49 protein-coding genes and 1 pseudogene (1 of these 50 running past the window's edge) are annotated in these 57,671 nt (G+C 43.3%); 16 read left to right on the top strand and 34 right to left on the bottom strand.

The genetic code is table 11. The features are described from left to right. Window positions 1-1,930, bottom strand: partial view of a M56 family metallopeptidase gene (locus FHS10_RS21865; protein ID WP_259094749.1) — the 5' portion only. The gene continues 65 nt to the left of window position 1, outside the view; the window shows 1,930 of its 1,995 coding nt (coding positions 1-1,930); the start codon lies at window positions 1,928-1,930; the stop codon falls past the left edge of the window. Window positions 1,931-1,932: 2 nt separating this feature from the next. Then, on the bottom strand, window positions 1,933-2,304 hold the full coding sequence (locus tag FHS10_RS21860; RefSeq protein WP_259094740.1) for a BlaI/MecI/CopY family transcriptional regulator: 372 nt from the start codon (window positions 2,302-2,304) through the stop codon (window positions 1,933-1,935). 170 nt (window positions 2,305-2,474) lie between these two features. Between FHS10_RS21860 and FHS10_RS21855 the strand changes: the two genes are divergently transcribed. Then, complete coding sequence (locus FHS10_RS21855) at window positions 2,475-3,878, top strand: MBL fold metallo-hydrolase RNA specificity domain-containing protein (RefSeq protein ID WP_259094738.1); 1,404 nt, start codon at window positions 2,475-2,477, stop codon at window positions 3,876-3,878. A 132-nt stretch (window positions 3,879-4,010) separates the two neighbouring features. Then, window positions 4,011-5,546, top strand: a complete 1,536-nt coding sequence (locus FHS10_RS21850) for an IS1182 family transposase (RefSeq protein ID WP_259094736.1) — start codon at window positions 4,011-4,013, stop codon at window positions 5,544-5,546. A gap of 153 nt (window positions 5,547-5,699) precedes the next feature. Here the strand turns inward: FHS10_RS21850 and FHS10_RS21845 are convergent, their stop codons facing one another. From FHS10_RS21845 to FHS10_RS21830, 4 genes are all read right to left on the bottom strand, one after another. Next, complete coding sequence (locus FHS10_RS21845; RefSeq protein WP_259094734.1) at window positions 5,700-7,268, bottom strand: M28 family metallopeptidase; 1,569 nt, start codon at window positions 7,266-7,268, stop codon at window positions 5,700-5,702. 764 nt (window positions 7,269-8,032) lie between these two features. Continuing rightward, complete coding sequence (locus FHS10_RS21840; RefSeq protein ID WP_259094730.1) at window positions 8,033-8,725, bottom strand: response regulator transcription factor; 693 nt, start codon at window positions 8,723-8,725, stop codon at window positions 8,033-8,035. A gap of 124 nt (window positions 8,726-8,849) precedes the next feature. Beyond that, on the bottom strand, window positions 8,850-10,664 hold the full coding sequence (locus tag FHS10_RS21835; RefSeq protein ID WP_259094726.1) for a sensor histidine kinase: 1,815 nt from the start codon (window positions 10,662-10,664) through the stop codon (window positions 8,850-8,852). Between the two features lie 206 nt (window positions 10,665-10,870). After that, on the bottom strand, window positions 10,871-11,236 hold the full coding sequence (locus FHS10_RS21830) for a DUF3127 domain-containing protein (RefSeq protein WP_259094723.1): 366 nt from the start codon (window positions 11,234-11,236) through the stop codon (window positions 10,871-10,873). 84 nt (window positions 11,237-11,320) lie between these two features. Here FHS10_RS21830 and FHS10_RS21825 point away from each other — a divergent pair, with 84 nt between their 5' ends. Together FHS10_RS21825 and FHS10_RS21820 are read left to right on the top strand one after the other, a co-directional pair. After that, window positions 11,321-12,505, top strand: coding sequence for a THUMP domain-containing class I SAM-dependent RNA methyltransferase (locus tag FHS10_RS21825; RefSeq protein ID WP_259094717.1), 1,185 nt, complete (start codon window positions 11,321-11,323; stop codon window positions 12,503-12,505). Window positions 12,506-12,529: 24 nt separating this feature from the next. Beyond that, a complete protein-coding gene (locus tag FHS10_RS21820; RefSeq protein WP_259094715.1) occupies window positions 12,530-13,027 on the top strand; it encodes a hypothetical protein in 498 nt (165 codons plus the stop codon). A gap of 272 nt (window positions 13,028-13,299) precedes the next feature. Here the strand turns inward: FHS10_RS21820 and cysM are convergent, their stop codons facing one another. Together cysM and FHS10_RS21810 are read right to left on the bottom strand one after the other, a co-directional pair. After that, window positions 13,300-14,172 carry a cysteine synthase CysM gene (gene cysM, locus FHS10_RS21815; RefSeq protein WP_259094713.1) on the bottom strand — a complete coding sequence of 291 codons (873 nt, stop codon included), beginning with the start codon at window positions 14,170-14,172 and terminating at the stop codon, window positions 13,300-13,302. Window positions 14,173-14,312: 140 nt separating this feature from the next. Beyond that, window positions 14,313-15,464 carry a serine hydrolase domain-containing protein gene (locus FHS10_RS21810; RefSeq protein WP_259094712.1) on the bottom strand — a complete coding sequence of 384 codons (1,152 nt, stop codon included), beginning with the start codon at window positions 15,462-15,464 and terminating at the stop codon, window positions 14,313-14,315. A 381-nt stretch (window positions 15,465-15,845) separates the two neighbouring features. Between FHS10_RS21810 and FHS10_RS21805 the strand changes: the two genes are divergently transcribed. Then, window positions 15,846-16,922: a serine hydrolase domain-containing protein gene (locus FHS10_RS21805; protein ID WP_259094709.1), complete on the top strand. Its 1,077-nt coding sequence runs from the start codon at window positions 15,846-15,848 to the stop codon at window positions 16,920-16,922. A 3-nt stretch (window positions 16,923-16,925) separates the two neighbouring features. Here FHS10_RS21805 and FHS10_RS21800 read toward each other — a convergent pair whose 3' ends face one another. From FHS10_RS21800 to FHS10_RS21770, 7 genes are read right to left on the bottom strand one after another with little or no spacing between them, the layout of a single operon-like run. Continuing rightward, entirely contained in the window at window positions 16,926-17,702 is a 777-nt protein-coding gene (locus tag FHS10_RS21800; RefSeq protein WP_259094707.1) for a polysaccharide deacetylase family protein, read from the bottom strand. Further along, complete coding sequence (locus FHS10_RS21795) at window positions 17,696-18,742, bottom strand: beta-ketoacyl synthase N-terminal-like domain-containing protein (RefSeq protein WP_259094704.1); 1,047 nt, start codon at window positions 18,740-18,742, stop codon at window positions 17,696-17,698. Before FHS10_RS21795 ends, FHS10_RS21800 begins: the two co-directional genes overlap by 7 nt. Window position 18,743: 1 nt before the next feature. After that, window positions 18,744-19,949, bottom strand: a complete 1,206-nt coding sequence (locus FHS10_RS21790; protein WP_259094699.1) for a beta-ketoacyl-[acyl-carrier-protein] synthase family protein — start codon at window positions 19,947-19,949, stop codon at window positions 18,744-18,746. Further along, window positions 19,946-20,572, bottom strand: coding sequence for a hypothetical protein (locus FHS10_RS21785; RefSeq protein ID WP_259094697.1), 627 nt, complete (start codon window positions 20,570-20,572; stop codon window positions 19,946-19,948). Before FHS10_RS21785 ends, FHS10_RS21790 begins: the two co-directional genes overlap by 4 nt. Window positions 20,573-20,620: 48 nt before the next feature. Then, window positions 20,621-21,742 carry a beta-ketoacyl-[acyl-carrier-protein] synthase family protein gene (locus FHS10_RS21780; protein WP_259094694.1) on the bottom strand — a complete coding sequence of 374 codons (1,122 nt, stop codon included), beginning with the start codon at window positions 21,740-21,742 and terminating at the stop codon, window positions 20,621-20,623. A gap of 33 nt (window positions 21,743-21,775) precedes the next feature. Continuing rightward, window positions 21,776-22,654 (bottom strand): lysophospholipid acyltransferase family protein, encoded by an 879-nt coding sequence (locus FHS10_RS21775; protein ID WP_259094693.1) that lies wholly within the window; start codon window positions 22,652-22,654, stop codon window positions 21,776-21,778. Beyond that, window positions 22,655-22,912, bottom strand: a complete 258-nt coding sequence (locus FHS10_RS21770; protein WP_259094691.1) for an acyl carrier protein — start codon at window positions 22,910-22,912, stop codon at window positions 22,655-22,657. It lies immediately after the preceding gene. A gap of 897 nt (window positions 22,913-23,809) precedes the next feature. Here FHS10_RS21770 and FHS10_RS21765 point away from each other — a divergent pair. The 4 genes from FHS10_RS21765 to flxY all read left to right on the top strand — a co-directional run bounded on the left by FHS10_RS21765 (window position 23,810) and on the right by flxY (window position 26,194). Further along, entirely contained in the window at window positions 23,810-24,052 is a 243-nt protein-coding gene (locus FHS10_RS21765) for a hypothetical protein (RefSeq protein ID WP_259094686.1), read from the top strand. Further along, window positions 24,046-24,414 (top strand): type II toxin-antitoxin system VapC family toxin, encoded by a 369-nt coding sequence (locus tag FHS10_RS21760; RefSeq protein WP_259094683.1) that lies wholly within the window; start codon window positions 24,046-24,048, stop codon window positions 24,412-24,414. The genes FHS10_RS21765 and FHS10_RS21760 overlap by 7 nt, the downstream gene beginning before the upstream one ends. A gap of 107 nt (window positions 24,415-24,521) precedes the next feature. After that, window positions 24,522-24,896, top strand: coding sequence for a holo-ACP synthase (gene acpS / locus FHS10_RS21755; protein ID WP_259094680.1), 375 nt, complete (start codon window positions 24,522-24,524; stop codon window positions 24,894-24,896). Beyond that, complete coding sequence (flxY, locus tag FHS10_RS21750) at window positions 24,893-26,194, top strand: flexirubin biosynthesis putative acyl-CoA ligase FlxY (protein ID WP_259094678.1); 1,302 nt, start codon at window positions 24,893-24,895, stop codon at window positions 26,192-26,194. The genes acpS and flxY overlap by 4 nt, the downstream gene beginning before the upstream one ends. On the opposite strand, the gene FHS10_RS21745 is transcribed toward flxY, so the two are convergent. From FHS10_RS21745 to FHS10_RS21685, 13 genes and pseudogenes are all read right to left on the bottom strand, one after another. Continuing rightward, the gene (locus tag FHS10_RS21745) at window positions 26,175-27,629 is read right to left on the bottom strand and encodes a cation:proton antiporter domain-containing protein (protein WP_259094667.1); all 1,455 of its coding nucleotides are present in this window, start codon (window positions 27,627-27,629) and stop codon (window positions 26,175-26,177) included. The two genes, flxY and FHS10_RS21745, sit on opposite strands and share 20 nt — an antisense overlap. After that, complete coding sequence (locus tag FHS10_RS21740; RefSeq protein ID WP_259094663.1) at window positions 27,626-27,991, bottom strand: ApeI family dehydratase; 366 nt, start codon at window positions 27,989-27,991, stop codon at window positions 27,626-27,628. The genes FHS10_RS21745 and FHS10_RS21740 overlap by 4 nt, the downstream gene beginning before the upstream one ends. Window positions 27,992-28,112: 121 nt before the next feature. Then, window positions 28,113-28,739 carry a flexirubin biosynthesis protein LolB2 gene (gene lolB2, locus FHS10_RS21735; protein WP_259094655.1) on the bottom strand — a complete coding sequence of 209 codons (627 nt, stop codon included), beginning with the start codon at window positions 28,737-28,739 and terminating at the stop codon, window positions 28,113-28,115. Next, window positions 28,702-29,337, bottom strand: a complete 636-nt coding sequence (gene lolA2 / locus FHS10_RS21730; protein WP_259094652.1) for a flexirubin biosynthesis/transport protein LolA2 — start codon at window positions 29,335-29,337, stop codon at window positions 28,702-28,704. The genes lolB2 and lolA2 overlap by 38 nt, the downstream gene beginning before the upstream one ends. A gap of 269 nt (window positions 29,338-29,606) precedes the next feature. Then, window positions 29,607-29,867, bottom strand: a pseudogene (locus FHS10_RS21725) (phosphopantetheine-binding protein); the annotation flags it as partial. Between the two features lie 10 nt (window positions 29,868-29,877). Next, a complete protein-coding gene (locus FHS10_RS21720) occupies window positions 29,878-31,119 on the bottom strand; it encodes an NAD(P)/FAD-dependent oxidoreductase (RefSeq protein ID WP_259094650.1) in 1,242 nt (413 codons plus the stop codon). A gap of 106 nt (window positions 31,120-31,225) precedes the next feature. Beyond that, on the bottom strand, window positions 31,226-31,651 hold the full coding sequence (locus FHS10_RS21715; RefSeq protein WP_259094639.1) for an acyl-CoA thioesterase: 426 nt from the start codon (window positions 31,649-31,651) through the stop codon (window positions 31,226-31,228). Between the two features lie 72 nt (window positions 31,652-31,723). Then, window positions 31,724-32,146 (bottom strand): hotdog family protein, encoded by a 423-nt coding sequence (locus FHS10_RS21710; RefSeq protein ID WP_259094637.1) that lies wholly within the window; start codon window positions 32,144-32,146, stop codon window positions 31,724-31,726. Window positions 32,147-32,252: 106 nt separating this feature from the next. After that, window positions 32,253-32,510, bottom strand: coding sequence for an acyl carrier protein (locus FHS10_RS21705; protein WP_259094635.1), 258 nt, complete (start codon window positions 32,508-32,510; stop codon window positions 32,253-32,255). Between the two features lie 18 nt (window positions 32,511-32,528). Next, window positions 32,529-33,752, bottom strand: coding sequence for a beta-ketoacyl-[acyl-carrier-protein] synthase family protein (locus FHS10_RS21700; protein ID WP_259094633.1), 1,224 nt, complete (start codon window positions 33,750-33,752; stop codon window positions 32,529-32,531). A gap of 102 nt (window positions 33,753-33,854) precedes the next feature. After that, the gene (flxB, locus tag FHS10_RS21695) at window positions 33,855-34,583 is read right to left on the bottom strand and encodes a flexirubin biosynthesis SDR family reductase FlxB (RefSeq protein ID WP_259094624.1); all 729 of its coding nucleotides are present in this window, start codon (window positions 34,581-34,583) and stop codon (window positions 33,855-33,857) included. Between the two features lie 32 nt (window positions 34,584-34,615). Next, entirely contained in the window at window positions 34,616-36,184 is a 1,569-nt protein-coding gene (gene flxA / locus FHS10_RS21690; protein ID WP_259094621.1) for a flexirubin biosynthesis tyrosine ammonia-lyase FlxA, read from the bottom strand. Window positions 36,185-36,648: 464 nt separating this feature from the next. Continuing rightward, window positions 36,649-37,068, bottom strand: coding sequence for an FxLYD domain-containing protein (locus tag FHS10_RS21685; protein WP_259094619.1), 420 nt, complete (start codon window positions 37,066-37,068; stop codon window positions 36,649-36,651). Window positions 37,069-37,254: 186 nt separating this feature from the next. Between FHS10_RS21685 and FHS10_RS21680 the strand changes: the two genes are divergently transcribed. The 4 genes from FHS10_RS21680 to FHS10_RS21665 all read left to right on the top strand — a co-directional run bounded on the left by FHS10_RS21680 (window position 37,255) and on the right by FHS10_RS21665 (window position 46,201). Beyond that, window positions 37,255-38,442, top strand: a complete 1,188-nt coding sequence (locus tag FHS10_RS21680) for a DUF2062 domain-containing protein (RefSeq protein ID WP_259094616.1) — start codon at window positions 37,255-37,257, stop codon at window positions 38,440-38,442. Window positions 38,443-38,453: 11 nt separating this feature from the next. Further along, the gene (locus tag FHS10_RS21675) at window positions 38,454-42,299 is read left to right on the top strand and encodes a trifunctional MMPL family transporter/lysophospholipid acyltransferase/class I SAM-dependent methyltransferase (RefSeq protein WP_259094613.1); all 3,846 of its coding nucleotides are present in this window, start codon (window positions 38,454-38,456) and stop codon (window positions 42,297-42,299) included. A gap of 527 nt (window positions 42,300-42,826) precedes the next feature. Further along, a complete protein-coding gene (locus FHS10_RS21670) occupies window positions 42,827-44,335 on the top strand; it encodes a phytoene desaturase family protein (RefSeq protein WP_259094602.1) in 1,509 nt (502 codons plus the stop codon). 267 nt (window positions 44,336-44,602) lie between these two features. Continuing rightward, entirely contained in the window at window positions 44,603-46,201 is a 1,599-nt protein-coding gene (locus tag FHS10_RS21665) for a C45 family autoproteolytic acyltransferase/hydrolase (protein WP_259094600.1), read from the top strand. Window positions 46,202-46,479: 278 nt separating this feature from the next. On the opposite strand, the gene FHS10_RS21660 is transcribed toward FHS10_RS21665, so the two are convergent. Genes FHS10_RS21660 through ileS form a run of 3 tightly spaced genes read right to left on the bottom strand, consistent with a single transcriptional unit; the run spans window position 46,480 to window position 50,874 of the window. Beyond that, complete coding sequence (locus tag FHS10_RS21660; protein WP_259094598.1) at window positions 46,480-47,085, bottom strand: lipoprotein signal peptidase; 606 nt, start codon at window positions 47,083-47,085, stop codon at window positions 46,480-46,482. Then, complete coding sequence (locus tag FHS10_RS21655) at window positions 47,086-47,469, bottom strand: TraR/DksA family transcriptional regulator (protein ID WP_184547488.1); 384 nt, start codon at window positions 47,467-47,469, stop codon at window positions 47,086-47,088. Then, complete coding sequence (gene ileS, locus FHS10_RS21650) at window positions 47,470-50,874, bottom strand: isoleucine--tRNA ligase (protein WP_259094594.1); 3,405 nt, start codon at window positions 50,872-50,874, stop codon at window positions 47,470-47,472. 83 nt (window positions 50,875-50,957) lie between these two features. Between ileS and FHS10_RS21645 the strand changes: the two genes are divergently transcribed. Then, window positions 50,958-51,158: a hypothetical protein gene (locus FHS10_RS21645; protein ID WP_259094590.1), complete on the top strand. Its 201-nt coding sequence runs from the start codon at window positions 50,958-50,960 to the stop codon at window positions 51,156-51,158. Window positions 51,159-51,379: 221 nt separating this feature from the next. On the opposite strand, the gene FHS10_RS21640 is transcribed toward FHS10_RS21645, so the two are convergent. From FHS10_RS21640 to FHS10_RS21630, 3 genes are all read right to left on the bottom strand, one after another. Then, window positions 51,380-52,156: an SDR family NAD(P)-dependent oxidoreductase gene (locus tag FHS10_RS21640; RefSeq protein WP_259094588.1), complete on the bottom strand. Its 777-nt coding sequence runs from the start codon at window positions 52,154-52,156 to the stop codon at window positions 51,380-51,382. Between the two features lie 257 nt (window positions 52,157-52,413). Next, complete coding sequence (locus tag FHS10_RS21635; protein WP_259094572.1) at window positions 52,414-53,004, bottom strand: hypothetical protein; 591 nt, start codon at window positions 53,002-53,004, stop codon at window positions 52,414-52,416. Window positions 53,005-53,256: 252 nt separating this feature from the next. Continuing rightward, window positions 53,257-55,593 carry an efflux RND transporter permease subunit gene (locus tag FHS10_RS21630; RefSeq protein ID WP_259094569.1) on the bottom strand — a complete coding sequence of 779 codons (2,337 nt, stop codon included), beginning with the start codon at window positions 55,591-55,593 and terminating at the stop codon, window positions 53,257-53,259. A 699-nt stretch (window positions 55,594-56,292) separates the two neighbouring features. Between FHS10_RS21630 and FHS10_RS21625 the strand changes: the two genes are divergently transcribed. Continuing rightward, the gene (locus tag FHS10_RS21625; protein ID WP_259094558.1) at window positions 56,293-56,661 is read left to right on the top strand and encodes a diacylglycerol kinase; all 369 of its coding nucleotides are present in this window, start codon (window positions 56,293-56,295) and stop codon (window positions 56,659-56,661) included. Beyond that, window positions 56,651-57,376, top strand: a complete 726-nt coding sequence (recO, locus tag FHS10_RS21620; RefSeq protein ID WP_259094555.1) for a DNA repair protein RecO — start codon at window positions 56,651-56,653, stop codon at window positions 57,374-57,376. The genes FHS10_RS21625 and recO overlap by 11 nt, the downstream gene beginning before the upstream one ends. Window positions 57,377-57,671: the final 295 nt, after the last annotated feature.

Below are 57,671 nucleotides of genomic sequence, written 5' to 3'. Positions count from 1 at the left end.
ATTTGTCTTTTAATACACTAATGCTTTCTATTGTATTAACATCAACGGTTTTCATTTTATCCTCGGTAATTTCTTTTCCGTTAAGTACATATAGGGGCTGGGCAACTTTACCGTTTTTATCGGTTGATAGCAACCCTTTGTATTCGACTTTGCCGGCTACATGGCCTTTAAGGGTATCTCCCGTGGTTTCAACGCCGGTATATAATGGTGTATTATCTGGTCGTGGTGTTTGCGCAGCACCGGTTTTATTGACTGGTTTTTTGTCGTCGGCCAAAGTGAAGCTGATAGGCACTGAATATTGTACCCGCACCGTTTTGCCTTTTTCCTTACCTGGCGACCATTTAGGAGATATAGCCAGAACCCTAAGCGCTTCGGCATCAATATCCGGGCTTACACTTCTTACAACTTTATAGCCCGATAGCGCCCCGTCTTTCTCCACCACAAACGTAACAATCACACGGCCTTGAATACCTTTTTCGCGGGCATCTTTGGGGTAGCGGACATGAGAACCCAGAAACTTTCCAAATGCTTCTACTCCTCCTGGAAATTCGGGCAGCTGCTCAACAGAAGCATAGGTGCCATTGGGGTTTGGAATTACCTCTCTAACTACCGGGGGCGGATCACCTTGTTGGTTTGTGTTGGTCAGCTTATCGTCCTTATCTAAAGTGAAACTGATAGGTACAGTAAATTGTGTGCGTACTTTATGGTGATTTTGTACCCCGGCTTTCCAGGTTGGCGATAATTTTAAAACCCTAAGCGATTCCTCATCAATATCCGGACTGATGCTGCGCAGCACCCTAATGTTTGATAGGCTGCCATTTTTTTCAACAACAAAGGTGCAAATTACGCGTCCCTGAATATGGTGTTCCCTGGCTGTTGCTGGGTACCGGATGTTTGATGCTAAAAATTTACCGAAAGCTTCAACGCCTCCCGGAAATTCGGGCAATGTTTCTACTGACGAAAATATCGCATCTGTGGTATCGGGAAGGCTTTTAATTTCGGCTCCTTCTATTGGCTCGTTTTTGCCAAGTACGGTTGATAGGTCGGCCTGGGCTGCCGGGGTAATAAAAATCTCTTGCGCTTTGGTATTGATAGCCGTAACGGTTTGGCTGTTGTTGATGGTAGCCGACGACAGGATCAGCATTAAAATGAACAATGGCGCAGATAAGCCATACTTAATAAGCCTGATGCGCTGCGATTTGTTTTTTTGCAACATGATAATACGTTTTTTTAACAAGCTGTGATTAAAAAACGGGTTTACCAGCTGATGGGTAGGCGCGTTAAAGGTTTGTTTGAGTAACAGCAGTGCATAATCTGCCTTGTTGGTACCCGCCTGTACGGCCTGCCTATCGGCAATAAACTCGTGAATGTGTTTAATGGCAAAGCGATAAAAGTAAACCACCGGGTTAAACCAGTTAATGATCATCACCATTTCAATAAGCAATACATCGGCCGAGTGCCATTGTTGCGCATGCACCTGCTCATGGGCTTCTATAATGGCATTATCGGGGTTGCTTTCATCAAGCTTAACAGTTTTAAAGAAGGAATAGGGCGCAACTGTTTTAGGCATGCTCAACACCTTTTTAAGCTTAAACAGCTGCCAGGTAAGTTTTGCTGATAACACCAGGATGCCGCCTAAATAAAGCAGCGCGAATAATTCGCCTAATTTAAATGAGCTTTCTGCTATGGGTTTAAACTGGTACTCCATTACCGGGATGCTGTAAATAGTATACTTTACCTGTTTGGTAATAAACAGGTTTTGTACCCAATTTGCCTGTATCACCGGGATAAAGAACGAGAGCAGCGCCGCCGTTACCAGGTAAATTCTGTTAAGCTGAAAAAAGGTTTCGCGCTGTAACAGCAAAACGTAAAAAGCATAAAACAAAACCAGGTAAATATTTACCAGTAACAAATACTGCCACCAAATCATAACTACTTGTCTTTAAGTTTTTCAATCAGTTTCATGATCTCATCAGCCTCCTTAAGGTCGATCTTTTCTTTCTTTACAAAAAAGGAAAGCATGCGGTTAACCGAGTTATCAAAATAGCCGCTCAGTAATTTATCCGAAGCAAAATCCTGGTATTGGTCTTTACTTACTATGGGATGATACTGGTGGCTTTTACCAAATGCTGTGTGGCCAACAAAGCCCTTGGTTTCCAGGATCCTGATAATGGTAGATACCGTATTGTACGCTGGCTTAGGCTCGGGTAACAGATCTATAACATCTTTTACGTACGCTTTTTCCAGCTGCCATAATACCTGCATTAACTGTTCTTCGGCCCGGGTTAACTCTTTAATTTCCATGTGCTTTAATAATAAAAAATGGCCGATACTTATTTAAAATTACGCCGGCGTGTCCAATTGGTTAATCTAAGTTAGATACTATAAACGAAATTAACAACTAAAAACTTAGTTTTGTTTTTATTAAACATTTAATGTGCATTTTCGTTGCATCTTTTTCATCCCAATTATAAATGAATATAACTTTTCATGGCGCTGCACGTAACGTTACCGGCAGCAAGCACCTTATTCGTTTAAAAAACGATACTGGTATACTATTGGATTGCGGCATGTTCCAGGGCATGGGCGATCAATCTGAAGAACTCAACGAGCATTTTGGCTTTAACCCCAAAAAGGTCGACTATATGATTCTGTCGCACGCGCATATCGACCATTGTGGCTTAATTCCGCGGTTTGTTGCCGAAGGGTTTACCGGGCCTATATTTTGTACATCGGCCACGATGGACCTTGCCCGCATCCTGCTGTTAGATTCGGCCCACATCCAGATGCAGGATGTGGCATACAGCAATAAGCACCGCGAACGTAAAGGGCTGCCCCTGTTAGAGGCCTTGTATACCGATGAAGAAGCAACCAATGCCCTGCGCCAGTTTAAAATTGTGGAATATGGCGAGGAGCACGAAATTATGCCGGGCGTAAAATTTAAGTTTACCGATGCCGGGCATATCCTGGGCAGCGCGGCTGTGCATTTATCCATCATGGAAGATGGCAAGCTTACACGAATCACTTTTAGTGGCGATGTAGGCCGTTATGACGATATGTTGTTGAAAGATCCCCAACCATTTGACCAGGCCGATTACATTTTGCTGGAATCAACCTACGGCGATTCGCTGCACAAAGAATCGGGGCCGATTGAAGATGCCTTATTAGAGATCATTAAACAAACCTGCGAGGTTAAAGGAGGTAAGGTAATTATTCCGGCATTTAGCGTTGGCCGTACCCAGGAATTATTATACGCCTTGAACGCACTTGAGTTAAGAGGTATTTTGCCCGATCTTCATTATTACGTAGATAGCCCCCTATCGCAAAAAGCCACAGAAGTATTGATGAACCACCCCGAGGTTTATAACAAGGAGGTGCAGGCAGTGTTAAAAACTGATGTCAACCCGTTTGGCTTTAAGGGGTTGCGTTTCATTCAGTCAACAGAAGAGTCCATCGCCCTGAATAATGATCCGCGACCTTGCGTTATTATTTCCTCATCGGGCATGGCCGAGGCCGGGCGGGTAAAGCATCACATTAAAAATAACATCAACAGCAATAAAAACACCATTTTGATGGTAGGTTATTGCGAGCCAAATTCCCTGGGCGGCCACTTGTTACGAGGCGATCATGAGGTACATATTTTTGCCGAAACGTATAAAGTTAACGCCGAAGTACGGTCGCTAAAGTCAATGAGTGCACACGGTGATTATGACGATCTGTTGCATTTTTTATCCTGCCAGGATCCGGCAAAAGTAAAGGAGATATTTTTAGTACACGGGGAGTATGAAGTACAGCAGCATTTTAGCGGCAAGTTAAAAGAGAAAGGTTTTAAACATGTACAGATTCCTTATCAACATCAACGGATAGACTTGCAGTAAATAAAAAACGAGGCTGTATCATAAATCATGGTACAGCCTCGTTTTTATTTGACAAAGGGCAAAGAATAGACTATCTATGCCTTGTTTTAATCATCTGATTTTCATATATTTAATATATAAACAGATGAAACAATGGCAATAAAACTACCTGTTTTCAAGGCTTATAACCAGCAGCAGATCATGGCACTTCCACCTTCTTTGGAAGAATTAATCCCGGCTAACCATCCGGTCCGTGTTGTAAATGAGGTGATTAACAAGCTCAATATCGAACCTTTACTAAAAGCGTATAACATCCGGGGTAGTTCGAGTTACCACCCTCAGATGCTGCTTAAAGTGCTTGTTTATGGTTATGTTACCAATACCTATTCCAGTCGTAAGCTTGCTGCCGCCTGTAAAGAAAGCGTTTACCTGATGTGGCTGAGTTCGATGAGTTACCCTGACCATAATACGATTAACCGTTTTAGAGGCGTACGTCTAAAAAACGCGCTTCGCAGCGTATTTGAAGATGTTGTCAAGCTTTTGGCCGGGGAGGGCTTACTTAGTATCGAGGAAGTTAACACCGATGGAACAAAGATCGAGGCCAATGCGAACAAGTATACCTTTGTATGGAAAAAAGCAATAACAACCAATAAGGGAAAAATGGCAAAGCAACTTGAGGAGATTTGGCAATATGCCCAGCAGGTTGCCACCGAAGAAGATAAGATGCCGGAGCCGCCTGACTTTACTACCATTGACAGCAGCAAAGTAAACGCCACCGTAGAGCTATTAAATGAAAAGCTTGCCGGCAAACAGGATGTTGGCAAAAAAACAAAGGCAAAGCTAAAGTATGCAACTAAACACTACCCGGCCAACATCATTAAATATGAACAGCAGGAGGCTATCCTGAAAGAGAGGAACAGTTACAGCAAAACAGATCAGGATGCTACTTTCATGCGAATGAAAGAAGATCACATGAAAAACGGCCAGTTAAAACCCGGTTACAATGTGCAGATATCTACCTCTAACCAGTTCATCGTCAATTATACCATTCATTCTAATCCAACAGATACCAATACATTAAGTGTTCATTTAACTCAGCACGAGACCAGCTTTGGCAAAGCGCCGCAAGTACTTATTGCTGATGCCGGGTATGGTTCCGAAGAAAACTACATGCTGCTTGAACAAAGGGAAGTCACCGCTTTTGTAAAGTATGGGATGTTTGACAAAGAGCAAAATGAAACCCACAACAACAAACATCCTTTTGCCTCAAATAAGCTTTTCTATAACCAGGAGAAGGATTGTTATACTTGCCCGATGGGACAGCCGATGGGTTACATTGGGACATGCACCCGGGAAACAAGTACCGGTTTTGAACAGACTTTAAAAAGATATCAGGCAAAAAACTGCGTTAACTGTCCGTTGAACGGTGCCTGTCATAAATCCAAAGGGAACAGGATAATTGAAATCAATGAAAACCTAAACCGGCTAAATCAAAAGGCACATACACTGTTAACCAGTGAAGAAGGTATAAAGAGGCGAAAGAAACGCTGTTTCGATGTAGAGCCGACTTTCGGAAATATTAAACAAAACCATGGGTTCAAAAGGTTTATGCTTCGAGGTCAGGAAAAAGTGGAGATTGAATGGGGATTGATTGCAATCGCACAAAACTTAAGGAAAAAAGCAGCTTAAAAGAGCTGTTTTAGCCATTTTCAGCTTCGTAACCTTCATTGTAAATCTCAATTCATTAAATTGTCTAATCTTCGATTATCAGATTATAACAAAAGAGACTGTACCATTTGATTTATGATACAGCCTCTTTTTCAATCACAATAACGTTATTCCTTAAAACCCTCTTGCCGGTTGTGGCTTAGGTAGTTCTTTTCTCGGGATCATTTGCTCGCGCTGGGCGGTGTTGTAAACAAACGATGCAACTATGGTAGCAGCCTGTTTCAAATCATCTTCAACTAACCTGTCATAGGTGTCCTGGTTGCTATGGTGTGTACGTGAACCGTAATCAATAGCATCCTGGATGAACTGGAAGCCCGGAATGCCAACCGCGTCAAATGACTGGTGATCTGTACCGCCGGTGTTGCTGATGGTTACCGTGGTAGCACCAAGGTCTTTAAAAGGCTCCAGGTACGATTTAAAGATCGGTCCGGCTGCTGAGTCTCCTTGCAGGTAAATACCGCGGATTTTGCCCGTGCCGTTATCCAGGTTATAGTAGGCTGATAGTTTTGCCTGCTCGGGCTTTAACTCCATGGTTTTAGGATCGCCAAAGTGGTTGAGCACGTAACCGCGTGAGCCAAATAAGCCCTGCTCTTCAGAGCTCCAAAGCGCTATGCGGATGGTTCGTTTTGGTTTAAAACCGATGGTCTTTAATATGCGCATGGCCTCTAACATGACCGCGCTGCCTGCAGCATTATCTGTAGCGCCGGTTGCGGCATGCCATGAATCAAGGTGGCCACCTATCATTACTACCTGGTCTTTGAGTTTTTTATCGGTACCAGGGATTTCGCCAACTACGTCATAACCCTGCAAGTCATCGGTGAAGAACTGGGTTTTAATATCGGCTTCCATTTGTACCGGTTTGCCGGCGTTTACCAAACGTAAAATACGCTGATAATCTTCGCTGCTGGTTTCCAGTTCGGGTGCAACGGCTTTAGCGGTATCGGCATAAGAAGCGCCGTTGGTGGTAAATACGGTGCCATCGGTTCCACGGGCTTGGCTTAGTAGCAGGGCAACTTTTTCGGCCTGTAAAAATGTGCCTAATGTAGCACGGAATGCACGAAGCTTGCGCATAGCGGCAAACTGTGGCGAGTTAGGATCAAAAGCATTACGCTGGCGGGCGGGGGCCATGGTTGCTTTTTCCATTTTATCAAGCTCTTCGTCGGTATAGCGGGCAGCATCGGCTTTAAAGGTTCGTTCGGTAAGTGGTTTGGTATCAAATATTACAATTTTACCAGCCAGTTTGCCTTTGTATTTATCTAAATCGGGCAATGAATCGGCTTTGATCACCATTACGTCGCCTTTGATTGCGCCGCCGGTGCCGGGTGTCCAGGCTTTAGGGATGGCGATGATAGCGTGGTAGTAGGGAACGGTGATAGCCGCATAGTTTTTTTGAACTTCCCAGCCTTTACCAAATTTGCCCCATGATTCTAATTTGGCATTGCTCATGCCCCAGGTTTTCAGTTGTTCAACGGCCCAGTTTTGCGCGCGTTTTAAGCCTGGCGAACCTGCCAAACGCGGACCAGATACATCGGTAAGGTAGAAAGCCGTTTCCATCACTTTGGAGTGGTTTAAACCTTCTTCCCTTATCTTTTGCACCATCGCCTGGTCTACTGCCTCCTGGGCAAATAACCGGGCGCTTATGCCCGCAGAAAGCAGGCATGAAAAAAGTAATTTTCGTTTCATAGTTAATAAATAATGAGATCAGTTGTTAACAAACCTATTTATTAATCGGCATAAAACCGAAATTGTGCTTTAACAAAGTTGTTACACGTAAAAGTTTTTGCGGTATATTTGATTTATGAGCGATTTTAAATAAGACCGAACTGCTTTTAAAGCTCAAACGGCCAAGGAGGCTGCCGACCATGCTACATATTATAAGAGCCTTACATGGCAGGAAAGACTACGCATAGCTATTTGTTTAAATAGCATTGTGCAATTATCCTGAAAACGAGCCTCCAAAAATGGATAAAACCGTATTCAGTAGGAGAAAATTCAGAACCCGATGGGTAACATTTTTAACGACATAGCTTTTATTTAGCTCATCGCCGATACTAATGTTCCACCGGAACGGGTGGAACGCATGGAACACCCCGAACACCTTTATTGTTGATAATCAATGTATTGAGCTTTATCAAAAAGGCCAATCTGTGGAACACCTTAACTCCTGTACATCAATCACTTATCGGAGAAAAGGCCAAAATAGACTCATATTATCTGTCTATACTGACAAAATAGTGTCACCATTTATGTCTGTCAGATAGTTTGTGTTGTCCTGAAAAAGTTTACACTTTTATTGATTAGTCTTGTGTTTAGTTTACAGCGCTTCTGGGCATTTGCAGGAAATTATGTTCCTTTTGAAAATCAAACGTTTTTAAAACATCAGGTAGAACTGTTTATTCTAATTCAAGTTTCTTAATTTACTATAAGGATATAAGATTTTAAAAAGCCTAATTGATCAGCAATTTATAGCCCCTGCCGTGCACGTTGATGATCTCTACATTAGGATCATCCTTCAAATACTTGCGGATCTTGCTTAAGAACACATCCATACTACGACCGTTAAAGTAGTTATCATCGTGCCATATGTTTAGCAGGGCTTCTTCGCGTGTAAGTACCTCGTTTTTGCGCATGCATAATAACCGCAGCAGCTCGGCTTCTTTGGTTGATAGCTTTTGGTTGGATTCGCCTATGTTGATGATCTGTGAGGTATAATCAAAAGTATAGCGGCCTATTTTAAAGCTGGTTTGTTTTTCCTCTTCGGTTTTTTCGGTACCGCTGGTGCGTTTGAGCAAGGCGTTTATGCGTAGCAATAACTCTTCAATACGGAATGGTTTGGTGATGTAATCATCGCCGCCAAGGTTAAAGGCCTGGGTTTTATCCTCTATCATGCCTTTTGCGGTAGCAAAAATAATAGGTACTGTAGGGTTAATTTTCCTGATGTCTTTACCTAAGGTAAAGCCATCTTTTTTAGGCATCATTACATCCAGGATCAAAAGATCAAAGGTGTGTTTGGTAAAAGTGCGCAACCCCTCTTCGCCGTCTTTACATAAAATAACGTCGAACTTGCCTTTTAACTGCAGGTAATCCTGTAACAGCAAGCCCAAATTGGCATCGTCCTCAACCAGTAGTATTTTCTTCATGTTATGTTAGTCCGGAAGTCGGGAAAGTCCGAAAATCCGGAAGGTTATTAGTAAAATTTGTTGTCGGCCATAAAAGCAGCTTCTTTCAGACTTACGGACTTTTCCGACTTCCCGACTCACCCCCTCAAATCGCCGCAAACTTCAATTCAAATTCTGAGCCTTTTTCCCGTTCAGATTTTACGCTGATGGTTCCGTTTAAACGTTTCACTATGGTGTTAACATAGCTTAAGCCCAGCCCAAATCCTTTAACATCGTGCAGGTTACCGGTGGGGATACGGTAAAATTGTTCAAAGATCCTGGTTTGCTGGTCGCGGCTCATGCCTATGCCTTTATCTGCCACCCTTATCACCACCTGCCCGTTTTTATTGGAGGTACCAATGGTAATATCCGGATTATCGGCACTGTATTTTATGGCGTTATCAACCAGGTTATATAAAACGTTCGAAAAATGAAGCTCATCGGCAATGATGATCGCGTTTTCGGCATCCAGCTGCAGTGTTGTTTTGGCGTTGCATTTATGCAGTTTAAGTGCCATGCTATCCAATACAACACTTATCATTTCGTTTACATCAAGCGGCGTTTTATCCAGCTTGAAATCATTTTTTTCAATACGGGCAATATTCAGCACACGTTCTATATGACTGCCTAAACGTTCGTTTTCTTCAAAAATTATGTTAGCTAACCGGGTTATCCTATTTTGATCGCTGGTGATCTCTTTATCACGCAAAGCTTCGCTGGCAATCATAATGGTTGACACCGGCGTTTTAAACTCGTGCGTCATATTGTTAATGAAGTCTATTTTCATTTCAGATACCTTTTTTTGTTTGAGGATAGCAAAAATGGTATAAACAAAACAAACCAATAGCACGATAAGTAATCCGCCAGAGGTACCTACCGTAGCGGTCATATTCCCGAGGATGAGCGAGTTTTTTTGCGGGAAGGTCAGCCTGATCTTTCCAGGGTCATTGATCAAATCTTTGCCAAAAATAGTGGTTTGGTAAGTATTGGCCTCAATAAATACCGGCTTATTGCCCTCCAGGTCGTTGGCTTTTGAAAATATAACCGAATCATTATTAGCTTTGGTAATTTCATAACTGAAAGGTAAATTGATGCCTTTGCTATGCAGCTCAAAACGTAACAAAGTATCTATCCAAAATAAATTTAAACGCTTGGTGAGCGACTGTCCTGTTTTACTATACTCTAAAGCAAGGTTTTCAATAACGTTGGTTTTGCTTTCGCTGGTGTGTAGATTTTGTAGCGAGTCGGTCACCAGCATTTTTTTGATCTGGGCAACCTGGCGCTCTTTCTGCTTGCGTTGTTGCTCGCGCTGCCAAAGCGGGTTAATACGGGGGATCGAGATCACCTGTTTGCCAAATTGCGGGTCGGGATACTCATAACGCAGCGTATCGTACTTATGAAGCTTTTTCGGCACTTTTAGGGCGTGGGTAATGTGGGTGCCAATTACCTGTTGTTTATAGCTGGCGTGTACTACGCCCTGGTCGTCTGTGAACTGGGCAAGGGTTACTTTGATATCAACGGTGCCTTCCTGTTGTAGCAGGTCGCTCAACTCATCATCCAGCTTTTTGTGGTTAACCATGCGCTCCAGACTGTCGCGCAGCAAGGCAATCTTTTTTTCCCTAACGGTTTGTTTCTTGGTTGATTTAACGGCGTAAAGCCTGTTGGTACTGCTTTTAACTACTTTTATGCCCGATTGATCGAGGCTGTTTACCCTATCAAGCGCTTTGGCGTTTAAAAAATTGTTGGCATCCTGTTTGGTTACTTTTGATACCACGTTGCTTAGGGCTTCCCTCACGGTACTATCAAACAGCTCTGATTGCATTTTGTACGATTGCTTTAAAAAGTACAATTGCATAGCCATTACACCCAAAAGTGCAAGCCCCATTAAGCCAATAATCAAACCTATGCTGCGTTTTTTCATTTGTTAACAAGCAAAAATATTTTAAATAAGCCAACAAAAGCGGCTTTTAACAAAATTTAACAAATGTTAATTGCCAATAACAGTTTGAAAGATAGCCAATTGCCATCAATTTATAGCTATTGATAATTGGGGACTAAAAAGTGCTGTAAACAGAAAAAGCCCCCGATAAGGAGGCCTCTTTTATCAATATTTTTTACGATGAATGCTTAGAAAGGCAAATCGTCGTCATCGCTTGATGAGCTGATATCTGCTGCTGGTGCTGCATATTCTGGTGTTGAGGCTGCGCCTGCACCGGCTAATACAGTTATTTTCCAAAGCTGTAATGAGTTAAAATAGCTTTTTTTGCCGGTTTTATCTGTCCATGGGCGACCTTTAAGGTTAAAGGAAACCTCAACGTCGTCACCAATTTTAACATTATCTATCAAAGCGCAACGATCCTGGATGGCTTCAAACTTCAAATATTCGGGATATTGAGGATTCTCAACGTACTCTAATATCAGTTCGCGTTTCTTCAATGAATCAGTTACTTGCTGTGTTGGCGACACTTCGTGTACTTTACCTTTAACTTCCATAATCTTCAAATAATTTAAAATGTAAAGTTAATAGATAAGAAATTAAAATAGGGGGTTTTTAATTCATAAATTTGCAAATTCAATATGCAAGTTTTCCACACCGAGAGTAAAATCATAATCACCTGTAACAAAAGGCTGTCGAGCTACCTTCAACAGGAAGTAGAAGCTTTGGGCTATAAGCCAACCCGCGTTTTTCAAACCGGGGTTGAGCTGTTGGGCACCATTACAGATACCATTGCGCTTAACTTAAACCTGCGCTGCGCAAGCCAGATATTATATTTGATCAAAAGCTTTAAAGCGGCCGATCCTAAAGAACTTTACGAAGAGCTGGTTACCATTGAATGGGAAAAGCTGATTGATTTTAGCGGATACTTTTCGGTAACATCAAACGTAAATAACGAGCACATCCTTACCCCTTTGTTCGCCAACGTAAAGGTTAAGGATGCTGTTGTTGACAGGATCAAAGAGGTAAAAGGCATCCGCCCAAACTCTGGCGCCGAAGCCAACAAAACCGTAGTACACCTGTACTGGCAGGATAATGAGGCCGATATCTTTTTAGATACATCGGGCGAAACGCTGGCCAAACACAGCTACCGCAAAATACCGGGCAAAGCCCCCATGCTGGAGGCGCTGGCCACATCAACCATTATGGCTACCAATTGGGATCGTAACAGTACCTTCATCAACCCGATGTGTGGCTCTGGTACCTTAGCTATAGAGGCTGCTCTGCTGGCTACCGACAAACACCCGGGCTTGTTCCGGATGAATTATGGGTTTATGCACATTATGGGATACGATGAAACGGTATTTTTTATCGAGCGCCGTAAATTAAAAGACAAAGCAAAAAAAGAGATTGGCTTTAAAATTATAGCTACGGATATTTCACAGGATGCGGTTGATATTGCCCAAAAGAATGCGAAAACCGCTGGGGTAGAACATTTAATTGATTTTGCTGTTTGTGATTTTGAAGAAACCGATGTGCCCGAAGGGGCCGGTGTAGTAATGTTTAACCCGGAATACGGCGAGCGTTTAGGCGTACACAGCAAACTGGAAGCTACTTATAAACGTGTAGGCGATTTCTTGAAAAAGAAATGCCTTGGCTACAGGGGCTATGTTTTTACCGGCAACCCGGATCTGGCTAAAAAGATTGGACTGCGCCCATCACGCCGGATTGAGTTTTATAATGGCAAGCTGGATTGCCGCTTATTTGAGTATGAGTTGTATGATGGCAGCAAGCGCGACCCAAGTGAGCGCCCGCAGCCTAAATAACAACGTTAATAAAAGAACACACGAATGAAAAAGATCATATTATTAGTAATAGCCGTTTTATCATCTGTCTACAGCATGGCTCAAACGGAGCTGGCCTTCCCTTTCCAGGGAGGCGCGCCGGTGATGACCAGCTTTTTTAAAGATAGCCTGGTGGTATCGCCCGAGATTGTAAAGGCAAAGGCTACCGGTACCGCGGTTTTTAAATTTACTGCCGATACCAAAGGCACTATAAGCCGCATAGTGATTTACCAGGCAGATGATTACATTTTAACAGCACCGATCATTGAGGCGCTTAAAAAGTCAAATCATAAATGGATTATCCCCGATCATGAAAAAACGCACGATTTTATCTTGCCGTTTTCTATCGCGTTTAATCCGCCGGCTATACCCAGTAAGGCTTTGGTAATGAAGGTGTATGATTTTTATGCTAAACGTAAACCCATTACTGCGGGTAATCAGATCCCCTTAGATAATGCTACATTATTGCCAACGGTGATAGTTAATTACGATTTGGGGCAGTAGTTGGTGGTTGGGGTTATAAGGCTGTTTAAAGCACAAAGCATCGCCATTAGGAGTTGTAAACCCCGGGGGGCTCTGAAGGTGAAAATGATGTAAAACCAGTACTCTCTATCCTGTCATTCTGAGGAACGAAGAATCTTCTTCACTATAAAAGTCTGTAATTAGCAGGGCGAAGAAGATCCTTCGTTCCTCAGGATGACAAACATTTTTTACAAAACGTCATGGGTAGACACGAAGCACCGCTACAAGGTCGCGGAACTTTAGCTGTTTATATTCTACCCAAACAATTCGCTGCTTAAATACCTGTCGCCACGATCGCAGCAGATAAATACAATTACGCCTTCGGTTAATTCTGATGCTAATTTAATGGCCGCTGATAACGCGCCTCCGCTGCTCATACCCGCAAACACTCCTTCAACTTTGGCCAGTTTGCGGGCCATTTGGGTAGCTTCTTCCTCGCTGATATCCAGCACCCTATCCACTCTTGATGCGTCAAATATTTTGGGCAAATAAGCGGCAGGCCACCTGCGGATACCGGGGATAGACGAACCTTCGGTCGGCTGGCAGCCTACAATTTGTATATCGGGATTTTGTTGTTTAAGATAAATAGAGTTACCCATGATGGTGCCGGTTGTACCCATGGCACTCACAAAATGAGTTATTTTACCTTCGGTATCGCGCCAAATTTCGGGACCGGTAGTTTTAATGTGTGCGCCATAATTATCAGGGTTGGCAAACTGGTTTACCAGGTAAAACTCGCCGGTGGCTGCTTTTTCCTCGGCGTAATCGCGGCAAAGCTCAATGCCTTCAAGCAACGTTACTTTGGCGCCAAAGGCTTCCATGGTAAGGGTGCGCTCGCGGGTTGAGTTTGATGGCATTACCAGTTCAATCTCTAAATCAAATAAACGGGCTATCATGGCCAGGGCTATGCCGGTATTGCCGCTTGTTGCTTCAATTAATTTAGTGCCAGGCTTAATATCGCCCCTATCAATAGCACTGCGGATCATGTTGAGCGACGCGCGGTCTTTTACACTCCCACCTGGGTTATTCCCCTCCAGCTTGGCAAAGATCTGTACATTGGGGTTGGGGTTAAGCTTCTTTATTTCAACCATAGGCGTGTTGCCTATCAGGTCTATCAATGTGGCCATAATTTGTTTTCCTTTAGATGCTGTACAACGGGATAACAAGCGTGCTTCCCATTTATTTGGAAACAAAATTAGCAGGATTATTTATTTTGCCGCCAAAAGCAGCGGTTCAAAATCCAAAAGCTTTTGAATTGACGCTGAAATTACTTTCCGGACTGCCTATCCAGCTCCCGCTGAATATTGGCCTGTAAATCGGTAAGCCTTTGCTGGCTGATGTTGTCATTCACAATAATGATATAGCCCAGATCTTTCCCCGGGTAAAACATGCACAAGGTATTAAAGCCAATGCCGGTATGGCCATCGTGATAAATAATCTTTGTGTTTTTATAGTCGGTATCTATCATCCACCCTAAGCCAATGGCGGTACTATCCGGGTGGGTAAATGTGGGTTGGTGCATTAGCTTTAGCGCCGGCTCCTGTTCGGTTAAATTGGCCTTTATATATTTAAGCATATCGTTGATGGTGGAGTTCATGCTTGGGCCATTATAGTAGTCTGTTAAATTTAAAAATGGCTGGGGCTGATTATTGCCGCCATAACCCTGCGCCAATCTATCAGAATGAATATCAATCTGGGTTTTGGTATCGGCCATATTTAAATGTGTTTTTAAATAATGCGTTACCAGCTGCTCATAAGGCTGACGGTAAACGCGTTCCAATAATAAGATTAACACCATCATTCCATTACCATTGTACCTGTATTTTGTACCGGGGATGGTATCTGGCTTTAAACTGTGCAAATCTTTCAACAGGCTATCTGCACGGTACACGTCATAAAAATGAAGCTGATCTGGCAAACTCAATTTGCGTAAGCTATCTTTTACTGCCTTCGGGAATATATGCGCTTGCCCCGGTAAACCAGAAGTATGGTTGGCCAAATTAATAAGGCGAATAGGCTGGCCGTTAAACTGCAGGTTGGGATAATTACCGGGCAGATATTTACGGATGTCGTCATTTAAATTTACTTTCTTTTCAATAACAGCTTCAGCCAGCATGGTAGTTACAAAGGTTTTGGCTACCGAGCCCAGGTTAAAAAAATTATCGGCAGTTGGCAGTTTGCCAGTCCCTTTTTTAACCTCGCCATAATTGTAGGTATATGCTTTGCCATCTTTATAAATACCGATAGACAGGCCGACAGTATTTGGTGTATCCATATAGATCTTAGCGCCCTTATCAACAGCCGAATCTAATTTGCTTTTAAGCTGATTGTCGCTTAATAACGGCTTGCTGCTTTGCGCGTGGGCAGTAAAAGATATTAAGCTTAAAAAGAATGCAGCGATAGGTAAACAGTTTTTCATTTTGATTGATTATAGTTTGCAATATGAAAAAACTGAAATAATTAGGACACTGTTAAATGGCAGAAGGCTCGGAAAACCCGGTAAAATGGTGAGAATCGTCGGCAAACGCCGGGGAAATCACTTTTACCCCCAATGTAGTGAATTCGTGTTATCGGTAAGGCTCCATTTTTTGAGTTAGACACGAATGTCCGCCGACGGGATTACAATTTAATCGAATTTCACGAATTTTGGAATTGATCGATAGCATAAATTAAAACATTAGTATTAAGTCAAAAAATTCGTGTTTACTTAAATTAAGCAACAAAAACGTTTTGAACCCCGATAGCATTTTTTATCAAATTGGAATGATGTACCTTTATATCAACAATTAATACACATCCCGTGCACCAAACTTTGTCATTATTAAAAGGGGCTGTAGTAGCCGTGGCTATTTTGATCTTTAATGGTGTTGCTAATGCGCAAACCTCAGCATCGTTAGACTCAATGACCCGTGCCATTGAAAGACAGGGCTATACCAATATCCACAGCGTATTGATAGCTAAGGGTAACAAGTTGGTTTACGAACATTATTTTAACGGGTTTAATGCCGATTCTTTGCATGATTCCCGCTCTTCATTTAAATCAATCACCAGTTTATTGACGGGAATAGCCATTGATAAAGGATTTATCAAAAATGTAGATCAAAAGGTTTATAGTTTCTTCCCGGAGTATAAAAGTTTTGCCAACCCTGATCCGCGTAAACAGCAGATCACCATTAAAAACCTTTTGGAAATGCGGTCTGGCTTCGATTGTAATGAATGGGTTGATGACGGTAAGGATTGCGAAAGCGAAATGGAACAAACCAAAGATTGGGTTAAGTTTTCTTTAGATCTGCCGATGAAGAGTGATCCCGGTACTGTCTGGGCTTATACTTCATGCAATCCCATGATCATAAGCGGCATTATCAAAAATGCCACCCATATGTCGGTCATGGATTTTGCCAAAAAGTACCTGTTTGAGCCGCTGGGAATTACACATTACCGCTGGACGGTTGATGCCTCGGGTAACGGCGCTACCGCCGGTTCGTTTTTTGTGCGGCCGCAGGATATGGTGAAGATAGGACAAATGGTTAAAGACGATGGATTATGGCAGGGCAAAAGAATCGTATCTGAAAAATGGCTTAAAGAATCGACCACGGCCACTATTCCCATTCCCGATTTTTCATTTACAAAGATCAGTCGCAGTAAGATAGCGATACCGCAGCCTGCTTATTATGGTTATTACTGGTATAACGAGCAGGTAAAAACCAAAGCCTATACCGAGGATGTTCTTTTTGCATCGGGGAATGGCGGGCAGTATATCATGATCATTAAAAGGCTTAGCCTGGTGGTGGTATTTACACAAGGGAATTATAATAACCGGAAGGCCAAACAGGCATTTGATATTTTAACTAAATATATTGTGCCTGCTTATGAGTAAAAGCTAATCGGCATAAGCGGGTAATCCCAGCATTTTGTCTACCCTCACAATCTCGTACCCCATGGCTTTGGCCTGTTCAATAAATTGGGGCAATATTTTAATGGTTACATCGCACTTTTCATGGAAAAGGAATATGGTGCCGGGTTTAATGCGGCTAATCACCTTTATCAGGAGCTTATCGGCATCTTTAGCCATGGTATCGTAAGATCGTACATTCCAGCCAATGGGGAAATACCCACCTTTAATTATGGCGTTTTTTAAATTGGGATTCATTACCCCGTAAGGCGGGCGAAACAGGCGCGGCCTTTTGCCGATGGCGCGGTAAACTTCAGTATCCATTTGCTGCATTTCGGCCAGCATTTTAGCGGCAGGGAGCAGGTCGAACAAAGCGCCATGTGTAAAACTGTGGTTACCAATGAGGTGACCATCGGCATGGAGTTGTTTGATTACAGATTCATTCCCGGCAAGACGTTCACCGATGCAAAAGAATGCGGCCTCTACATCGGCATTCTTTAGGATCTGCAAAACTTCGGGTGTGCCAGGTGACATGGGGCCGTCATCAAACGTAAGGGCTATTACCTTTCTGTTTGTTTTTGCCGAGCAGTACATCGGCATAAAAAAACCGGAGCTTACAAAATAGCAGCCGTAACTTACAATAAGAGAATACACCAATATGATTGCAGCATATATCATCCAGTTTACACCTTGCATTTTATCGGCCCAAATGGTAAAAGCCAGCAGGAGGATAAACGCGATATTGGTGTTTTTGAATGTTAGCACGCCGATAACAACATTAAAGAATGATGGGTGTTTTGGTAATGATTGTAGATAAGGATCCTTTTGATTTTAGCTGTGTGTGCAGTAGCTGGATCGGCATTTTGCCCCATTAGATGTACCGCATACCACAACGCAAAGGCCGATGAGGTTGGATATTCGCCGCAAAGGTGTTTATACTTCACCACGTTGCAATAATTAAAAAGCGAGTTTTCCAAATAGTGGTATACTTCGTCATTTTTAACATCCCCGTTATCGCCGGTTATGACCAGGCTGATATCATACATGCTCAGACCTCCGTTCGCGGCCAAAAAAGCCTCAATTTGGGATTCTATATCAGCAAAATCTTTAGGCTTGTAAAAGGTGGTGACAGCTTCCAGCTTAGCCAGGTCTTTTTCCGACGATTCATTACTCAGCAGGAAAAACGCCGAGCCTTCGCCCGCAATGGTTCCTTTGGTGCCGTAATTAAACAAGTGGAGGTTAGATACCGGTCCTTGTTTATACAGGCCGAAACGGCCCAGGATAATGTGACTGATATCGGTGATCTCATCAACACCGCCAACTAGTATGTTTTTAGCTTCGCCCTCCTGCAACAACATTTGTGCATCAAGCAAAGCGTGCTCAAATGACGCGCCGCCGCTTACAAAGGTGTTATTATATTCATGGCAGCCAATAAGTAAGGCAACCTGTGCCGCAATGGTATTATGGGTAGATTGGATGAAGGATGTTGGCGTAAGCATCTCCTCGCCGCGTTCGGCCATTTTACTTAAAAATACGCCGGTATCTTCCAGGCAGCCGTAAGCTGTGCCGGTAATAATGGCATCGGGCAATGTTACACCGGCTTGATTAAGGCAGGCCATAGCAGATGCCACGCCCATTTTGATCACCCTGCTCATACGGCGGATGAGTTTTGGATCGATCAACTCTTTATAATCGGGCGTAATGCAATTTAAGCGGTTACCTTCATGCGCAACCACCTCGCCCGGAAAGGCGGCGTTACCGAATGTTTTTTGAGGCGATATATTTCCTGTTGAGCGTATATACATATCAGGCCTCCAATTTTGAAAATATGAGTGATGAACAGTTGCCGCCAAACCCAAAAGAGTTTGATAGTACGTGTTTTAAATTTGGCTGTGTTGAAAATGCAGTTTCGGGCCTGAATGGCAGATCGGCAATCTGGGTTTCAAACCTTAGGTTTGGATAAATAAAGCCCTGCTGAACCGATAGGGCTGAAAATACAGCCTCGATGCCTGCGCTTGCCCCTAAGGTATGGCCGGTAAATGATTTGGTGGAGCTCATTTTAGGGAAATGCGGTTCAAACAACCGCTTGATGGCTGTCCCTTCGGAGTTGTCATTGTTTTGGGTGCCTGTGCCGTGCAGGTTAATGTAGCCAATATCGGCAGGATTTAATCCGGCCATTTTCAATGCGCCTTCCATCGCCATAAATGAGCCTATGCCATCGGGCGATGATGCGGTTTGGTGATAAGCGTCGTTCGCGTTACAATATCCGCCCAGGGAGCAGTATAGTGGCCCTTTAAGCGATGCTGCCACGCGCTCAGATACAAGTGTAACGTAACCCGCCCCTTCGCCAAGGTTTAAGCCCCGGCGGTTGGCATCAAAGGGCTGACAATATTCGGTATCTAAGATCATCAGCGTATTAAATCCGTTAAGCGTAAAGCGGGTAAGCGCGTCTGTACCGCCGGCAATTACCACATCAAGGATGTTATTTTTAATGAGCCTTGCCCCGTACATGATGGCATTGGCCGATGAAGAACAGGCAGTACTTATGGTACTGATATAGTTTTTTATCCCCAGCTCATCGGCCACCAGTTCGGTAACCTTGCCGCATTCGTGATTAACCACGTTACGCAAGCGACCAGCCTGGGGATTTGCATTGAACTGCGTAAAAAAGTCTTCGGTTTTATCCATACCGCCAACTGTATTGGCTGATATAAAACCGCTACGAAGCGATGAAAAGTCTTCGATCCCGGCATTGTTCAGGGCTTCCCGGGCAGCCACCAAACTCAACATAGCCGTGCGGCTGATCCCCGGTTTAAAGCCCGAAAGCGCCACCAGTTCATCATTGCTCAGCTTAACTTCGGCAACCGGGAAAGTATCTTTATGAGCCGTATCCAGGTATTTTAGTTTATCGATACCTGCCCGGCCGTTTTGGAGCGCATTGAGGCATTCGGCAGTGTTATTGCCTATGCCCGAAATTACGCCTACGCCGGCTACATAAACAGGTGCGCTCATATTTTATTAAACTGGTAAATGTTGTTCATATTATCGGGAGTAAAAGGTACCGATATGTTGTTTTCGCTTTTCTCTACCAGGAATAAAACCGCTTTGTAGTTTTCCTGTAACAGATCAACCCAGCCACAAATGCAGGCCTGCAAAATATTGTTATTTAGCAAATACGCTACGTATTGGTGTACAAACGCGGCGTCAAACTGCTCAAAAACAAAGAACGCGTTTTCGCCTTTGAATTTATTTTTAATACTGATCTCGCCTATCACGATATTGGGCAAAGTGTAAACGAACAAAGCTGGACTGGCAACTGTTTTTGCCCCCTCAAAGTATTTGATATCCGCATCCAAACTGGCATTGGCATTGGTAAGCACAATCCCCATCTCATTTTCTTTGTATCGCTCTGCAAACGGATGCCCTTTCAGCAAAACCTCCGAGGCCAAAAGGCCCAGTTTTGACAAGCCATCCATTTTATAAAACTTAGGATACTTTACCTCCAGGAATTGATATGCTGATAGCAGGAACTCCGCGGTATCAGTATCTCTATTTTCAAATACAGCATCGCCATTGCCATAAATCGTATTATCGGTTATAGTAGCATAGCTTGTTATATATAGGTTATCTGTCAAGTGTTTATTTATGATCGCTTTCAGCCTTAGGCCTTCCGCTTTAAGCTCTTATTTAGTTAATATTATCGCTGCATTACAACCACCAAAACCCGATGCTGTTTTAAGGCAATTGGTTAAATTGGTTTGCACCAATAGCGCTGCTACGTTTATGGGCTGTGTTACCCCAAGTGCATTAAACCCTTTTGTGGGTATAATGGTATTTTGTTTTAAAGAATGGATAGCAATAATGGCCTCGATCAATCCCGACGCGCCCAACGTGTGCCCATAATAGCCCTTCAGGCTGTTTACCGGAATGTTTTGCATGCCGGCCAGGTTAATGGCCTTGGCTTCCATCTCATCGTTGTAAGCGGTAGCGGTGCCATGGGCCGATATAAAATCAATTTCACCAGGTGATAACCCCGCGTTTTTTAAAGCCGCGTCGATAGCGTAAAAAAGTTCCTCCCCGGTTTTGGATGGGCCGGAAATATGGTTGGCATCGTTACTAATGGAGCCGCCTGCCAGTTTAATATTGCCCGCGTATTTAGGGTTTGATGAAAGGATCACCGTGCCCGCACCCTCTCCTAAATTAATGCCATCCCTTGTAGCATCAAATGGTTTACACGGTGCCGCGCTGATGGCCTGGAAAGATTGAAACCCCGATAGCACAAAGCGGGTGATTACATCCGCCCCAACCACCACTGCATTTTCATATTGCCCGGTTTGCAGCAGCCGTAACCCTGTGATTAAAGCTACCAGGCCCGAGATGCAGGCATGCGATACGATCAATGGTTGGTTAACAAAACCAAAGTTTTCGGCAACAATTTTTGCCGAAGTATGCAGGGCAATCCGGTCTGCCAGACCGGGGTCATCACCCGCTGTTTCCAGCATGCTGATATTGCCCTTGGTGGTTGAAATAATAAGCACAGTCTTTTTGTCTGTAGCATTAACATCGCAACTCTTCAATGCATCCGCTACGGAAGCAATAAGCAATTGCTCAAACTTGGTATGGTTATCGTTAGCTATAAATTGATCTTTGGAAAATAGCGAAGCGTAGAAAGGAGACGGGGACCTGTCTGCATCATCATGCTGTTTCACCCCGGAGTTGCCTTTAACAACCTGTTCAAAGTTTTGGGCAGCGGTGTAGCCAATCGGCGATGTAATATTATCAGCAACAACAAAAACATTATTCATTACTTACAAATAACTCCTCTCATCAAATTGTTTTTACTGCCAAAAGTTATAATAGTTATACCATTGCTCAGGATACTGATTCACGTATTTTTCCATTTCGGCCACAAAATCATCAGTCATTTGCGCTATCCCGGTATCTTTGCCCAAATGTAAATATTCCTTAATTGTGCTGGAGTAAAAATGGTAATGATACTTGGTTTCTTTCATGGCAAAAACATAAGCCACCGGTACTTTGAATTTAGAAGCAAGAATAAACGGGCCAAGCGGAAACTCGGCATCTTTACCCAAAAACTTTTTGGTAATGGTTTTATTGCCTTCCAGGTAACGGTCGGCATGCATGCAAACCAGCTCATTATTCTGGAAAGCCTCATTGATCTTAAAAATATGCGAAATATCATCCTTAATCACAATAATATTTACCCGGTGCTTGCCGGTGGCCTTATCCATAAAGGCTTTAATTTGCTGATCCTCGCCATCAAACATCACAATGTTTATTTTGGTATCAACATGGCTTAGCAGGTTGCCCGCTATTTCCCAGCTGCCTATATGGGCACTTAGCAGCAGGCCACCTTTTTTGAGCGCGGCTATCGCATCCAGGTTATGCCGGCCATCAAATTCAAAAGTGAACTTATGCGGCATGCCCGACATAACCACCACTTTGTCAATAATGCTTTGGCCAAAAATGTAGTAATTCTGATAAACCTTAAAAAGTGATTTGATGCGGCCATAACCCAGCCTTTCGTGAAAATAGTAGTAGATACTTTTTGACGATTGATAGGAAAAAACCACATAATAAAAGGAAACGAATCTTAAAAGGAGATAAGCGGGTGTTACCCCGGCGGTTTTTAAGATTGCCAGAAATATGGAATACCCCCAGGGCTTACCTTTTGATTTTCCTTTCCAGGACGACATTTAAACAAGCTCCTTTGGCTGTACTTTAGCGGCTACGTAATCGTAAAAATCCTGGAAGGTAACAATACCGGTAAAATCTTCGGGCTGCACCTTAAACGCGAAGTTGGTTTCAATTACCACTACCAGGTCAATATAGTCAAGGCTATCCAAACCAAGGGTATCTTTTAAAACCGCATCGGGAGTAATGGTATCAATATCCACCTCAAATTCTTCAGACAGGAAAGAATTTATCTTCGCAATGATCTCTTCAGTTTGCATAATCTCGTTTAAATTAATCAGCTAAAATTGGTCAATCAGGGTAAACCAAAATTAGTGTGTAATAAGTTGTAAAATTGTTAAATATGTATTTAGTTTATTTTAAACACCATATGCATGATGTTCTTAATTTGTTAGTTGTAACTATTTATTATAAAGAACGATTTAGGTAATTCTCGCCAGGCTGTTTTGGGGTACCAAGCCCTTTAAATCCAATGCTTTAAAATATTCCGTACCGCCCAACCGTTCAATCCACTAATCCCCACTCCCCGGGAAAATATTAATAAGCCCTGATTAATTTAATTAATCAGGAAATTTCACAAAAGTACAAAATAATAAAAACATTTAAGTGTGTTTTGTGTATGGTGCCGGGAAATCGCTTTTAGCCACAAGTAGTGAATTGTGTTATCTTAAGGCCCCTTTTTTTGAGTTAGACACGAATGCCCGCCGACTCGGTTACAATTTAATCGAATTTCACGAATTTTGGAATTGATTGATAGCACAAATCAGGGCAAACGCATCTAAATAATTAACGGGGATAAGCTGCTATTTAGTAATAAGTAACGGAATAAGCTTAAGTGGTCGGGAAGATAAAAGCATCAAACTATACCTTGTTCTTATGTAGATGATCCAGGTATCGAAGGGACTTGTATTAGTCAACAACAGGCACAAATATCCGGATGTGCCTAAATTGTGATACATCAGTTTTGTGTTAACCTTGTTAAAATATAAAATATTGATTATTAGATAATTATAAATCTCTATTTCTGAAATGTGTTAAGTTATGTTAACCCAATTAGATGCATTTGCCCTGGTATAGTGATCCATGGGCTATCTGATCCCTTTTGGTCCGACATATGATCAGCAAAAATTGTATATTTGGATATATTGTTAAATACGATGTACAAGCAAATTTTAATTCCCGATAAAAAGAATCATACCATTGAAATGCCGGAAAGGTTTTTTGGCAAAAAAGTGGAAGTGATAGTTGTGGAAGTAAGCGATCATAATTCCTACAATCTCCCCACACCACCCGAGGCGAAAAAGATAAACGTAAAAGAATTGTTCGAAGACTTTGGCTCAGCTCCCGATTTTCCGTCGGTTGATGAGATCAGGGCAAAAGCGTGGCCTTCTAAATGGTAATTTTTGATACTAATATCCTTATTGAACTTTACCGGGGTAACCTTGCCGTAAAGAAAGAAATTGAACTTCTGAACACCAACATATTTTATATTAGCAGCATCACTGTTGCCGAGTTTATGGTTGGGGCAAAAGATAAAGTCGATTTTAAAAGAATTGAAAATCAGCTGAGCAAATACACCCACATTCCAATTAACACAGATATTACCGAGATCTTTATCGATCTTTTTAAATCACTTACCTTAAGCCACCGGCCAGGGATAGCAGATACCCTTATTGCTGCCACTGCGCTCTATTACCACCTTCCGCTTTATACACTCAATAAAAAACATTTTCAATTTATCCCCGGGATAACGCTGGTATAAATTACCTTTTCAAAGAACGATAAAATATTATTTTTGTACATGACAATCAAAACCACCTATTGGTTACGATAGATCATCAAATAAATTTAACTAACAAAAACTGATAGATGGTTGCCGGTGTTGGGATAGATATGATAGAGGTTGAGCGCATGGCTGCCAAAATTGATAAGGGCAGCGGCTTTCGTGAATTGGTGTTTTCTGAAAAGGAAATAGCCTACTGCGAACTAATGACCGATAAATACCAGCATTATGCCGCGCGCTTTGCTGCCAAAGAGGCTTTTTTTAAAGCCCTGGGCACGGGTTGGCTAAACGGTACTTCGTTCAACGAAATTGAGATAGGCAATAATGCCGATGGAAAACCCGAACTTACACCCATTGGTCAAACAGCCGAAACATTAAAGGCATTCGGGCCATTAAAAATTTCTGTATCATTAACCCACCTTAAAGCAATAGCATCTGCCATCGTAATTATAGAAAAGTGACCGAGCAAACATTACATACATCATCCTATCAATCGCAGCAACAAATTGCAGCCATGCAGGAGCAAAAACTGCAGCAGCTTTTAGTATATCTAAATCAAAACTCCCCCTTTTATAAAGAGCTCTTTGCCGCCAATAACATCGATGTTGAGGTAATCAAAACATTAGATGATTTGAGGTTGATCCCTACCACGGTAAAAGAAGACCTGCAAAAGCGCAATGATGATTTTATGTGCGTAAGCCGCGATAAGATCATTGAATACAGCTCAACATCGGGCACACTGGGCAGCCCGGTTGTGGTAGCCTTAACAGAAAACGACCTTCAGCGCTTAACTTATAACGAGTACAGTTCCTTTATTTGTGCCGATGGCAAGCCGGATGACGTTTACCAGCTGATGCTCACTTTAGACCGGCAGTTTATGGCCGGCCTTGCTTACTATTCGGGTATCCGTAAAATTGGCGCGGGGATTATTCGTTTAGGTCCGGGTGTGCCTTCTTTACAATGGGATACCATTTTAAGGCTTAAGCCAACCGCTATTGTAGCTGTGCCATCGTTTATTTATAAGCTGATTCAGTACGCTAACGAGCATAATATCGATATCAATTCAAGCTCCGTTAAAAAAGCGGTTTGTATTGGCGAAAACATCCGTAACACCGATTTTTCGCTCAATATCCTCGGCAAAAAAATAACCGACGCCTGGAATATCCAGCTATATTCTACCTATGCCTCTACCGAAATGCAAACCGCGTTTACCGAGTGCGGGCAGGGCAAAGGCGGTCACCATCAGCCCGAGCTGCTGATTGTTGAACTGCTTGATGAACACAACCAACCTGTAGCCCCCGGCGAACCGGGCGAGGTTACCATTACCACCCTTGGGGTTGAAGGGATGCCGTTACTCCGCTATAAAACCGGCGATATTTGCCAGTATTTTGATGAGCCATGCGCATGCGGTCGTACCACGCTGCGGCTGTCATCGGTTATCGGCCGTAAAAAGCAAATGATTAAGTTTAAGGGTACCACACTTTACCCGCCATCGCTTTTTGACTTGCTGAATGGCATGGAAGAGATTCTTGATTTTGTGGCCGAAGTATATTCGAACGAAATTGGGATGGACGAAGTACTGCTCCATATCCTCCCCGTTAATTATACTGATGAGTGCGACCGGAAGATCAGGGCTAATTTACAGGCCCGGTTAAGGGTTAGTCCCCATGTTACCTATGTACAGTACGATGAGATCCAAAAAATGCAGTACAAGGAATCAGGCCGTAAACCGTTTAAATTTATCGATCGCCGGCTATAGCCGGCTCCTCTTCTTCGGAAATGTTCTCTTCTTCTGGCGTTTTGCCGAAGGCCTTGTCGAGCAGGTTTAAGATTGGCACCGTCATGATGGTAGTTACCAGCGCCATGATCACCAGCATGGCAAATACCTCTTTATTGAGTACGCCAAGGTCGTAACCAATATTTAACACAATCAGCTCAACCAGGCCGCGGGTATTCATAAGCGCACCTATAGACAGGCTGTTTTTCCAGCTTTGGCCAATAAATTTTGCGGCAGAGGCGCTGCCAACAAATTTGCCGGTGATAGCCACCAGGATAACCAAGCCGCAAGTACCCCACAGGTAAATGTTGTTCAATAAGCCTATTTGGGTACGCAGGCCGGTAAAAACAAAAAACAGGGGCAGCAATAAAAACAACGCCACATCTTTTATCCGCTCAATAAATACGCTGCGGAAGGTAATATTATCGGGCATTACAATACCAGCCATAAACGCGCCAAAAAGCGCATGGATGCCAATGGCCTCTGTAGCATACGCCGATATGATCAGCGTTAAAAAAAACAGGGAAACCGGAATGCCCAGGTAACCTGGTTTAATATGATGCGTGTATACTTTTTTTAACAAAGGCTTTACCGCTTTTAACATGAGTATCACATAAGTAACCGCCATTAAAACGGTATAAACAAAACTCATGACCGAGCCGGCCTTTACTACTGCTATTACAATAGTGAGCAGACACCAGGCGGTGATATCATCGGCCGCAGCGCAGGTAATCACCAATGCGCCAAGGCGGGTTTTATTGATACCCCTTTCCTGGCAAATGCGCGCCAACACCGGGAAGGCCGTAATGCTCATAGAAATGCCCATAAACAAGCCGAACGAAAAGAAAGGGATACCAGCCGGGGCAAGCGAACGGTAAATGTAATAAGCCAACCCAAGACCTAATGTAAATGGAACAACTATACTGGCATGGCTAATAACAATGGCATCTTTACTTTTATTTTTGATAGCCCGCAGATCAAGCTCCATACCTATAACAAACATGAAAATGATCAATCCTATCTGGCTTAGGAACTGCAACGAGCCTAAAGAAGCTACTGGGAAAATGGTATGTGAAAATGCAGGGAGAAATCGCCCGACAAGGGATGGGCCTAAGGCTATCCCCGCAAAAATTTCGCCTATAACACGAGGCTGCCCCAGTTTTTTGCATACCCAGCCCGCCATATTGCCCGCTATAATAATAACGGCTATCTGTGCAAGCAAAGTAGCCAGCGGACCGGTAAGGTTTTTAATAAAGCCATCCATAAACTGATGAAACGGACTTTTACTACTGGCAGCAAGCTTAACAATATGCCGGCCTTGTTCAAGGCTGTCACCCGCCATTAGCACGTAGTAAATGAGGAAGGAGAATACTCCTAAAAGGATAACGTAGAAAAATATGTTTCTGAACTGCTTCATTTTTTGAATACTCCCTTAAATTTCAAGAAAGTGGATGTATCATGCTGAATAACGGCGGTAACGTTTATAGCATCAAATTCATTTACAGCATAGGTTATCTGCATATTGGCGGTACGGTTAACCAGGGGATTAAGTATCGCTAAAAACTTCATATCAACAGCTTTTAGCAGCTTGGTTTTTGCACCTATAACGCTCTCTAAAACCTCTTTAACCATTTGCATCATACAAACACCAGGCACCACCGGCTGCCCGGGAAAATGCCCCTCAAAAATCTGGTGAGCGGCATTAAGAGTGATGGTTGTTGTTGCTACGCTGCCATCTGTTTGGGGTTGCGTATATTGAAAAAAAGTTTCCTGCAGCATTTTTTAAGCTTAAGGCCGAAAGCTTAAAGCTTAAAGCATTGAATCTTTAGCCCTGAACTATCAGCTTGTTATATTATCTATGATTTTTTTAAGCTTTGAGCCTTAAGCTTTAGGCTTTCAGCTATCGCTCTATTTTTTTTAAACCGATGGTAAATTTAAAGTTTTTATGGTCGATACCGATGCTATCCGGCACCCCATTTTTATAGCCCGTCATGGTTGCCACGGCAACGGGTTTTCTTTTTGATGATTTTTCCATCCGGATTAAAGTATCGCCAGCTAAATTGGTGATATAATAGTTAGCTCCTTTCTGCTGAGGTAATACATAGTATAAATGGCTGCTATCCTTTAGCATATAATGCTCACGGCTGCCCTGTTGGCGCAGTAATATCAAATCAAAATCCTTCATCAGCGTTTTGATGACAGGTCCTTTATCCATTTGCGGGATGATGGAATATACCTTAAAGCTGCCATCTTTCAGAAAAGCAAAATCGAAGAACTTAACCCCCATCTCACTCGAAAACACAATGCGGGTACTGCTGTCGGGCATAATTTTCATTAACAGCAGGCCGCTTAGGTGGTGGCTGGTTACATTGATTTCGGCGTTGTAAAGCACTACAGAAAACTTTGGCCTGAATTTGTAGATATGGTCAAAATTCCCGGCTGCCGGCTTCAGGTTTTTATAAACCGAGGTGCAGCTAAACAGCAAGCAGCTACTTAGCAGCAAAAAGCGCGTCTGGCAGTATCGCATTGATCTCTTTATTTAAAAAGTGAATGGTGGTGTTATCGCCCGACGGCTCTTCCATATCGATATTGCTTACCGAATTATCCTTTTTATCAACCGAGATATTGATGCTTTTAAAAAAATCTTTGATCCCCTTTGATAACGGCGAAAGCTCAACAAGGTAACTGCTTTTGTTTTCAAATACCTTCACCTTAAAATCGGGATTGCTGAGGATGGTTCCCTGCACACAATCCACAATAATCCTGTTGATCTGCTGAAAGAGTTTGTTTGATTTGGTGTTGATCTTGTTTTCTTTCTGCTCATCCTTTACCAGGATATTATCCTTGTTAATGATCATCAGGTATTTTGATGGACTGGTATATTCCATCCGCACCATGTTATCCTTTTTAAACCAGAATTTTCCCTTGGACGTGATCTTTTCAGCAAGCATGCTCAGGTTTTTCTCCTGCACAAAGTCACTTTTTATGCTGGTTGTTTTTTGAGCGGTAGCGGTAAATTGGGCTTTAAATGCAGATAGGTCTGTAAGTTGGCTGTAACCTGCATGCTGCGCATTGGCAGTAATTGCTGCCGATAATATGACCAGTATGATGAATGCTTTATACATAAAGTTTATACACGTTTTATTTACAATAACGCAGTGGCGTTTGAAGTGTTGTTTTGGGTTATTTAGACAGGCGAGCGTTAAATCATCATGTCATTGCGAGGCACGAAGCAATCGCGAACTGTACAAGGCGGCTCTGTAAAGCATGAGATTGCTTCGTGCCTCGCAATGACATAGTGTATTTCCAGACTTGCGAAGTTTTTAAAACTTCGCAAGTCTTTCCCCTGGTTGTTTTTCCCGTCTTAACTCTTGATTCTAATCTCTTGACTCTATTACGCTGCCTGGTTAGCGGTTATATACTCGGCCATAGTACGTACAGACTGGAATACCTTTGGCCCGTCCTCGGCTTTGGCAAGTTTTATTTTGTAGTGTGATTGCATTAAAACAATCAGTTCCAACACATCGATAGAATCTAAACCCAATCCATCGGCAAACAACGATTCATCATCGCCAATGTCAACCGGTTTAAGGTCCTGTAAGTTCAATTGTTCTATGATCTGTTCTTTCAGATCATTCATTAATTTGTCCATTTTATGTTTCTGTTTAGCTAATCTGTCCGCTTAGCTGAATAACTCTTGCTAATTTCTTTATAGCCTTATCGTGGTTTTTCACAAATGGGTTCTCTAAATCCCACACATACCCTGCCAAAACAGAGCAGATCTGGTTTTTAATCTCCGGCACAAAAGTTTCGGAGAAAAAGATGGTATCCAGTGTGCCTTCATACCATGCATTTACATAGGAACGAAATACATCAACGCCCTGCATTACTTTATCGGTATATTCCTTTTCCCAGTCAACATCTTCGCCCTTAAGCTTACGGATCACCAGCTTGGCTGCATTTTGGCTTGATACTGTGGCCAGCGTAACGCCCGATGAAAATATCGGATCTAAAAATTCGGTTACGTTACCTGTTAATACAAAGCCTTCGCCATGAAATACATCTGTTGTGCTGCTCCAGGCTTGTAATATCCGGGGATCAAAAACAAACTCGACATCTTCAAAGCGCTCGCTAAGGTAAGGGTCAGACGCGATAAGATTGCGCAGTTTTTCATTGTCGGTTTCGCCTGCTACATCATTAAAAAACTCTGGGTTGCCTACAAAGCCTAAAGATGTGACGCCACTTGAAAATGGGATGATCCAGATCCATACGCCCGGTTTATGAACTACAATGGTAATGCGGTTTGGTTCTTCATAAAGATTGCGTTTAAGGTCGACAGTGTGTGCAAACAAGGCTTTACGCTCAGACATGTTTGAGGGTTTATCTAACCCAAACAGCTTTGGTATCACACGACCATAACCGCTGCCATCAATAATAAACCGGGCCTCTATCTGGCTTTGGTTACCGTAGATATCCTCAACCGTGGTAACCGAGTCAGAACCATTGAATTTTATATCAGTAACGCTCGTTTCGTAATTTACGGGGATGCCCATTTGCTCGCAGGTATCGGCCAGTGTTTTATCAAACTCGGCGCGTGGTACCTGCCAGGTCCAGTTCCAGCCATCGGTAAACTGGTCAGAAAAGTAGTAGTCGCAGATCACGCCGTTTTTAACAAACTTGGCCCCAAACTTTTTTTGAAACCCCTTGGCCTCTACCGCGTCCACAAAGCCGGCTTCTGTTAATGCTTCCATGCAGCGTGGCAACAGGCTTTCGCCTATTACAAAACGGGGAAATTTTTGCTTTTCAACAATTTTAACTTTAAAGCCTGCTTTATTCACTATAGAAGCAGCCACAGTACCCGCCGGACCAGCGCCAATTACCAACACATCAACTTTTTCGGTTTTCATCTATTTAAATTCTGGTGTTATGAGTACTGCCCGGGCTTTGCATTGCCTTAAGCGTTAATTTTATTATTGTTTCTGTCGAGCCTTGCCTACTTCCTAAAAATACCACTTAAGCTAAAGAATGTTTCTTTTTCCACTCCTCAAAAAAAGGCGGATTGGTTAGCTGCAGTACAAAATTATCGCGGCTTAAAAAAACCTGCACTGTTGATGCCGTAACTACTACCTCGCCCGTTGCCGCGTTTAATAAGCGATAATTAAAATTAAGGCGCGCGGCTTCGCTTGGTATGTATTCGGTTTCAATAATTACACTATCGCCGTACCGCAAAACCTGTTTGTATTTGCAGTCAATACTTACAATTGGTGTAACATACTCATTATTGTAAACAGTGAGGTAGTCTATACCAAAAGCTTTACCAAAAGCCTCGCGGCCATCTTCAAAATAACGTACATAGTGCCCATGCCACACAATACCCAATGAGTCTACCTCGCTAAATTTTACGATTATTTCTGTGGCGTGCTTCAGTGTTTTCTGCAATGTTGTTTATTTGATAACCAGGAATTAACCCCGGTACTAAGTATATAATTATAAAAGATCCAGGTTAACTTATTATTGTTGAATTACAAAAACTTTCATCTGGCACCGGGCCAATATTTCATCACCGCGTTTTACCTTGCCAGATATCAGCGTAACATCAAATATTTGATTATCAATAATAATTTCAGTTTCTAAGATATCATTTATTTGGGGCAACCCAAACACTTCAAGGTTTTTAATGGCACCGATATAGCCAATCGCATCGGCTTTTGTTTCGTTTAAAGCAATGTAACCGGCCCTTGCCGCCGCCGTTTGCGCTATGTTTTCAACCAATCCACATTCGCCAAATTCACCATCTTCAACCAAAACATTATCTGCTTTCACACAAAAAGTAGTGCGGCTGCTATTTTCGTCGCTATAAATCAAATGATCTATCATCACAAAGGGGTGTTTTTGTGGGATCAGGTCGGGCGTGTTTGCAGGAGGGATAAACATATGTGGCAGAACGTTAAAAACTTTGCAGGGCTTACTGGTTAATCAAATACAGAACGAAGAACGCTCAATTACATACAAGCGGAACTATGTTCGTTAATATCAAATGTTAAACAAGTTCTTTGGCGTTCACCTTGGTTTCTACATATAGGTAAAAATCCTGGAAGGTAACAATGTTCACAAAATCCTCGGGCTGTACCTTAAAGTTAAAATTACTTTCAATTACAACCACAAGGTCAATATAATCAAGGCTATCAAGCTCAAGTGTGTCTTTCAATACGGCCTGGGGTGTGATCTTTGTAATATCGATCTCGAACTCTTCGGCCAGGAATTCATTGGTTTTAGCTATGATTTCTGAAAATTGCATAAGGTGGTTTAGATAAGGTTAATCAATATATTTTTTTATGATCAGGGACGAGTTGGTGCCACCAAACCCAAAAGAATTTGATAAAAACACATCGATGTTTTGCTCAATTGTTTTGGTGGCGATGTTTAACTTTTCAGAATCCTCATCAGGCGTCTCGAAGTTAATGTTTGGTGCGATGAACGAGTTTTGCAGCATTAACATAGAGTACACTATCTCGCTGGCACCAGCCATCCAGCATTCATGCCCGGTCATTGATTTGGTTGAGCTAACCAGTGGTTTGCTTGATCCAAAAACCTCGTGGATAGCTTTAGCTTCACTGGCATCGCCGGCAGGTGTTGAGGTGGCATGGGCGTTAATATAATCTATATCCGCAGCACTCATACCCGCGTCTCTTAAAGCCATAGCTAAAGAACGTACGGGGCCGCCAACAGTTGGGTTTGAGATATGACCACCATTTGATGAAAAGCCGTAGCCAACAACCTCTCCTAAAATGGCAGCTCCACGGCGTTGTGCCGATTCAAGGCTTTCTAAAATTACGGTTGCAGCCCCTCCGCTGGGCACAAGGCCATCCCGGCTGCGATCAAACGGACGTGACGCTTTGGTTGGATGCGCCTCATGTATAGAGAATGCCGAAAGAGCATCGAAACTCCCCATCGAAAAATGGTTAAGCTCCTGCGCACCACCGCATATGATACCTTCCTGTAAGCCGCTTTTTATTAGGTGATAACCCAGGCCAATGGCATGTGAGCCGCTGGCGCAGGCCGCGCTAACGGTTAGGTTAATGCCTTTTAATTTAAATATGGTGGCCAGGTTCATGCTCACGGTGGAGTTCATGGTTTGAAAAACCGCCCCTGAGCCTACCAGCATGGTATCTTTTTTTAAACGGATGGTGTCAATACATTCTATCACAGGCTTGGCAGAACTATCGTTGCCGTAAAGCACACCAACTTCGTTCTGATCGAGATAATCCATATCTATCCCGGCCTGCCCTAATGCTTCAATAGTGGCCATATAGGCATACTCTCCCTGTTCGGGTAGCATGATGCGTGCTCTTCTGTCGAGCTTTTCTTTCAGGTTGGGCCTTTCAACAAAACCGGTTAAGCCAGAACGGTAACCGAACTCTTTACGCTGTGTATCTAATAATATTCCCGACCGGCCCTGGAATAGCGAATCTCTTACATCGTTAAGGTTTTTGCCTATACACGAGTAAATACCCATTCCCGTAATCACAACTCTGTTCATAACACTATTAGCGGCTTAATCAATTACAAATACTTTTAAAACTAATTAAAATTACTTAACGATTGAAATTTTAAAATGATGCTTTTGTGAATAAACAATTAATTAGGAATACAGGCCTCCATTAACAGAAATTACCTCGGCAGTGATGTAGGAGGCCTCGGGCGATGCTAAAAAGCCCACTACGGCCGCTACCTCTTCGGGAGTACCGAACCGTTTAATAGGGATCATTGCTTTAAGTTCTTTTTCATCAAGGGCTTCGGTCATATCGGTACGGATAAAACCAGGAGCCACGGCGTTAACCGTAACACCGCGCCGGGCAACTTCCTGCGCCAGGGCTTTGGTTGCCCCAATAACGCCGGCTTTTGCAGCCGAGTAGTTAACCTGCCCGGGCAAGCCTTTTAAGCCTGATAGTGATACCACATTAATTATGCGACCGAATTTTTTTACCAGCATACTGTTTAACACCACCTGGGTTACGTAAAAGAAACCGCCCAGGCTAGTATTTAAAACGCTGTCCCACTGCTCATCCTTCATCCACATCATCAGGGTATCGTCTTTAATGCCGGCATTGTTTACCAGCACTTCAATATATTTTTCTGTATTGGCCTCAATCCAGCCACCTAAAACGGTGCGGATATCTTCCTTTGCGGCTACATCAAATTTGATGATCTCGCCGTCTCCGCCATTTTCTTTAATGGTGGCTAAGGTGTTTTCGGCTTCGGTTTGGTTGCTTTTGTAGTTTACCAATACATAATAGCCCATTGAACCCAGTTTATGACAAATTGCCTTGCCTATCCCTCTTGATCCGCCTGTCACTAATGCACATTTCATATGTTATCTGCTAAAATATTGAATGCTAAAAACTATAATACGGCCGAGTTTCTCTTCTTGATCAGGTGAACATGCTCCGATTTTTCGAAGTATTGTTTAACCCTTGCCAGGTCTTTATACTTAGGGGCATCCTCCACAAACTTAAGGAATATGGCTCTCAGATCGGTATACACCAGGTGTGTTGTCGGCGATAGCTTCTCTGAGCAATCCAGGTGATCAATAGCCTGCAGCACCGACATCATTTGAATAGCCAGAACCTCAAAAGTATTATCAATCACTTTTTTGGTGATGAGCGCCGCGTTGCAGCCCATACTCACAATGTCCTGGTTATCATTATTATTGGGGATGCTGTGCAGGTACATAGGGTACGCTAAGGTCTGATTTTCGGCCGTGGTTGATGTAGCCGTAAACTGCATGCCCTGCATCCCGAAGTTAAAGCCCAGCACACCAAGGTTCACAAACGGCGGGAATTTGTGGTTCAGCTTATCGTTAAGGATATAGTTAAGCTGCCTTTCAGACAGCATACACAGCTTGGTGATGGCTATTTTTAGCTTATCCATAGCCAGCGAAACATAGTCGCCATGGAAATTGCCGCCGTGGAAGATGTTTTTATTCTCGTGGTCTATAACCGGGTTGTCATTCACCGAGTTAAGCTCATCGGTAACTACGCGCTCTACTTCAAAAATGGTATCATAAACGGGGCCCAACACTTGTGTTACGCAACGTAACGAGTAGTATTCCTGTACTTTATCTAAAAACACTTCCTGGTTAAGGTTATCGGGGTTGTACAAATGCTCGGAGCGGTCGCGGATCATTTTGCTACCGGTAAGTACATCGCGCATAATGGCGGCAACTTCGTTTTGGCCCCTGTGGTGTTTTACAGCATTGAGTTCATAAGAGTAATGATCATCATAAGCCTGCACCACTTCGTTCATCATGGCCGATAATACTACCGACCATTCTAACAGTTTTTTTGCCTGGATGATGTTCATCATACCAATTCCGGTCATGGCCGATGTGCCGTTGATGATAGCCAAACCTTCCCGTATCTTAATGATAAGCGGCTCTATGCCAAGCTCTTTAAATACATCTTCTGTAGCATGCTGTTCGCCTTTGTAGCTTAGTTCGCCTTCGCCAATGAGTACTAAAGCCAGGTGAGCTAACTGTACAAGATCGCCGGATGCGCCTACGCCGCCGTGTTCAAATACGTTGGGAGCTACGTTTTTATTGATCAAATCAACCAATAATTTAGGCAGATCGATATGTACGCCGGAACGGGCCTGTACAAAACTATTGAGACGGGCTATCATTAAAGCCTTAACTAACAGGGGCTGCATTAAATTGCCACCACCCGAAGCATGACTGCGGATGAGGTTATATTGCAGCTGCAGCAGATTTTCTTCACTTACTTTGTATTGCGCCATTGGCCCAAAACCAGTGTTGATACCATATATCAGTTTGTTGGAGGAGAAGCCCTGCAAAAACTGGTAATTAACCTCCACATTCTTTACAACCGATGCATCTAAACCAATTTCTTCCCCATCAAACAGGATTTTGGAAAAATCATCGGCAGTAAGATACCGCCCCCCTATATGTATCATGAACTATAAATTATATTTAGATAAAAACCGGTAAATTTCAATAAAAATTCACCCAAAAAACGTCCGAAAATAGGATAAAATTTTCAAAAAAACGGTTAATATTTGATGCAATATTGACGAGAGCCATCCCGATAAGGTTACAAACGGATTAGAATTTTTTTATTGCTGGTTGTTAATTAAGGAAAGGGAGTATGAGGAAAAATAAACCGGGGCTTTTTGTTTGCTAATTACCAATGCAACTTCAACGGTGTTCCACCGGAACGGGTGGAACACGTGGAACGCTTTGGAACACATTTCTATCAGTAATCAGCAAGTTGCGTTTTTTCAAAAATGAAACCGGTGGAACACTTTGAAGCTTCTCTATCAGTCACTTACTTCAATAATGGTTAAAATTAGTGTAAACCAACCACAGTACTAATCAATAAAAGTAAACCTATTTCAGAACGAGGTAGGGTGACGAACGCTTACCGGGCACTTTCAATGCGCAGAGCGGCTTCGTTCAGGGAATCGTCATTGGCAGAGAGCACCACCCGGGCTGGCAGGTCGGCTACGGTTGGGAACAGGTAGGTGGTTTCCACATCGTCGCTGTCGCCGGGTTTAATTTCATTTTCGGGGTCAACTTTTGATTCGGCCAGTTTGTTGCCAATGGCATCGTAGTAGTCGGCTTTTAACTGTAGGTTACCAATATGCTGCCGACCGGTACGCCTGATGGTTGCTCGGATGTGGAACAAGCCCTGGCTCTGGTCGTATTTATCTGTAGCCTGGGTAATCTCCACACCTTTAAGGCTATTATTAACTTCTATACTAACAGCCGTATCGCTTTCGCTCAAATTGCAGCTGCTCAGGAAAAGGCTTACCATTATCAACACTATCAGGGCTTTCATATGCTTTTCTTTTATATGTACCTATAAGGCAAGCGCCGTGCCAAATCACGAAAGTGCTTAATTATTAATTAACACCCCCCGCGATCATCAAAAAGTAAATGAATACCTCGCACTCATCAGATAAAACACTAATTTTGTTATGTCGAAAAATGTGGTTTTTAAATTGGTAACAATTAAGGGTAATTAATGAACAGTGCAGACTTAGTAAGTAAACGGTTTGATGAATTGCAGGTATGTGTAATTATTCCTACCTATAATAACCACCTTACCCTGGCCGGCGTAATTAACGATGTATCGGTCTATAGCAACCATATTATTGTGGTAAATGATGGCTCAACCGATGATACTGAGGTAATTGTGAAAACTTTCCCTGCTGTGCAGTTCATCAGTTATCCCCAAAATATAGGTAAAGGCTGGGCGTTGCGCCAGGCATTTGCTTACGCGATGAAAAAGGGTTACCAGTACGCTATTACCATTGATTCTGACGGGCAGCACTTTGCCAAGGATATCCCCGCGTTTTTAGATAAGCTTGAAAACGTACGCGATGCCATCATTATTGGTTCCCGCAATATGAACCAGGCGGCTGTGCCGGGCAAAAGCAGTTTCGGGCATAAATTCTCCAATTTTTGGTTTTGGGTAGAAACGGGCATTCATTGCCCCGATACCCAATCGGGTTTCAGGTTGTACCCATTGTATCTGTTACAGGGATTGAAGTTTCACACCGCAAAGTACGAGTTTGAGATTGAGGTGATTGTAAGAGCTTCGTGGCGCGGGGTGCATATGGATTCGGTACCGGTTACGGTTTACTATGCACCTAAAGAGACCCGGGTATCGCACTTTCGGCCCGTTACCGATTTTTCGCGGGTTGGTGTGCTTAACGCCTTCCTGGTGATCATCGCTTTTGTATGGATCAAACCGCGCGACTTTTTCCTTAACCTGCTAAAAAAAAAAGGACGTAAAAAGATAATAGCATCGTTATATAACCCCAACGATAGCGACGAGGTAAAAGCCTTATCCATAGCTTTTGGCGTTTTTATGGGGATAGTGCCCATCTGGGGTTTCCAGTTAATGGTGGCTATCTTTTTATCCATCATATTTAAGCTGAACAAAGCATTAGTGGTGTTCTCGGCCCATATCAGTATCCCACCCATGATCCCGGTCATTATATTTTTAAGCTACAAGGCCGGCGAGCGCTGGATGGGCGATAGGGTTACCGCCATGGAATTTAACGCTAACATCTTTGGAACTATAGGAGCGCACCTGGAGCAGTATATTTATGGCAGTCTTACTTTAGCCGTGGTGGCCTCGCTTACGGTGGGTTTGGTAACTTATGCCCTGCTCAAAATATTAAAAAAGTCACCGGCTGCACTGTAAGCCCGCGGTAAATGGAAAAAGGCCTTATCCTCATATATCATTATTTTGCCCGGCACAAGGTTGTTTTTTATACCGTGTTTATTTGCTGCTTTTTGTTTTTGGGCTACTTTTCATCGCGGGTAAAGTTTGAGGAGGATATCAGCAAGGTTATCCCAAAGGATAAAAAGATCAACAAGCTAAACGAAGTTTTTCAAAACTCCAAGTTTTTAGATAAGCTGGTGATCATGGTGGCGCTTAAAGATAGCAATGCCACTGCCAAACCCGATAGCCTGGTAAGCTTTGCCGATGAGTTTGCAAACAACGTAGGCCAAAAGCTTAAACCCTACATTGGTAAAACCAATTTTAAGGTTGATGATGATGTGGTGATGAAGCTGTTTGGCACCATTAGCCAGCGCCTGCCCATCTATCTTAATGAAAAAGATTATCAAACCATTGATACCCTCATTAGCCCGGAAAAGGTAAAACAAACCCTGGCCTATGATTACCGCACATTAACATCCCCGGCAGGAATTGCGCTCAAAAGTATTATCAGTAATGATCCGGTTGGCATTTCCTTTATCGCCCTGAAAAAATTACAGCAATTACAGTACGATAAAAACTTTGAGCTTTATGATAACTACGTGGTTACTAAAGATCATAAAAACCTGCTGATGTTTATTACCCCGGCCTATCCGCCAAATAACACGGGGAAAAACGGGTTTTTAATAAAAGGGCTGGATCAACTGATAGATAGCCTAAGCCATAAAGGCACAAGGGCAACCACAGCCACCTACTTTGGCTCGGCAGCGGTTTATTATGGCAATGCCTTGCAGCTGCGCCGCGATACCGCCCTTACCCAGGGTGCTACCGTGGTTGCGCTTGTTTTGTTTTTAGGTTTATACTTCCGTAAAAAAAGGGCTCCCATTATTATTTTGATCCCGGTGCTGTTTGGCTCCTTGTTTTCGCTTACGGCCATTTATTTTTTAAAGGGCAGTATCTCGGTTATCGCTTTGGGTACGGGCTCGGTGGTGCTGGGTATCGCTATCAATTACTCGCTGCATGTGTTTAACCATTACCGCCATACCAAAAGTGTGGAGCAGGTATTGAAAGACCTGGTAATGCCGCTTACCGTGGGCAGCTTTACCACCATTGGCGGTTTCCTTTGCCTGGAGTTTGTGGAGTCGGAAATGCTGAAGGACCTGGGGCTGTTTGCCGCCTTTAGTTTGATAGGCGCGTCTATCTGTTCGCTGGTGTTTTTGCCGCAGTTCATCGCCACCAAAAAAGAACAGGAGAACCACAGCTTCAACCAGCTTTCATGGATTGATAAACTGGCTTCCTTTAACCCCGAATACAATAAGTACATTGTTATAGGCATTATGCTGCTTACAGGTGTGTTTTTTTACAAGGCCAATGATGTAACTTTTGAGTTTGATGTAGCCAAAATGAACTACATGCCACCAGCCCTGCAGCTATCGCAAAACAAGCTGAATAAGATTAACCAGTACGCCCTGCAATCGGTTTACCTGGTATCGGAAGGGAAAACGCTGGACCGGGCATTAATCAACAACGAAAAACTGGCCGCGCAGATAGAAAAGCTAAAACAGCAAAACATTGTAAAGCGCTCATCGGATGTATCATCATTTATTATTTCAGACTCGCTGCAAAAAGAACGCGTTGCCCGTTGGAATGCCTACTGGACTACCGAAAAAAAACAGCGACTATTAGCCACCCTTGAAAAAGAAGGCAAAGCGCAGGGCTTCAGCACATCGGCATTTGAAAAATTCAGAACGTTGTTGAATACCGATTTTTCGCATACCAACGATGATGATGTAGCCGAGATCAGGAAAAGCTTCCTGGATAATTTTATTAACGAATATCCAAGTCACTCCACGGTGGTAACGCTGGTGCAAACCTCGCCAGAAAATAAAGCCGCCATTTACAAAGCTTTTGAAAACGATCCGAATGTTACGGTTATTGATAAGCAATACCTCACCAATAAATTAGTACAGATCATCAATGCCGATTTTACCAGCATCGCGGTAATGTCATCGGCATTGGTATTCATTGTGCTGCTGCTTACTTATGGCCGCATGGAACTGGCGCTGGTTTCCTTTATCCCCATGGCCATTTCCTGGATCTGGATCCTGGGGCTGATGGGCATTTTCGGCATAGGGTTCAACATCGTCAACATCATTATTTCGGCATTGATATTTGGCCTGGGCGATGATTACAGCCTGTACATTATGGATGGTTTGCTGCAGGAATATAAAACCGGCAAAAAGGTACTGTCATCCTACAAATCATCCATCTTTTTATCGGCCATAACTACCATAACCGGCCTGGGGGTATTGATATTTGCCAAACACCCCGCCTTGCGGTCGATAGCCGCCATATCCATCATCGGCATCCTGTGCGTGGTCATCATGTCGCAAATCCTGATCCCTTTCCTGTTCAATATCCTCATTAAAAACCGCACGCAAAAAAAACAATTTCCCTGGACCATCAGCGGTTTCGCCATCAGCATTTTCGCTTTCACTTACTTTGTAACCGGCTGCATTATTTTGTCATTACTGGGCTTTTTGTTTAAGCTTAATCCCTTCAATAAAGAAAAAGGCAAGCTGGTTTATCATCATATTATGGCGCGTTTTTCATGGTCGATGATCTACATTATGGGCAATGTAAAAAAGGAGATCATTGATGAGCACCTGGTCGATTTTAAAAACCCATCGGTGATCATTGCTAATCATCAGTCGTTTTTAGATATTTTGATTTTGGTGATGCTTAACCCAAGGCTCATATTGTTTACCAATAACTGGGTATGGAACTCGCCGGTGTTTGGAGCGGTAGTGCGCATGGCCGATTATTTCCCGGTGACGCAAGGTACCGAAGCCAACATCGATCTGCTGGCCGGCAGGGTAAAGCAAGGCTATTCTATAGTGATATTCCCCGAAGGAACACGCTCTGTTGATGGCGACATCAAACGCTTTCATAAAGGTGCCTTTTACCTGGCCGAACAACTGGGTATAGATATTCAGCCCATCCTCATTCACGGTACCGGTTACTGCATGACCAAGGGCGATTTCCTGCTAAAAAACGGACGAATCACCCTCAAATACCTGCCCCGCATTACGCCGGACAATACTGATTTTGGAACAGGTTACTCTGAACGCACCAAGGCTATCAGCAAACATTTTAAAGCCGAATACAAACAACTATGCCAACAGGTAGAGCAGCCCCGCTACTATCGCGAGCAGCTGATATACAACTACCTTTACAAAGGCCCCATATTAGAATGGTACATGCGGATAAAGGTTAGGTTCGAAAAAAATTATCAACCTTTTCATGAGCTGCTACCGTTAAAAGGCCGAATGCTGGATATTGGCTGCGGATATGGCTTTATGCCCTACATGCTGCACTTTGCCGCACCAGGGCGCAATTTTACAGGCATTGATTATGATGAGGATAAAATAGAGGTTGCCAATAACAATTTTAATAAAGACAGCCTGATACGTTTTGAACATGCCGATGCCCTCCATTTTGAAATGGAGCCTTACGATGCCATTATTATTGCCGATGTATTGCACTATATGCAGCCCGATGAGCAAAAACTGATCATGGAGCGCTGCATGAACAATCTTAAGCCCGGTGGCAGCATCATCATTCGCGATGGAAATAAGGACCTGAAGGAAAAGCACCGCGGAACAGAGCTTACCGAATTTTTTTCGACTAAGTTTGTTAAGTTTAATAAAGCCAGTCGCGGTCTGTCGTTTTTATCGGCGCAGATGGTTCAGCAGCTGGCAGCGGCCAATAACATGCAATGCCAGATAATTGATGAAACTAAGTACACATCAAATATTATTTTTGTAATAAAAAAGTGATGGAGGGGGGGGGGCAATTCCCTCTTGATTGTTATTAATTTAAGAATTTTATCCCCCGTAGGGGGTAAAGCTTTGTAGAAAAATAAAAAGACGGCGCTCCGTGCCGTAGGTACGGAACCTATGTAGCGCACCTACGGCACGCAAAAATGTTAATTTATATATGCTACAAAGCTTTTGCTCCGATGGAGCAACCTGTAGATTTCTTAAAATGATAATGTAAAGTGGCTACAATGGAGGATGAACGTGTATACTACATCTTTCCAATAAAGAAAAATGTCATTTCGAACGAAACCGTGGGGGGATTGTGCATCAGGGGTGAGGAGAAATCTTATACAAGCGATAAGCAACGTTGGCTGTTGTATAAGATTTCTCACCCTTGCCACCCAACTCCCCACCCTTCAAGGATTCGAAATGACAGCGTTGTTTTGTGGTAATAATTAAAAGATGCACATTCGGGTATGTTTAAGGAGGGAATAAACCTCAATAAAAGAGTTATAAACTATAACATAAAACAGGGATTTAGATAAATGGAGATTTTTGATGCTGTAATTATCGGCAGTGGTATGGGGGGATTGGTGAGTGCCGATTTACTGAGCAGGGAAGGATTTAAGGTTTGCGTTATTGAAAAAAACCAGCAGATTGGCGGCTCGTTGCAAACCTATGTGCGCGATAAAGTGATCTTTGATTCGGGCGTGCACTACCTTGGCGGGTTGGATAAAGGCCAAAACCTATACCAGATCTTCAAATACCTCGACCTGATGGATAAGCTGAAGCTGCAAAAACAGGATGTTGTTTTTGATAAGATAGGCATTTATGAAGAGGACACCGAATACGAGTATGCCCAGGGTTATGATAATTTCATCAGTCATATCCTGAAACATTTCCCCGGCGAGGAAGCGGTGTTGAATGCCTACTGCGATAAGATCAAAGAGGTTTGCAGCAAATTCTCGTTATACAATTTAAACAGTGGCGACGATTTTAATGAAAAATCTGCTGTACTGGAAATTGATACCAAGGGATTCATAGAGTCGTTAACGGATAACCCGCGTTTGCAGGCGGTGCTTGCGGGCAATAATGCTTTATATGCCGGTCAGGCCGATAAAACTCCGTTTTATGTACACGCGCTGATCCTGAACAGCTATATAGAAAGCTCCTATAAATGTATTGACGGTGGTTCGCAAATAGCCAAGCTTATTGCCAAAAATATCCGTTCGCGCGGTGGAGTTATTAAACGTTATTGCGAGGTGAAACGTATTGTGGTTGAAGGCGGGCAGGTTACCCATGTGGAAACTGCCGAGGGCCAGAAAATTTACGGCAAGCAATTCATCAGCAACATGCACCCGGTGCAAACACTGGCCATTACCGATTCGGACATTATCAAGCCAGCTTACCGTAACCGGTTAAAGGGATTGGAAAATTCGGTATCGTCGTTTACCCTTAACGTAGTTTTTAAAAAGGATAGTTTCCCCTATTTTAATACCAACTACTATGTGGGCAAAGATGGCCACGTTTGGGACATAGCCGAATATAACGAGGAGAACTGGCCGCTGGGCTATGCCTTTTTTATGGCCCCCTCGTCCAAATCGCCCAATTTTGCCGATGGTGCGTCTATCCTGACTTACATGCGCTTTGAGGAAATGAAACCCTGGGAGGATACATTTAACACCGTAGCCAACGTTAATGAGCGGGGAGAAACGTACGAGGAGTTTAAGATCCGCAAGAGCGAAAAACTGCTGGATATGGTAGAGAAAAAATTTCCGGGTTTCAGGGGACACATTAAATCGTATTACTCGGCCACGCCGCTTAGCTACCGCGATTATATCGGTAATGGTGACGGTTCGTTGTACGGTATTGTAAAAGATTATAAGCACACCTTAAAAACATTTATATCGCCGCGCACCAAAATTCCTAACCTGTATTTTACCGGGCAAAATTTAAACCTGCATGGCATTTTGGGCACGGCCATGAGCGCCATTGTTACGTGTACTACGTTATTGGGCGATGATGCTATAATTGGGAAGATAAGGAATGCGTAAAGGATCAATTTACACTATGTCATTGCGAGGAACGAAGCAATCGCGAACTGTGCAGGTTCGCTCTGTAGAGCATGAGATTGCTTCGTTCCTCGCAATGACATAGTGTGGGGTTACTGAAAAAAAAACAAGCACAATCCCCCTATCTTTTAACATTAATAGAAATTAAACATTTTCAACCTGAAACATAACAAAAAATTTAGCTGGAAAAAATTCGGGAAACGTTCCTTATACGCCTTCCTGGGGTTTGTATTGCTGATCCTCATTGGCATGGCATACCTGTATGCCGTGGCTATTGATTACCCGCCCGAGCCAAAGGATCTGAGCAGCTCACAGCTAAAAAGGCAGGAACCGAGTAAAGGCTTTTATACCATTAACAACAGCTGGTTTCGTAAAAGCAAAAGCGGTTTGTTTGAAATGTATGTGGAAGGTAAACCATTTGAACGCGGCGTAATTAATGGCAAGCTGAGCCGGGAACTGGTTGTTGCTCAGGAAGATCATTTTGTAGAGCAAATCAGTCGCATAGTGCCCTCCAATTTTTACCGCCATTTTTTAAAATACTTTATTGCCTGGTTTAACCGCAACCTGGATAAAAACGTAACCGAAGAATACAAGGAGGAGATCTACGGCATCTCTAAATCGGCATCAGATAAGTACCAGTACATCGGCTCAAACTATCAGCGTATTTTAAATTACCACGCGGCACATGATATTGGCCACGCGCTGCAAAGTATGGCTTTGGTGGGTTGTACTTCTTTTGGCACCTGGGGTGTTAAAAGCGAAGATAGCACCATGATTGTCGGTCGCAATTTTGATTTTTATGTGGGCGATAAATTCGCGCAGGATAAAATCGTGGCATTTTTTAATCCATCCGAAGGATATAAATTCATGACCGTTACCTGGGGCGGTTTTATTGGTGCGGTATCCGGCATGAACGAGAAAGGCATAAGCGTAACCATTAATGCCGATAAAACCAATATCCCAACAGGGGCGGCAACGCCGGTATCGCTGGTAGCCCGTGAGATATTACAATATGCCAAAAATACACAGGAAGCGTATGCCATTGCCAAAAAGCGTAAGATGTTTGTATCCGAGGCGTTCCTGGTAGCATCGGCTGCCGATAACAAAGCGGTAGTGATCGAAAAAACGCCCGATACGTTGGATATGTACGACCCGCACCAGGATTATATTGTGTGCGCCAACCATTTTCAAAGCAAGAGCCTCAGTCAATCAAAAGAAAACAAGATCCAGATGGCCGAAAGCGCATCACCCTACCGTTATAACCGCCTGATGGAATTGCTGAATGCCAACGGCAAAAACACCGTACAAAAAACCATAACTATTTTGCGTGATCAGAAAGGCCTGCACGGCGAAAACATAGGCATGGGGAACGAAAAGGCTATTAACCAGCTGATGAGCCACCATAGTATTGTATTTGAGCCTAAAAAGCTGTTGGTATGGGTAAGCACCTCGCCATGGCAGTTAGGCGAGTATGTATGCTACGATCTGAAAAAGGTATTTGGCTTGCGTGGTATGAAACAGGACCAGGAGATCATCGAACAAAATCTTACCGTACCGGCCGATACCTTCCTGTCTACATCGCAATACAAAGATTTTGTAAACTTCCGCCGCATGCGCCAGCGCGTGCTGGATAACCAAACCATCAATACCGATAGCCTGGTAGCAACCAACCCCCAATACTATTTTGCTTATGTAATAGCCGGCGATTATACTTTTAAACTGAAAGACTATAAGAAAGCTTTAGGCTACTATCAAATCGCGCTGACTAAGGTGATAGCGACAAAGAAAGAGGAAGATCATATTAAGGCGATGATTAAGAAATGTAAAAGCAGCCTCGGCCTCTCCTAAACGGCGCAGCCGTCATGAGTGTCCAAAATAAATTAAAATGCGAATAATCCTCTCCAAAGGACATAGCCGGGATGAGGCTACTAATTCAGCTTGTGGTACGGTAAAAAAAAATGACACCTTCAAAGTCCTTGGCTTTAAAAGCCTGCAGTGAGGGCGGCGTGGGTGTTGCCTGAATATATATTGATAATCAGTCTCCTGCAATAACCTCATCTTACAAACGCAAACAGCCTTTATGATCAATCATAAAGGCTGTTTGCGTTTGTAGCAGTAAATATTTTTTATTCTTCAACCATTTCGCTGTTTGGGCTTGGTACTTCGGGCGTTTCGTGCTTAAAGTAGCGTTTTTGATAAATTAATATCATGATCACGCCAACACAAATGGCCGAATCGGCCAGGTTAAATACGGGCCGGAAAAACTCGTAAGGCTCATTGCCCCAAACCGGTACCCATGATGGGAATGTACCCCTAAGCAGCGGGAAGTAAAACATATCAACCACCCGGCCGTGAAACAGCGGGGCGTATTTATACATAATACCGTAAAAGGTTGAATCGATGATGTTGCCTACCGCGCCTGCTAAAATCAGCGCTACGTTCATGATTAAACCGCGATTATATTTATGTTTGATCAAATAGATCAAACTGTAAACAATTCCGCAAACCGCGAAGATGCGGAATAGCGTTAAAGCCAGCTTGCCGGCATCGCCGCCCCATTCCATGCCAAAGGCCATGCCATTGTTTTCGGTATAGTGCAGCATGCCGTGATTGCCCAAAAAACGGATCTCTTCGCCCATATACATGTGGGCACGAACCCAGGTTTTGATGATCTGGTCGGCAAGAATTATAAACGTAGCAGTTAAAAAAGGTTTGGTATAAGCAGCCTTCATTTATTGCTTCAATTTTGCTTCCATTGTCATGGTGGTATGCGGTACGGCACGTAAACGCTCCTTAGGGATCAGTTTACCGGTTTCGCGGCAAATACCGTAAGTTTTGTTTTCAATACGTACCAAAGCAGCCTCCAGCTGATCGATAAATTTTTTCTGGCGTGCAGCTAACTGGTTAATCTGTTCTTTTTCCAGCGTGGCCGATCCGTCTTCCAGCGTTTTATAAGTTCCTGCGGTATCATCAGTTCCGTTCGCGTTTGGCGAGCTTAATGAAGTTGCAAGTGAGTTTAATTCTTCTTTAGCAATACGCAGTTTATCCAGGATGAGTGCTTTAAATTCCTGCAGGTCTGACTCAGAATATCTGGTTTTTTCGTTTTCTACTTTCATTTATATTTTACTAATAACAATCAAAATTTCATTTCCATCAATCTCTATTTTATCACCTTCATTTAACTGGCTTTCAAGCGTTAAGCTTTCGGCCAAAATTTCGGCGCAAATATAAGATAAATTGTTTTTCACCGCTTCGCTCATGTAAGCGTGATCTTCAAGGCGTACACTTATCTTATCCGTTACCTCAAATTCCTTTGCCTTGCGCAAGTTTTGGATCCTGTTAATTAACTCTCTTGAGATCCCCTCCTGTTTTAATTCGTTGGTTATCGTAACATCCAAAGCCACGGTTAGTTTGCCTAAATTTGCAACTTGCCAGCCCGGAACGTCCTCCGCAATGATATCAACCTCTGAAGTAAGTAATGAGTAGTGAGTGGTGAGTGGTTCAGTACCAGCAACTTCTATATCAATACTGCCATTCGCTTCTAATGAAGCAATGTCTTCATTTGTAAAATTATTTATTATCTCGGCCACGGCCTTCATATCCTTCCCTACCTTTTGGCCAAGGGCCTTGAAATTTGGTTTTATCTTCTTTTTAATGAAGCCTGCGGTGTCGGTAATATACTCAATATCTTTGATGTTGGTTTCAGATAATATCAATTCTTTTACCTGCTCCACATGTGCCTTAAAATCCTTATCCAAGATAGGTAAAAGGATTTTACTAAGCGGCTGCCTAACGTTGATCCCGATCTTTTTACGTAACGACAACACTAATGATGATACATCCTGTGCCAGCTGCATACGCTCTTCCAGGTCGGTATCCACCAGTTCGGTATGATACTCGGGGAAGTAGGCCAGGTGTACCGATTCAAATGCCTCTTTGCCGGTAACCGCGTTTAAATCGCAATATAACCTATCGGCAAAGAAAGGCGCTATAGGCGACATCAGTTTGCTGATGGTAATCAGGCAAGTATATAACGTTTGGTAAGCCGAAAGCTTATCATCCGAGTTATCAGACCTCCAGAAACGGCGGCGGCTTAAGCGGATAAACCAGTTGCTGAAATGGGCGTCTACAAATTCCTGTATGGCACGGGCAGCTTTGGTCGGCTCAAAATCGGCATAAAAACCATCTACCTCGCGGCTAAGGGTATTTAAGAGGGAAATGATCCAGCGGTCAATCTCCGGGCGTTTGCCGATCTCTATTTCGGCTTCGCTGTACGTAAACTTATCAATATTGGCATACAGCACAAAAAACGAATAGGTATTATACAGCGTACCAAAGAATTTACGACGAACCTCGTCTATCCCCTCGGTGTTAAATTTAAGGTTATCCCATGGCGCAGCATTGCTAATCATGTACCAGCGTGGCGCATCGGCACCAAACTGCTCAATGGTTTCAAACGGATCGACACCATTGCCTAAACGTTTAGACATTTTGTTACCGTTCTTATCCAAAACTAACCCGTTCGAGATCACATTGCGGAACGCTACACCACCGTTGCCTACCTCTTCGTTCACCTTCCGCACCTCTTCGCTGCATTCGCTAAGCATTACGGCTATGGCATGCAGGGTAAAGAACCAGCCACGGGTTTGGTCAACACCTTCGGCAATAAAATCGGCAGGGTAGGCTTTGGCAAACTCCTCTTTATTTTCAAACGGGAAATGCCATTGCGCGTACGGCATGGCACCGCTATCAAACCAAACGTCTATCAGATCTGGCTCGCGGAACATTTTATTGCCGGTTGATGAGGTCAGGATCACATCATCAACGTATGGCCTGTGCATATCTTCCAGCTTAAAACCTGCCGGCATGAAGCCTGCGGCTATCGCCTTTTCAATTTCGGCATTCAGTTCGGCTATCGAGCCAATACATTTTTCTTCGCCGCCATTTTCCTCGCGCCAGATAGGCAGCGGGGTACCCCAGTAACGCGAACGCGAAAGGTTCCAGTCAACCAGGTTTTCAAGCCAGTTCCCAAAACGGCCGGTACCGGTCGATTCTGGTTTCCAGTTGATGGTTTTGTTGAGCGCTACCATCTTATCCTTAACGGCAGTGGTACGGATAAACCAGCTATCCAGCGGATAGTACAGGATCGGCTCGTCTGAACGCCAGGAGTGGGGGTAGCTGTGCTCGTATTTTTTTACGTCGAATGCTTTGTTCTCGGTTTTTAGTTTGATCGAGATCAGTACGTCGGTGGGTTTAAAACCTTCAACGGCACGCTCTTCGGCGGTATAATATTCTTCTTTAACGTAGTAGCCTGCAAAATCGGTAACCTCATCAACAAAACGGCCTTGTTTGTTCACCAACGGAACATCCTTGCCATTCTCGTCCTTAATCAATACCGATGGCACGTTGTTTTCTTTACAGGCCCTGAAGTCATCCGCGCCAAATATAGATGCGGTGTGCACAATGCCGGTACCATCTTCGGTAGTAACAAAATCGGCCGGGATCACGCGGAAAGCGTTTTGCTCCAGGTCGGCATTGGTTACGTAGGGCATTAGTTGCTCATAGTGGATGCCTAAAAGCTGTTTGCCTTTAAACTCGGCCTGCAACTTCCAGGGGATGATCTTATCACCGCCTTTGTAATCTTCAAAAGAAGCGTTTTCGCCTTCGGCCTTAAAGTATTTTTTTACCAGGTCTTTGGCCAATACAACGCAAACCGGTTCAAAAGTGTAGGGGTTAAAAGTACTTACCTTAACGTAGCTGATGTTCTCGCCAACGGCAAGGGCACAGTTTGAGGGCAGGGTCCATGGGGTGGTTGTCCAGGCCAGGATAAACAGATCACTGCTGATGCCTTCAAATAAAAAGGCCGAATCGGCATCACGTTTTACTTTAAACTGGGCAACAATGGTAGTATCCTTTACCATTTTGTAGGTACCCGGCTGGTTCAGCTCATGCGAGCTAAGGCCGGTGCCTGATTTTGGCGAGTATGGCTGTACCGTATATCCTTTGTATAAAAGATCCTTATCATATAACTGTTTCAGGATCCACCAAAGGCTTTCAATGTATTCGTTTTTATAGGTGATGTACGGATCGTTCAGATCAACCCAGTAACCCATTTTCTCGGTCAGGTCGTTCCATACATCGGTATAGCGCATTACCTCCTTGCGGCAGGCGTCGTTATATTCTTTAACGGTTATTTTTTTACCAATATCATCTTTGGTGATGCCTAAAGCTTTTTCAACGGCAAGCTCAATAGGCAAGCCATGGGTATCCCAGCCACCTTTACGTTTTACCTGGTAGCCTTTAAGGGTTTTGTAACGGCAAAAAATATCTTTTATAGAGCGTGCCATTACGTGGTGAATACCGGGCATGCCATTTGCGCTCGGCGGCCCTTCGTAAAAAGTGTAAGGGTTATTTTCCGGGCGACTGCTGATACTTTTTTCAAATATGTTGTTCTGTTTCCAAAACTCCAGCACTTCTTTGCCTGTTTGCGATAAGTTTAACTGCTTATATTCCTTGTACATCTATATATTCTACCGTTTATCACCTCTTTTTTAAGAGGTTGCAAAAATACGGAAATTATAAATGATTTTTTTAATTTAGAAGGGTGAAAAATAATAAAGTAAAGCGCACTATCCTGCTGTTATTGATATCAGTTATCCTGTTTTCATTAACTATGGTGGTGCCGGCCTTTGAAGGCTCACAATGGAAAGTGTATATACAGGGCGCTGCCACAGGTTTACTTATGGCCGCTATAGTGAGCATTATTACGCTTATTATTGATAATTTGAGAGAGGCTAAGAAATAACACGATTTGAGGATTTGGCAGGATTAACAGGATTTGTCTGAACCGGGATTAAACAGATTGAGCAGATTATTTGGATTTTGATTGCGTCCGGAGAAATCCTGAGAATCCCTTAATCCCATAAACCAAGGGTCAAAAAAAAATCCTGACTAATCCCGGAAATCAGCTTAATCCCGGTTCAGAAAAAAAAATCCTGTCAATCCTACCCAATCCCAAAATCGTGTTTAAAAAATAGCCCTGTTAGCTCCCCCGTCAACCTGTATGGTAGTACCGGTAATATAAGCTGCCTGCTCTGATGCCAGGAAGGCAACCAGGGCGGCCAACTCTTCGGGCTTGCCTATGCGACCAAGCGGGATGCTTTTTGCTTTATCTTTTATGGCTTGCTCGGGATCTACATCTTTGGGCATGGTGTGTTTAATACGGTCGGTAAGAATGAGGCCTGGCGCTACGTTGTTTACCGTGATATTGTACGGACCAAACTCATCGGCCATTAGTTTGGCCATGCCAACCACGCCCATGCGCATGCTGGTTGATAATACCGAATTGCCCAACACCGCCTTTACAGAGCCACTGATGATGTTGATAATGCGGCCGCTGCCGGTTTTTTGCATATGGGGCAATACCAGTTTACTTAAGCGGGCAACACTGAGCAGGTTAAGTTCAAAAGCTTTCTGCCAGTGTTCGTCGTCGAAGTTTTCAAACTTATCAAATGGCGGCCCGCCTGCGTTGTTCAACAGGATGTCTATCCGGCCAAATTTGGCGGCGGCATCGTTTATAAATTCTTCGATCTCGTCGGCTTTTGAAACATCAACGGGGATGGCCACAACCTCGTTACCGGTTAATTTACTGATCTCCTTAGCCGTTTTGGCAAGCTCGCCCTCATCGCGCGAGCCAATGATCACCTTTGCGCCTTCGGCACTTAATGCAGTGGCTATGGCCTTGCCTAAGCCTTTGCTGGCAGCTAATACTACCGCTACTTTGTTGTTGAGTTTAAGATCCATATGAGCAGGTTTTGAGTTCCGTATATGTAATTTCTTTCGACCTATTTGTTTGAACCTTTATGATGGCTCTGTATATCGGTTACGACTCATCCCGACGAGGCTACGCCCGTCTTCCCCTCTCTCCGACTGCGTGGCATAGAGGGGCTAAAAAGGTTTTGTTTCTTCTAACCCTCTTTGCGGCTTGCCGGAGAGAGGGTGGGCCTGCGAAGCGTAGACCGGGTGAGTCAAAACCCGCGTTCTTTTACGATAGGTGCTCCTTATTCTATAGTGCTCAATGTCACATAATCCCCACCATCGTACCCAACAGCTAAAGCCATTTTATCATTGTGCCTTAAAACAAGCAGTTTATATAGGTCCTGCCTTATAATGTCATCTAAAACCAGGGAGCAGTAAGCTACAGGCAGCAACCAATCCAGGAAATCATAATCGTCGCTGTCGCTATTGATGAGTTTTTCAATGGCCGATAGATTATCCAGGATGATCATGCTGTCTTCCGGCGAGTAGGAAGGCTCGTCGCCGTCAATTTCATCCGGACCGGCAACATCGTAGCCACTTAAATAGATGCCATAAAGCTTGGCATCGTCTTTGTCTGCATACTCCTGAATTCCAACCCATAAACATTTGGTTTCGGCCGTTATTTCATCGGTAGAAAAAGTTAGCTCAAACCAGTCTTTTATTTCCTTTCGCTCAGTCTTAATATCAATATTCCGAACTTGAGTCCAGTAAGACTTGGCTTTAATATTTTCGAGCAAATCAATCAGCTTACTCCATGATTGAGCTATCGGTAACTGTTGGTTAAAGATCGCTTCAAAATCATTCCACACCTGTACATTTTCAAACTCTGCCATCGTGATTAAAAGATTATTTATGTTACAAAGCCAAACGTTCTATGCCCTGCGATTTAAACCGGTAGATCGCAGACGACTCACCCCGACATCGCTGCGCTCGTCTGCCCCTCTCTCCGCTTCGCGCATAGAGGGGCGGAGAATTTTTTTGTTTTAACCCTCTTTGCGGCTTGCCGGAGAGAGGGAGGTCCAGCGCAGCGTCGACCGGGTGAGTCATCTGCGCCTTGCCCTTTAGTTATTCCCGCAACGAGGCTTCTACTCCTCTATATCCGGTCCTTTAATTTTAGTCCTGTCAACGCCGCCTTCCAAACTTAGTAAAAACGCGGGTAACAACGTAAGGTTACTGATCATGGCCACCAATAAAGTAATTGAAAGCAGGATACCCAATGCCTGGGTGCCGCCAAATTTGGATACCACAAAAACGCCGAAACCAAAGAACAATACTGTGGCTATAAATATCATACTTACACCGGTTTCAAAAATACTGTCAGATACTATTTGCGAGATGCTTTTGTTGGTATGGCGCAGTTCATGGCGGTAGCGGGTGATGAAGTATATGGTTTGATCGCTGGAAATACCCATGGCGATGCTAAAGATCAATATGGTTGATGGCTTAAGCGGGATGCCGAAAAAGCCCATGATGCCCGCCGTAATAATAAGCGGCACCAGGTTGGGCAATAATGATATAGCTATCATTTTTATGCCCCTGAACAATATCCACATCACTATGGCAATCAGGAAAATGGCCCAGGCCAGGCTTTCATATAAATTGGTAAGCAGGTAATTGGTGCCCTTTATAAAAATAATGCTGCTGCCGGTAAGCTCCACATGAAACTTTTTAGGGTTAAAGATAGAGTCGATGCGTGGCTGTAATTCGGCCAGTACTACGTTCATTTTTTTTGAGCCGGCATCTACCATTTCAAAGGTAACGCGGGTTACCTGTTTGTTGCTGTCAATAAAATTATTGAGGGCGTTACTGCTTTTGCTGCCCGAGTTGCCGGCATAGTTAAGTATAAAGTTTTGCTCCAGGCCATCGGGCAAACGGTAATATTCCGGCGCGCCGCCATAAAAGGCCTGGGTGCTGAATTTCAAGGCCTGGATCAACGATATGGAACGACTGAATTGAGGGTACGACGAAATAAGCGCTTCCAGTTTTTCTACCTTACGGATCACGCCCAGGTTTACCACTCCGTTTTTGCGTTTGGTATCGATACTTACCTCTAAAGGCAATACTCCGTTAAAGTTCGATTCAAAAAACTTTAGGTCTTCCAGCGTATTGTTGTGCTGGGGCAAATCGTCAACCACGTAGCCGTTAATGTTCATTTTAGTAATACCAACAGCCGATATTAAAACCAAAACAATTGTGGTGATATAAACAACGCTCCGTTTTTTGTGCACCAGATTATCCAGGCTGGTTAACAGTTTTGCCATTACTTTGCTATCCTTAATGCCGCTTTTTTGTTTTTTGGGCGATGGTAGGTAGCTAAAAATAATGGGCACCAAAATAAGGCTCAAAGCAAATGTTGCCATAATGCTGATAGATGCTACCAGGCCAAACTGGGTTAACAACTCGCTGTTGGTGAAACATAAAACGCCAAAGCCTATAGCTGTAGTAACGTTGGCAATAAAGGTGGTAATGCCAGCCCTTTCAATAGCCAGGTGCAAAGCCTGCATTTTATTGCCGATTTGCTGATACTCGTGGTAATATTTATTGAGGATGAAGATGGTATTTGGAATACCGATAACCACCACCAGTGGCGGAATAATGCCGGTAAGGATGGTCATTTCATAATGCATTAACACCAGTGTACCCAGGCTAAACACCACCCCCAGCACCACAATAATAACCGGGAACACCACCGGGAAAAATGAGCGGAAAAAGATAAGCAGGATTAAGGCTGTAATGAGGATAGATAAGCTCAGGAACATAGAAAACTCATGCGCCACCAAATCGCCCACTACGGTGCGGATCAATGGCAGGCCCGAGTAATGTACTTTAATATTGTGCTTCGTTTCAAAATCGCTGCCCAGTTTCTGGATCTCTTTAATAATAGGCACCCGTAGCGGCGTGTTGATGATTTTGTCATCAAAAGTGATAGCCATCAGGGTTGATTTGCCATCGTTACTTAACACCAGGCCTTTATAAAAAGGCAGATTGGCTAATTGTTGTTTTACGCTATCAACGGCCTGTGCTGTTGGCAGTACATGGGCAACTAAAGGTTTTATTACAAAGCGGTGCTTAGCGGTATCTTTTTGCAGATTATACACATTGGCCATGGATAACACCGCTTTAACGCCTTTAACCTGGCGCATGCTGTTGCCAATGGTATACCAATCGTTAAAAACATCCTTATTAAACAGACTATCGGATTTTATGCCGATAACCATGGTGGCAGCATCCTGCCCAAAAGTTTTTTTGAATTGGTTGTAACGGATGTAGGCCGAATCGGTAACGGGGAGTACTTTACCGCCATTAAAAGTGATCTTTACTTTTGATGCCTCATATCCCATAAAAACACTAAGCGCTATAACGCCTATCAACACAAAAAGTCTGTTTTTAAGTATAAATGATGCCGTATTTTTCCAGAACATGAATATGATTTAATGACCGCCGCTAAACTACGAATTTAGATTTTAACCGGGGGGGGAAAAGAATCAAGAGTTGAGAATCAAGAATTAAGACGGGAATTGAAGTATACATGAGTACCGCTATGAACGTATCTTAAACAAACTTTGTCATCCTGAACGTAGTGAAGGATCTATTCTACGCCATGCCTATTAGCCCTTTGAAGTTCGCGAATAGACGCTTCGTTCCTACCCATGACAAGTTGTAAAACGGAAGTCATCCTGAACTTGTTTCAGGACCCCACAGGACAGGTTATCCGCCTGAAGTATACTCAGCAAGTGGGGTGCCGAAACAAGTTCGGCATGACAGCGGGTTTAAGGTGATTGTCATTCCCCCTTTACAGTCCGCGGGTTTTACAACTACCCATGACAAGTCCACCATGTCATTGCGAGGCACGAAGCAATCTCATGCTCTACAGGGCGAATCTGCACAGTTCGCGATTGCTTCGTTCCTCGCAATGACATAGCTTTATATTGTCATTTCCACCTTCAGAATTTCGCGAAATTTTACAACTCAGCATGACAGGGTGGTGAGGATAGTTTGTTACGTCATTTCCACCTTCAAAGCTCACGGATTTTAAAACCCAGCATAACTTAACTTTGCGTTTTAATCCCACTTCGCTCAAAAAAAATTTCAATAACATCAATAACCCGTATTTTTACCTAATGAAAAGACTGATACGCAGTTTTGGCTTTGCTTTTAAAGGATTGCGCTATGCAACCGCCTCCCAGCCCAATTTCAGAATCCACCTGGTGTTGGCCGTGATTGCTGTTGTATTGGGCTTTGTATTGGGTATTTCCTTTAGTGAGTGGGAATGGATTGTGCTGGCTATTGCCTTTGTATTAGTGGTAGAGCTTTTAAATACTGGTATTGAAACCTTAACCGACCTGGTATCGCCGGGCTATAATGAAAAAGCCGGCCGGGTTAAGGATGTTTGCGCGGGAGCGGTGGTAATTGCAGCCCTGTTTGCGTTGATCACCGGTATAGTGATATTTTTACCCAAACTTATTGTATTGATACACCATGCTGCATAAAACCCGCGGAATAGTTTTTAAAGCGACCGACTATGGCGAGAGCAGCGTGATTGTACAGATCTTTACCGAAAAATTCGGACTGCAATCATACATCATCAACGGGGCCAAAAAGCCAAAGGCCAAAATTGCCCGCAATATGCTGCAGCCGCTGCACTTGCTTGATCTGGTGGTTTACCATAAAAACACGGGCAGTGTACAGCGTATAGCCGAATTGAAGAACGCGCCGGTACTGCAAACTATTCCTTACGATGTAATTAAAAGCTGCATAGCCATTTTTTTGAACGAGGTGCTTTATAAGGCCATTAAACAGCAAACGGCCGAGGAGAACATTTTTGATTTTGTATTTAGCGCCATAGAATGGCTTGATCATCAGGATAGCAATGTGGCTAACTTTCACCTGCTGTTTTTGACACAGCTTACCCGTTACCTGGGTTTTTACCCCGATAGGTTTTTAATTGGCAATGCCGATTACTTTGATCTTAAAAACGGCACGTTTAGCAAATATAAACCCGATAGCGTGATGTACCTATCGCCGCCGCATACGCAAAACTTTAGCGCCTTGCTGCAATGCAGTTTTGAAAACATGCAGTCACTCAAATTCAGTAACGATGAACGCCGCTATCTTATTCAAAAACTAATGGAGTACTACGCCCTGCACATCGAGGGCTTCGGGAATATCCGCTCGGGCGATGTGTTAGAGGAGGTGCTTTCTTAGAAGCTGTTTAAAAGCGAAAAAAATCGTCATTGCTGTAAAATCTGCGGCCTCTGAAGGTGGAAATGACATAAAAAACTGTTCTTTCCATCCTGTCATTCTGAGTTATAAGATTTCGCGAAGTTCTGAAAGTGGAAATGACAATTCAAATAAAGAACTGTCATCCTGAGTAAGTTTTATTTGCGCACAAATAATCGCATTGAAAATGACACGAATAGTTATGAGTTTTGCTTTATAAAAGCAACTTATGGCAGTGTAGCAGTTTAGCTCCTGGTGTTAATTACCCGCCCCTGAGTTT

Origin of the sequence: Mucilaginibacter dorajii (genome assembly GCF_024808255.1) — a bacterium.
GTDB classification, from domain to species: domain Bacteria; phylum Bacteroidota; class Bacteroidia; order Sphingobacteriales; family Sphingobacteriaceae; genus Mucilaginibacter; species Mucilaginibacter dorajii.
The sequence above is the reverse complement of the archived record's forward strand: the minus strand, read 5'-3'. Positions and strand labels throughout refer to the sequence as shown.

Bases quoted from the DNA above. Each gene is read 5' to 3' on its own strand.
- FHS10_RS21710 (WP_259094637.1), bottom strand. From the start codon at position 32,146: ATGTTTATCCCTCCTGCAAACACGCCCGACCTGATCCCACAAAAACAC.
- FHS10_RS21840 (WP_259094730.1), bottom strand. From the start codon at position 8,725: ATGAAGAAAATACTACTGGTTGAGGACGATGCCAATTTGGGCTTGCTG.
- FHS10_RS21860 (WP_259094740.1), bottom strand. From the start codon at position 2,304: ATGGAAATTAAAGAGTTAACCCGGGCCGAAGAACAGTTAATGCAGGTA.
- FHS10_RS21625 (WP_259094558.1), top strand. From the start codon at position 56,293: ATGAAAAGACTGATACGCAGTTTTGGCTTTGCTTTTAAAGGATTGCGC.
- FHS10_RS21685 (WP_259094619.1), bottom strand. From the start codon at position 37,068: ATGAAAGCCCTGATAGTGTTGATAATGGTAAGCCTTTTCCTGAGCAGC.
- FHS10_RS21780 (WP_259094694.1), bottom strand. From the start codon at position 21,742: ATGAATAATGTTTTTGTTGTTGCTGATAATATTACATCGCCGATTGGC.
- FHS10_RS21635 (WP_259094572.1), bottom strand. From the start codon at position 53,004: ATGGCAGAGTTTGAAAATGTACAGGTGTGGAATGATTTTGAAGCGATC.
- FHS10_RS21770 (WP_259094691.1), bottom strand. From the start codon at position 22,912: ATGCAAACTGAAGAGATCATTGCGAAGATAAATTCTTTCCTGTCTGAA.
- FHS10_RS21740 (WP_259094663.1), bottom strand. From the start codon at position 27,991: ATGCTGCAGGAAACTTTTTTTCAATATACGCAACCCCAAACAGATGGC.
- FHS10_RS21775 (WP_259094693.1), bottom strand. From the start codon at position 22,654: ATGTCGTCCTGGAAAGGAAAATCAAAAGGTAAGCCCTGGGGGTATTCC.
- FHS10_RS21765 (WP_259094686.1), top strand. From the start codon at position 23,810: ATGTACAAGCAAATTTTAATTCCCGATAAAAAGAATCATACCATTGAA.
- FHS10_RS21675 (WP_259094613.1), top strand. From the start codon at position 38,454: ATGGAAAAAGGCCTTATCCTCATATATCATTATTTTGCCCGGCACAAG.
- FHS10_RS21850 (WP_259094736.1), top strand. From the start codon at position 4,011: ATGGCAATAAAACTACCTGTTTTCAAGGCTTATAACCAGCAGCAGATC.
- recO (WP_259094555.1), top strand. From the start codon at position 56,651: ATGCTGCATAAAACCCGCGGAATAGTTTTTAAAGCGACCGACTATGGC.
- FHS10_RS21680 (WP_259094616.1), top strand. From the start codon at position 37,255: ATGAACAGTGCAGACTTAGTAAGTAAACGGTTTGATGAATTGCAGGTA.
- FHS10_RS21830 (WP_259094723.1), bottom strand. From the start codon at position 11,236: ATGGAAGTTAAAGGTAAAGTACACGAAGTGTCGCCAACACAGCAAGTA.
- flxB (WP_259094624.1), bottom strand. From the start codon at position 34,583: ATGAAATGTGCATTAGTGACAGGCGGATCAAGAGGGATAGGCAAGGCA.
- FHS10_RS21720 (WP_259094650.1), bottom strand. From the start codon at position 31,119: ATGAAAACCGAAAAAGTTGATGTGTTGGTAATTGGCGCTGGTCCGGCG.
- FHS10_RS21855 (WP_259094738.1), top strand. From the start codon at position 2,475: ATGAATATAACTTTTCATGGCGCTGCACGTAACGTTACCGGCAGCAAG.
- FHS10_RS21700 (WP_259094633.1), bottom strand. From the start codon at position 33,752: ATGAACAGAGTTGTGATTACGGGAATGGGTATTTACTCGTGTATAGGC.
- FHS10_RS21790 (WP_259094699.1), bottom strand. From the start codon at position 19,949: ATGAGCGCACCTGTTTATGTAGCCGGCGTAGGCGTAATTTCGGGCATA.
- FHS10_RS21660 (WP_259094598.1), bottom strand. From the start codon at position 47,085: ATGAAGGCTGCTTATACCAAACCTTTTTTAACTGCTACGTTTATAATT.
- lolA2 (WP_259094652.1), bottom strand. From the start codon at position 29,337: ATGTATAAAGCATTCATCATACTGGTCATATTATCGGCAGCAATTACT.
- FHS10_RS21795 (WP_259094704.1), bottom strand. From the start codon at position 18,742: ATGTATATACGCTCAACAGGAAATATATCGCCTCAAAAAACATTCGGT.
- FHS10_RS21835 (WP_259094726.1), bottom strand. From the start codon at position 10,664: ATGAAAAAACGCAGCATAGGTTTGATTATTGGCTTAATGGGGCTTGCA.
- flxA (WP_259094621.1), bottom strand. From the start codon at position 36,184: ATGATACATATAGGGGGGCGGTATCTTACTGCCGATGATTTTTCCAAA.
- FHS10_RS21705 (WP_259094635.1), bottom strand. From the start codon at position 32,510: ATGCAATTTTCAGAAATCATAGCTAAAACCAATGAATTCCTGGCCGAA.
- FHS10_RS21810 (WP_259094712.1), bottom strand. From the start codon at position 15,464: ATGAAAAACTGTTTACCTATCGCTGCATTCTTTTTAAGCTTAATATCT.
- FHS10_RS21655 (WP_184547488.1), bottom strand. From the start codon at position 47,469: ATGAAAGTAGAAAACGAAAAAACCAGATATTCTGAGTCAGACCTGCAG.
- FHS10_RS21760 (WP_259094683.1), top strand. From the start codon at position 24,046: ATGGTAATTTTTGATACTAATATCCTTATTGAACTTTACCGGGGTAAC.
- FHS10_RS21665 (WP_259094600.1), top strand. From the start codon at position 44,603: ATGGCATACCTGTATGCCGTGGCTATTGATTACCCGCCCGAGCCAAAG.
- ileS (WP_259094594.1), bottom strand. From the start codon at position 50,874: ATGTACAAGGAATATAAGCAGTTAAACTTATCGCAAACAGGCAAAGAA.
- FHS10_RS21640 (WP_259094588.1), bottom strand. From the start codon at position 52,156: ATGGATCTTAAACTCAACAACAAAGTAGCGGTAGTATTAGCTGCCAGC.
- FHS10_RS21845 (WP_259094734.1), bottom strand. From the start codon at position 7,268: ATGAAACGAAAATTACTTTTTTCATGCCTGCTTTCTGCGGGCATAAGC.
- FHS10_RS21745 (WP_259094667.1), bottom strand. From the start codon at position 27,629: ATGAAGCAGTTCAGAAACATATTTTTCTACGTTATCCTTTTAGGAGTA.
- FHS10_RS21670 (WP_259094602.1), top strand. From the start codon at position 42,827: ATGGAGATTTTTGATGCTGTAATTATCGGCAGTGGTATGGGGGGATTG.
- lolB2 (WP_259094655.1), bottom strand. From the start codon at position 28,739: ATGCGATACTGCCAGACGCGCTTTTTGCTGCTAAGTAGCTGCTTGCTG.
- FHS10_RS21820 (WP_259094715.1), top strand. From the start codon at position 12,530: ATGAAAAAGATCATATTATTAGTAATAGCCGTTTTATCATCTGTCTAC.
- FHS10_RS21630 (WP_259094569.1), bottom strand. From the start codon at position 55,593: ATGTTCTGGAAAAATACGGCATCATTTATACTTAAAAACAGACTTTTT.
- acpS (WP_259094680.1), top strand. From the start codon at position 24,522: ATGGTTGCCGGTGTTGGGATAGATATGATAGAGGTTGAGCGCATGGCT.
- cysM (WP_259094713.1), bottom strand. From the start codon at position 14,172: ATGGCCACATTGATAGACCTGATAGGCAACACGCCTATGGTTGAAATA.
- FHS10_RS21825 (WP_259094717.1), top strand. From the start codon at position 11,321: ATGCAAGTTTTCCACACCGAGAGTAAAATCATAATCACCTGTAACAAA.